Below are 57,671 nucleotides of genomic sequence, written 5' to 3' on the forward strand. Positions count from 1 at the left end.
GACTCCGCGTTGACCGTGCCCGGCTCCTCGATTGCGGCCATGATTGCGGTCTGCCGTGCCAAGCTGGCTGAACTACAGCCCAACGCCACGGCGGTCGAACAAGGCCAAGTGGTGATGGACGAGGTGTTCCGCGCGTTTACGTACACGCCAGGAGCCACCACGATTCGTACCACAGCCGAGCAGGCGCTCACCCAAGGCACGGGTGTGTGCCAGGACTATGCGCATGTCATGCTCGCTGTATGTCGGCATCTCGGCCTGACCGCGCGCTATATCGCCGGTCTGCTCGGGGGGGAGGGCGCAACCCACGCATGGATTGAGGTATACCACGACGGCCGCTGGATTGGACTGGACCCGACGCATAACCGCATGGTGGACGACAACTACATCACCATCGCGCACGGCCGCGATTACCGCGACTGCATGCTCGACATCGGCATCTTCTCCGGCGACAACGTACGCCAGAGTCAGTGGGTCAACGCTTCGGTGCACGAGCAGTAGGTAGCGGGCTGTAGCGAACGGTGGCGAGTGGCAGGTCGATTACGCGACACAGGCTCGACTTGCGCGATTCGCTCTTCGTCGTATAATAAACAAGTTGCCTTGTGCAATATGGATGAGTGTCCGAGCGGTCGAAGGAGCACGCCTCGAAAGCGTGTGAGGGCGAACCCCTCCGCGAGTTCGAATCTCGCCTCATCCGCCAAGTCCCCCGGTTTCCACCCCGGGGGACTTCTTACTTTTCGTGTAACTCCACTTTTCGCTGCGAAGTGCGGCAAAGGGCCGCTGATGTATCACATCAGCGGCCCTTTGCCGTTTGATAAGAGGATGTTCAAGATCACCCTACCGGATTTGGCAACGTCCCCTGAAAGTTCTTAGCGCCTGCCGAGAGTGTAGGGAACGTGCGGAAGTGCCGTGTCCAGCATCTCCATCATAACCGATACTCTGGAACACGTCGAGCGAAATCCCGCGGAAGGGACGAGCCCTGACCGTCCGGCAATCGTCGGACGACGCTGCCGCGTCGTTGCGGCGCGGCTGTCTGATAAGAAAGAGGCATTATTATGCCCAATTCAAGAGAGCCGAACTTCGGCCCCTCGCTGTGGCTGGCGGCGCTTATTGTCGTCTGTCTTAGCGCCAAGATTGACCCGGCTACAGCCGGCTTGATTGTTGTGGCCATCGCGCTGCGCGCGGTGTGGAGGCTCAAGTAAGGTACGCCAGCTCACGGGAAACCGTGAGCTGGTCCTCTCTGTGCCTCTACGACTGTGGATTTCGGTGCTATGCGAACAGCGCTGCATCGTAGGACGGGTAGCCGAGATCGAAGGCCTGCTCCATGCGCGACGCGGTTAGGAACGAGAGTGCTCGCAGACCGTCTGTCGACGCTGAATCGTCAGTTGACGAGGATGCGCTGCCGCGCTGGGATTGTTGCGCAGGCTGCAAGGCCTGAGTGCTCTGCGAATTCTGGCCTTCCACTCCCGTAATCTCCTCGCGGGCGCAATCGATTTCGACTGCGGCCATCGTCGGCACGCGCAGGCCGGTGGCTGCATCGATGATCGTATCCTGATTGGCGAGCAGCTGCTTGACGGAGTAGATCTTCTGCCGAGGATCCTTGATATTCCCTGCCGCTGAGGCGAGCGAAAACAGCCGCGAAGCCGTGGCCTTGTGATCGTCACTAAGTGCCAGCGTGGCGTTCGACACCCCGCGCGCGGCGAGTACCTCGGCTGCGAAGCCGGCCCGGTCCTCGGCCAAGACAGCCGCCAAAAGCACTTTGGTATCGGCGTGCAGCTGCGTGAGACCATCGAGCCCGCCGCGATGCGTCGCCGCAGCAGACTCGCTATACGTTCCGCCCACCGCAGGTGCCAGCATGTGCGCGAGATGCCGCGCCTGCGCCGCGTGTATCGTGCCTTGCGCAAAACGCTGCGGGCATGCCGCAGCCACTTCGGTCCACTGGCTGCCTGCCGTCGTGGCCGCAAGGAAACGCATCAGGCGAGGATTATGGCCGGCCACCACGTTTTGCGCCTCGTTGGCGGATCGATACGCCCGACTGCACGGATTTGCAGCCCTGTTTGTCTCGACCCGCGTTTCCAGCTGTGGAGCCGCACATCCCGTCGCTGACAGCAGCAGACACCCCGCCAGCGCGCCGCCGATGGCGTGGATCAGGTGTCGTTCGCTGTGCATGAAGTGGGTGGTGCGTGTCTGCATAGACCATTAGAGTAATGAAGGATTATGACCAAGTGGGGCACAAACGCTCGGCTAAATAACTTCATAGGAGGTCTTGCACCATGCAATTGGACCTGACGGGTATTCACCAACTGGCTGCTGGACAGGGAATAGATGCCGAAACGGTGGACGCCGCGCTTGCCGAAGCGCTGCGTCTCGCCTATCTCAAAACACCAAAATCCGCGAAACACGCTCGCGTCGAGCTTGATGATCGCGCAGGAACCTTTACGGTGTGGGCGCGCGACGAAACCGAGGTCGCGCCTACTGAGGAGAATCCTCATCCGGAACCTGAGATCGGCGAGGAATATGACGACACGCCCAAGGGATTCGGGCGTTTGGCTGCGGCCACGGCGCGTCAGGTCATCAGCCAGCTGTTCCGCAGCGCCGAGGACGAGAAGATCTTCGGCTCCTTCTACGGTCAGCGCGGCAAGCTGATCACCGGAGTCGTGCAGCAGGACGTCAAGGATCCGGCCAATGTGCACGTCGCCGTAGGCGAGGTGGAGGCCATCCTGCCCAAGCGCGAGCAGGTGCCGGGCGAGCGCTACCATCACGGTGAGCGCATTCGCGTCTACGTCGTCAATGTGGCTCGCGGGCTCAAGGGCTCGGAGATCATCGTCTCCCGCTCCCACCCCGAGCTGGTGCGGCGGCTGTTCGAGCGCGAGGTTCCGGAGCTGGTCTCTGGTGCCGTGTCGATTATGGCTATTGCGCGCGAGGCGGGCGCTCGCACGAAGATCGCTGTGCATGCGAATACGGAGGGCGTCAATCCCAAGGGGGCGCTCATCGGACCGGGAGGCGCCCGCGTGCGCGCGGTGATGGAGAACCTGGGGCCGGAGAAAATCGATATCGTCGACTGGTCCAAGGATCCCGCGCAGTTCGTCGCCTCGGCGCTTTCGCCCGCGGTGGCGACCGGCGTGCAGGTCGTCAGCGAGAAGAACAAGACGGCCATCGCCTACATTCATGACGATCAGCTTTCGCTGGCCATCGGCAAGGAGGGGCAGAATGCCCGCCTCGCCGCCAAGCTCACCGGCTGGAAGATCGGCATCGAATCCAGCGAGGCGCACGCTGCCAAGGAAGCCGCCGATCGCAAGGCCGCTGAGCAGGCCGAGCGCAATGAGACTGAGCACAGCGAAACTGAGAGCAGCGAAACCGAACATGGTGACGCTGTGCGTAATGGCAATGAACCGCAAGCCACTGATCAGAAAGGCACTGAGCAAAAAGGTGCCGATCAGAACGAGACTGAGCAGCAGGCCGACAAGGCGTGAGTGACGTGCCGGCAGGCGCGTCGGAGAATCGCAACGTTGTCTGTTCAACGTTGTTTATTCAACACTGTCTGCTCAACGCATGCAACGCACGGTCATCACGCCGGCAACACATGCCGCATTCTGCATCGATAGACGCAATCCAGCGTTTCGAGTATGCTGAATGCGGTAATTCGCGAGCGTATGCACACCGCATGCGCTTCGTGGCATGGAGACGAGGTAACACAATCATGGTCGCACGATGAAACAGAGTAGGCTCGCCGTCATCGAAAGCTGACCGCGCATGTACGCGCGGTCACCGGAATTAGGAGAAAACTGAGTGGCAAAACAGCGCGTATATGAATTAGCCAAGGACCTTGGCGTCGACAGCAAGGCTGTCCTTGAGAAGCTCAAGGACATGGGGGAGTTCGTCAAATCCGCCTCGTCGACGGTTGAGGCACCGGTTGTGCGCCGATTGAAGAATTCCTTCGCGCAGACCGGTGGGCAACAGCCGGCTTCCGCAGGCACCAGCGACAAGGCAAAGTCCACAGGGGGCAAGGCCGCAGCGGCATCGCATACAGCTGCGCCGCATGCGCCGACGTCGCACACGCATACAACAGCAACACCGCATGCACCGGGCTCGCACGAAGCGGCCCATCAGACATCAGCAACGCCATCGCCCGCACCAAGGCATAGCGATGGTCCCAGGCCTGGATCCTCGCACTCGAATGCACCGAGGCCAGGGGGATCATCGTCGCAGCATCGGCAGGAGCAGGGTGGTTCCGGGCGTCAAGGGCGTCCGGGCGATCATGATCGCGATCGCGATCGCAATCGCCAACGTTCCGCATCCCAGTCCGCGCCGCGCCCCGGTCGCTCTCATGACAATGAGGGCCACGGCAACGGCGGCGGCAACCGCAACGAGCCGCGCCCAGGCACGCCACGAGGCCAGCAGCCAGGTGCTCCGGCGCAGCCGCGCACCCATGCGGCGTCCGGCCCGCGTCCGGGCAACAATCCCTTCAGCCGTAAGCAGGGCATGCATACGCCTACTCCGAGCGACATTCCGCGCCCGCATCCGATGGCCCGCCCGACGGTCAACAATGGACGTGGCGGCAAAGGTCGTCCCGGCCAAGGTGGTGGCCGAGGAGGCTTCCGCGGTCGCCCGGGGCAGGGAGGCCAAGGAGGAGCAGCCAGGCCAGGTCAGTGGGGCCATAACCGCCCCGGCCAGACCGGCGGCGCGACTCAAGGTCGTACCGGCAGCGGCACTGGTCGCTTCAGCGGCGGCAACAACACCGGCAGCGGATTCCAAGGCGCTTCCGGCACCACGAATAACGGTCCTTCGCGCGGCGGCGGTCGCGGTCGCGGCGGCACCGCAGGCGCATTCGGGCGTCAGGGCGGCAGGTCCTCCAAGTCGCGCAAGAACCGTCTTGCGAAGCGTCATGATTTCGAAGAGATCAAAGCACCAGTCATCGGCGGCGTGCGCATTCCGGCAGGCCATGGGCAGACCATCCGCCTGCGTCAGGGCGCCACGCTTTCCGATCTGGCCGAGAAGATCAACGTCAATCCGGCCGCTTTGGTGACCGTGCTCTTCCACTTGGGAGAGATGGCCACATCCACGCAGTCGCTGGACGAGGCCACCTTCCAGATTCTGGGCGAGGAAATCGGCTGGAACATCCAGATCGTCTCGGCCGAAGAGGAAGACAAGGAGCTGCTGCAGCAGTTCGACATCGACCTGGACGACGAGGAACATCAGGACAGCGAGGATCTTCAGCCCCGCCCGCCGGTGGTCACCGTCATGGGCCATGTCGATCACGGCAAGACCCGTCTGCTCGATACGATCCGCAAATCGCATGTGGTCGAGCGCGAGGCCGGCGGCATCACCCAGCGCATCGGTGCCTATCAAGTGACGGTGGATCTTGAAGGTTCCGACCGCAAGATCACCTTCCTTGATACCCCTGGCCATGAGGCCTTCACCGCCATGCGTGCGCGTGGCGCCGAACTGACTGATGTTGCGATTCTGGTAGTGGCCGCGGATGACGGCGTGATGCCGCAGACCGTCGAAGCCATCAACCATGCGCAGGCGGCCGATGTGCCGATCGTCGTGGCAGTCAACAAGATCGATGTGCCCGGAGCCAACCCCGAGAAGGTGCGCGGACAGCTCACCGAATTCGGCCTCGTACCGGAGGAATACGGCGGCAACACCATGTTCGTCGACATCTCGGCAAAGATCGGCACCAACGTCGACAAGCTCCTCGAAGCCGTGCTGCTCACGGCCGACGCCGAGCTCGACCTGCAGGCGAACCCGGATATGGACGCCCGTGGAGCGACCGTCGAGGCCCGCCTCGACAAGGGCCGCGGCGCTGTGGCGACCGTGCTGGTGCAATCCGGCACGCTGCATGTCGGCGACGCCATTGTGGCAGGCACCTCCTATGGTCGTGTCCGCGCGATGATGGACGAGAACGGCAAGCAGATGAAGGAAGCCGCGCCCTCCACGCCAGTGCAGGTGCTGGGCCTCACCTCCGTGCCCACGGCAGGAGACCTGTTCCTCGTGGCGTCGGACGACCGCACCGCACGTCAGATCGCCGAGAAGCGTCAGGCGAGCGAGCGCGCCGCGCAGTTGGCCAAGCGCCGCAAGATTGTCTCCCTCGAAGGCCTCAAGGAGCAGTTCGCCAAATCCGAAGTGGATATGCTCAACATCGTCATCAAGGGCGATTCTTCCGGTTCTGTCGAAGCGCTGGAAGACTCCCTGATGAAGATCGAGGTCTCCGATGAGGTCGGCATCCAGGTCATCCACCGTGGCGTCGGCGCAATCACGCAGAACGATGTCAATCTGGCGACCGTCGACAAGGCCGTCATCATCGGCTTCAACGTGCGCCCGAACCGTCAGGTCGCCGATCTGGCCGAGCACGAAGGCGTGGAGATCAAGTACTACTCGATCATCTACAAGGCCATCGAAGACATCGAGGCCGCGCTCAAGGGCATGCTCAAGCCGGAGTACGAGGAGGTCACGACCTCGCATTCCGAAATCCGCGAGATCTTCCGCTCCTCCAAGTTCGGCAACATCGCCGGCGTTATGGTGCAAGATGGCGAAGTCAAGCGGGGCACGAAATGCCGCATCCTGCGCGACGGCGTCGCCACGGTCAACGACCTGGAGATCTCCTCGCTGCGTCGCTTCAAGGACGATGTGCAGTCGGTCAAGGAAGGCTATGAGGCTGGCATCAACCTCGGCACCTTCAACGACATCGAAATGGGCGACATCATCGAAACCTTCGAAATGCAAGAGATCGAGCGGAAGTAGGGTATCCGCTGTGTTTGAAAGGGGGATGTGTTGCTAGACACGCTCCAAGGCCGCTCGGCCGGTCATACGGTCTAGCAACACATCCCCCTTTCAAACACAGCTCGTCTTATAAGCGGATAAATAATAGGGAGCTTCTTATGGCGGGAACTAATCCGCGGGCGGCGCGTATTGCCAAACTTATTCAGCGCGTTATCGCTGCGTCCATCGAGACCCAGCTGCATGACAAGCGCTTGGAGAATGTGACCATCACCGAGGTGCGGGTCACCAACGACTTGCAGCTCGCCCGGGTCTTCTGGACCCAGCTGGGCGACGAAGGCAAAGAGCAGGGGGAGCGCAAGCGGGCCACCCAGGCCCTGCGGCAGGCCAAAGGACGGCTGCGCGCTGCCGTCGGTGCGAAGGCCGGGCTGCGGCTTACGCCCGAGCTGCAGTTCATGTATGACGAGGTGCCCAGCGAGGCGCACGAGATCGAAGACATCCTCGCCACGGCGCATAAGCGCGACGAGGAGCTCGCCAAGGCACGCGCCAACGCGCAGTACGCCGGCGAGGAAGATCCCTACTGGCATAATGACGAGCCCGAAGATAGCGAGTCGGATGACGGGTTTGACGAGTCCGGTGACGCTGATGGTTTCGACGGGTTTGACGACGTTGACAGTGGGGCCGATGGCACGCTTATCGACGACACGGTTGCAGATGGCCCTGCGAATGGCAGTGCTGTAGACAACGACGCTGATTCTGATGCCGATTCTGACCTGCGTCCGGCGCACGAGGCGTGAGTCGGGGGATGGCTCCAACATCTCAGCTCGGCTCCGGGCTGCTCGTTATCGACAAGCCTCGGGGCGTTACTAGTCATGACGTGGTGGCCGCGGTGCGTTCGATGCTGCATATCAAGCGGGTCGGGCATGCCGGGACGCTTGATCCGATGGCCACCGGTGTGCTGATCGTCGGGTTCGGCCACGCCACGCGTCTGCTCAATGTCATCGTCGGGCACGATAAAACCTACGAGGCGACGATTCGGCTGGGCGTGGCGACGACGACCGACGACGCCGAGGGCGAGCCGATCGCAGTGAATCCGCTGCCTGATTGCGATTCGATCGATCAGGCAGCGATTGAGCAGGTCATTCGGGAGCATTTCATCGGCGTGATCGACCAAGTGCCGAGCACCTACTCCGCCATCAAAATCGACGGCAAACGCGCCTACGATCTTGCGCGACAGGGCGTGGACGTCGAGCTGAAAGCCCGGCCGATTACGGTCAGCGCCTTCGATGTTCTTGCCATGCGTCGCGTTCCCAGCGCAGCGGCGCAACCGGGAACGGCAACAGCTCCACACGGCAATCTAATCGATCTTGACGTACGTGTCACCTGCTCGGCGGGCACGTATATCCGCGCTCTTGGCCGCGATCTCGGGCGGGAACTCGGCGTCGGTGGGCATCTGACCGCTCTGCGCCGCACTCGCATCGGCAATTGCGATGTCGCTGCGCCGAATGTCATTGCCGCCCGGGCGGTTGCCAGAAGCTACACCGACCATGAAGGCCGCGAAGTGACGCGCAACAAGGCGGTGTTCGACTGCGATGCGGACGGATTGCGTTCGTATGCGATGCCGATGCTTGAGACGGCGAAGGCCGCCATGCCAAGCATCGCGATAACGCAGGCACAGGCGCGCGATCTGCGCTTCGGCAGACGCATCGCGGCGCATATTGACGCTCCAACGGCTGCATACGTGCAGGCCAGCGGCGAAGTGATTGCGATTCTCGAACCGGCTGGCGGCACTGACGCAGGCATCGCCAAGCCGGTGGCCGTCTTCCCTGCGGATTGATTCGCTGGTATTGTTGACGCCGGTACACGACTTGACGAGGACTTATGAATATCACCACTTTGACACCTGACGCTAACGGCTTGGTCGACTGGCCCACCTTAAGCAAAACCAAGAAAGCCGTAGTCACGGTCGGCGGATTCGACGGCATGCATCTGGGCCATCGAGCAGTGATCGAGCGAGTGGTAGAGCTGGCGAAGGCGACCAAGTCCTTCTCCGTGGTCATCATGTTCGACCCGCGCCCCGGAGTCGTGCATCATTACGCGGCTACGCATCACAACAGCGAGCCGGGCTCTGACTTCTGCGATACCGGGGCGCTGACCTCGGCCAGCCAGCGCATCCGCGTGATGCGTGAGCTGGGCATCGATCAGGTGCTGGTCGTGCGTTACTCGCTGGCCTTCGCGGCGAAATCCTTCCGGTTCTTCCTCGGCCAGCTGGTCGGCAAGCTCGGCATGCGCACGATTGTGCTGGGCGCAGACGCCGCTATGGGTGCGAACCGCACCGGCGACGTCAAGGCCATCGAGAACCTTGCCCAGGCCACTGGCGTATTCGAGCTGGATGTCGTGGGTGATCGAGGCCCCGGCTATGTGCGAATTCCTGCCGACATCGTTCCACAGGTGCCGCTTGGACCGGGAGAGCCCGCCGACCCGACCGACGGCATGACCAAGGCCGAGCTGCGCGCATGGAGCAAGGACCATCAGGGCCGCAAAGTGCGCGTGTGGAGCTCGTCCAATGTGCGCTATCTGCTCTCGCAAGGGCGTGTCAAGGCTGCGAATCAGGTGCTCGGGAGCCTGCACGGCATCGAAGGCACGGTGGTGCATGGCGAAAGCAGCGGCGTCGACCGCATCGGCTTCCCCACGGCGAATCTCGGCCAGTCCGTCGACGGCTATATACCCGTCGATGGCGTCTACGCCGGTTGGGTCATCGATTTGGGCAAGCCCGGGCAGCCCGATGAACTCGCAGCACCAAGCGAGGAGACGCGCCTGGCTGCGCACTCCGCGTGGCGCTGGCCCGCAGCCATATCCATCGGCACCAAGCCGACCTTCAGCGAGGCGACCGGAATCAACGAGCGCGTAGTGGAATCCTACGCCATAACCGACAAACAGCTCGATCTGTATGGGCATATGCTGCGGGTCGAGTTTGCTGGTTTTCTGCGCCCGCAGATCAAATTCGACGGCATCGACGAGCTCAAGGCGGCGCTTGCCGCCGATGTGGAGCACACGCTTGCGCTGACAACTCAAGCATCCTGATTCAGGCGAATTTCCAGTACATATCTAGTATGTATGCCGGAGATCGGGTGTTCGTCCAGCGGCGAACATGCGGCCGAACCCTACGCCATCACCAACGGCTGACTGAACTGATCGGATCGGCAACCCTGTCTCGTTTATGACAGTGAATCGACCGTAGCGGCAGAAACAAGACAGAGTGTAACTCTGTCTTGTTCATGACATTTGGCGCTGAGAACTGTCAGAAACAAGACAGAGTTCACGACAGTCAACAGGAAAGCCTGCAAACACGGGTAGCTCAGAATACGACAGAATCTGCAATGGGGCAAAAGTATGCTACAATAACAGTGTTATCTGATAACACTGTTACCATTGGGAGGCTTCATGACAGCACGAGGCAGCGAAACTCGCCAGCGCATTGTCGATCAGGCGGTTTGTGACATACGTGAGCACGGGTACGGGCAGGTGTCGTTGCGCTCGCTTGCGGCGGAGCTCGGGCTGACGACCGGCTCGGTGTATCGGCATTTTGCGTCCAAGGAAGAGCTGTTGAACGCCGCAGGTTATGAGATGTCGCGGATTGTCAACGATGCGGTTGTACCTTCTGGGGCAAGCGTTGACACCGCAGTTGACGATGTCGAGATTCTGCTGGGAATCGCAGATCGACTGCTGCAACTGATGCGCGACGACCCATATGGCGTCGAATTCCTGTTCTTCGGACCGCTGTACGGCACGGCAATGCGGCAGCCCGGCGCAGTCGAGCAACCGCGTTTTCTCGCTACCTTGCTCGGCATATGCGCTCGACTGTGCGCGCGCTACGATACTTCTGTCGACCCGAAGCAGCTGTTTATGCAGATATGGGCTTTCATTCAGGGTTACGGCAATCTCATCATGCGAGGTGTCGCTGATTACGACGCAAGCATGCTTCGCGAAGCGCTGATGCGCCTGCTCGGTAAGCCATCGCTGGAATCTTTGTCGTTTTCGGCGTCTTCGATGCCACCAGATGCACGCAAACACACAGCCAAATGAGCTGCCGATATCCAAACGTTCCTTCATTCGCAACCAACAACTACGACAAACCAACAACCGCAATAAAGGAGCTGATATGAGCAACGTCGTCGTTATCTATTGTCATCCCTATGAAAAGAGTTTCAATCATGCCGTGCTGGGCACCGTCGTCAAGACGCTGAGCGAACAGGGTCATGAGGCGCATGTCATCGATCTGCATGCCGAGAACTTCAATCCCGCCTATGACGCCGAGGAGCTGCGGCTATTCCACGATGGCGGCACGCACGACCCGCAGGTGAGCGCATATCTGGATATGCTGCGCAAAGCCGATACGGTGGTGTTTGTCACGCCGATATGGTGGAATTCGATTCCGGGCATGCTCAAAGGCTTCATCGACAAGGTGATGAAGGAGGGCGAGGGGCTGAGCCACACGATAGGCCGGTTCGGCGTCCAAGGCGAGCTGACCAACATCAAGCACACCTACGTGCTCACCACATCCACCTCGCCGACCCTCTTCTTCCGGCTGTTCCTCGGCGACGGCATCAAGCGTATCTTCATCAACCAGACGCTCAAGCAACTCGGCATGCAGCATCGGCGCTGGGTCAACTTCGGCGGCATTACTGCATCCACGCCCCAGCAGCGCGAACGCCATCTCGCCAAAATCGCGGCGATAACGTTCGAGTAAGCATCACGGGAGCAAGGGTATGTCGCATGAAGTGGGGCCCTGCTGGGGGAGTAAGGGACCGAAAAGAGACTGACTACTCCAGCTCCCCCAGTTCGAGCAGTGTCACGCTAGGCGCGGAGCGGCCTGCGATGAATTCGTTCATCGTCCATAGGCTTCGAGCAGCCTGAGCCAAATCTCACTGATCGTCGGGTATGAAGGAACGGCATGCCACAATCTGTCGATCGTGACCTCGCCCACAATCGCAATCGTCGCGGACTGCAGCAATTCCGCGACATCCTGGCCAACGAATGTCGCGCCGATAATCACATGGCGTTCTTCGTCGACGACGATTTTCGCGCGTCCGGTGTATCCATCGGCGTGCAGGGAGGAGCCGGCGACTGCGCCGAGATCATAATCGACGGCCCGTATGCGCAGCCCTTTGCTATGCGCTTGATTCTCAGTGAGACTGACGCTTGCCACTTGCGGATCGGTGAACACCACATGGGGAACGGCCACATGGTCGGCCGTGGCAACATGCCGGCCCCATGGCTCATTCGAAACTGGCCGACCTTGGATGCGAGCCGCGATGGCCTCGCCCGCAGCGCGCGCCTGATATTTCCCTTGGTGAGTGAGCAGTGCGCGGCCGTTCACATCGCCGACCGCGTACAGCCAGTCGGTGCCCCGAACCAGCATCGTGTCGTCCACCGCAAGCTTCGTGCCGAGATGAACGCTGTCAAGACCGATGTCGTCGGTATTCGGCCGTCGTCCGGTGGACACCAGAATCTCTTCCGCCGTGATGCGCTCGCCGTCGTCCAATGTTGCGGTGACCAAGCCGTCCTCGTTTCGCTCGACGCGTGCCGGCGTGGTGCCGCAGCGTACGTCAATGCCGTCATCTTCCATCGCTTTCCTGAGATATTCGCCTGCGAACGGCCCCTCGTGCCGCAGAAGAGCGCTATGGGCCAGCACTGTGACCTGCGAGCCGAGCGAGGAAAAGGCGAACGCCAGCTCCAGCGCGGCCGGGCCGCCGCCGAGCACGATCAGTCGCGGGGGAATATGCTCGGCAGCGGTCGTCTCGCGAGTTCCCCAAGGAGCCGACTGAGCGAAACCTGGAATATCCGGCATCACCGGAACCGAGCCGGTCGCCAGCGCAACAGCGCCTGCTGTGTACGTACGTTCGCCCACTATGACCCGATGAGGGCCGGCCAACCGGCCGTAGCCTCGAATCAGTTCGATACCCGCGGATTTAAGCCACGATACCTGGCCGTCATCCTTCCATTCGCTGGTGAACGACGAACGTCTGCGCAGCACGGCAGAAACGTCGATGTCGCCGGTGATCGCCTCGCGTGCGCCAGGCAGCCGCTGTGCTGCGCGGATCGCGTCGGCGCTGCGCAAAAGCGCCTTCGACGGCATGCATGCCCAATATGAGCATTCCCCGCCGACCAGTTCGGATTCGATGACCGCTGCCTTGACACCTTGCTTCGTTGCATAATCGGCCACATTCTCGCCGACCGGGCCGCTGCCGATGACGATCACATCGTAGTCGTATGTGCGCTTATTCGTTGATATTGGTGATGTCATGGGTATTGATGTCACAGTTGTCTCCTTCGTTGGCAGCAGTGCCAGATTGTCAATGCGGGCTGTGCGAGGCGTCTTGGCTGAGATATGCCATTGCCGAGGTGCATGCAGGAGCACGCGGTTGCCGCGATTCACATCTGGCATCGACCTGGATTCATGGACCAATACATGTGCCGCATATTGATGTATATGCTTCCAGAGTACTGGCGGGCATGAAGGTCTTATCCCTTAGCGAAGAAGTTGATGATCGGCCGTGATGGGGATAGGGTGGGCGAAACAGGCTTGCCGAAGTCGGCGCACTCTGGATTACATGTATAACCGCAGGCATATGAAGGCTGAAGGTGGTTCGTGCGCATCGTCATGGTGACGGCATTCAACAATTCGCATTCAACAGTTCAGGAAGGGGCCGCGTGATCGAATACACGCATGTGAGCAAGCAGTTCTCAGACGGCACAGTGGCGGTGAGGGATTTCAATCTGGTTATCCCTTCCCGCAAGATAACTGTGCTGGTAGGCTCTTCGGGATGCGGAAAGACGACGCTGCTGCGCATGATCAACAGCATGGTGGATCCGACTTCCGGAACCGTGTCGATCGACGGGGAAGACGTAGCGGACCAGCAGGCAGTGACGCTGCGCCGCCACATCGGCTACGTCATGCAGAATGCCGGGCTGCTGCCTCACTTCACCGTTGCGCGCAATATCGCGACAGTGCCCAGGCTGCTGGGGAGCACGCGTCGCGCGGCGCATACTCGCGCGTTGGAGCTGATGAGCGTGGTCGGCCTTGATCCTGCGATAGCCGATCGGTATCCGAGCCAGCTTTCGGGCGGTCAGCAGCAGCGGGTGGGCGTGGCTCGTGCGCTGGCGGCCGACCCGAATATTCTGTTGATGGATGAACCCTTTGGCGCGGTGGATCCGATCGTGCGCGCCGAACTGCAGCGCGAGCTGTCCAGACTGCAGCGAGAGCTGGGTAAAACGGTCGTATTCGTTACCCATGACATCGACGAGGCGTTTCTGCTTGGCGATCAGGTGGTGATTCTTACCGCCGGCGCCCATAGAGAACAAGTGGGGTCCGCCAATGAGATCATCGAGCATCCGGCCAATGATTTCGTAGCCGAGTTCATCGGCGCGGATTATGGCTCTCGAGCCTTGCGCATCTGCGAGACCGAGACCGGCCGGGTGCTGGTCGACGGCAACGGCCGCACGCGCGGCGTGCTGGTCGAGAACGGTTCGTGATATGGCTTGGACGCTGAACAACCTTGCGCTGATCGTGTCGCTGACGGCGGATCACCTGCAGCAGAGCCTGATCGCCATCGTGGCTGGTTTCGCGCTCTCATTGCCGCTGGGATGGGCGGCATGGCGCGTGCGCTGGCTGCGCTCGACGATACTGACCGCAACCGGAGTGCTCTACACGATTCCCTCGCTGGCGCTGCTGCTGATCCTGCCGGTCGCCATCGGGTACCCGGCCACGAGCGAGGTCAATCTGATTGTGGCGCTGACCATATACGCGATCGCGATTATGGTACGTGCGGTGGTCGAAGGGCTTGACTCGGTTGACGCCAGCGCCAGAGAGGCGGCTACCGCAATCGGATACGGTTCCACACGCCGGTTCTGGACTGTGGATCTGCCATTGGCGGGCCCGGTTATTCTCGCCGGCGTGCGCGTCGCTGCCGTCAGCACGATTTCGCTGGCTACAGTTGGCATTCTGGTTGGCGTCACCAATCTCGGCTATCTGTTTACCGACGGTCTGCAGCGGCGAATCATCGCAGAGGTTCTCGCCGGCATCGTCGCGGTCGCTGTCATCGCGGTCGTGATCGACTTGATTTTGCTGTGCGTCGGACGACTGGTGATGCCGTGGACGCATGCTTCGCACGCTCGAACCCACAGGCAGATCTCGACGACGCGAACCCTGCAAGCCTCGCAGACTTCGCGAACGCCAGCGCCTACGCCAGCGAGATCGGAGGAATGTCGATGAATCTGGTATCCGACGCGATGGCCTGGCTGTTCGCGCCAGCTCAATGGCAGGGGGCCGGAGCATTGTCGCTGCTGCTGTTCCAGCAGCTGTATCTTACTGCCATACCGATTGCCATTGCTGCCCTCATAGCCATTCCGGCCGGCTGGGCGATTGGTCATACGGGCCATGGGCGCGAGATCGCGGTGGCGATTTCCGGCGCGGCGCGGGCCATTCCCTCGTTCGGGCTGCTGATTCTGCTCGTTCTTCTGCTGGGCGTGCTTCACAAACCTGCTGCCGGAGGCATCACCTTTGTGCTTCTTGCGATTCCGTCATTGCTGGCCGGCGCCTATACCGGGTGCGAGGCGATTGACCGCAGCGTCATTGATGCGGCCCGCGCCGCAGGCATGTCGGAATGGCAGATTCTGCGGAAGGTCGAAATACCGCTCGGCCTGCCGCTACTCGTAGGAGGACTGCGATCGGCTGTGCTTCAGGTCGTGTCCACGGTCACCATCGCCGCCTACGTCAATCTCGGCGGGCTTGGCCTGCCGATCATCACCGGCATTGCGTTGCAACGCTACGATATGGTGCTTGGCGGCTCGCTGCTCGTCGCCTTGCTCGCCCTGGTGCTTGACGCGCTGCTTGCCGCCATCCAGCGGGCCGTTGTTCCCAAAGGAGTGCGGGCCGCGTCATAATCTAATCCGCTAAAAGCTTGAAATTTCAAGCATTATTGAAGTCCCAATATACTTGACTGATTATCGTCCAAAGTAGGAACGCAGGAAATTCAGGATACCAGTATCAGGAATGCAATCAATTCAGGAAAACAAGTACAGAGAGAAGAGAATCATGCTTCATCAACGTTTTCACAGTTTGCGTACGGTTTTGGCTGCTGCCATAGTTTCAGCCATGCTCATTCTGGCCGGGTGCGGCTCCGGCAATCCGCTTTCCGGCTCCAGTTCCGGCGCTGCCGCTTCATCCGACACGGTCGTCATCGGATCGCAAGCCTACTATTCCAACGAAATCATTGCGGAAATCTATGCTCAGGCACTTGAAGGCAAGGGCTTCAGCGTCAAACGTCAGTTCAATATCGGTCAGCGCGATGCATACATGCCCCAGGTGAAAAGCGGCGCGATCAGCCTGTTCCCCGAATACACCGGCAATCTGCTGCAATATGTCGACAGCAAGGCCGCAGTGAGTTCTTCAGAAGCAGTCTACGCGGCGCTGAAGAAGGCTCTGCCAAGCAGTCTCACCGTGCTTGATCAGGCTTCGGCCACTGATCAGGATTCCTATACGGTCACCAAGGCCTTCGCTGACAAATATCAGCTCAGCTCGATCGCCGATCTGGCGAAAGTGAGCGAAAAGCTTACTCTCGGCGGGCAGCCCGAGCTTGCAGACAGGCCATATGGGCCGCAAGGGCTGAAGAAGACCTACGGCATCTCCGTCGACTTCTCCGCGACCGGGCAGACGACGGTCGAGGACCTAGCGGCGGGGACCATCAACGTCGCCGATGTGTTCACGGCCGACCCCAATATTCAGACCCGCAACCTGGTGGTGCTGAAGGATCCCAAAGCGCTGATTCTCGCCTCGAACGTGGTGCCGCTGGTGAACAAGAGCATTGCCGGCAAGGTGGCTCCCACGATCAATGCGGTGAGCGCGAAGCTCACGCCGACGAGTCTGATCTCCCTCAATGTGCGCAGCACCGTCAAGCAGGAATCGCCATCCGTCATCGCCAAGGCGTGGCTTGCCGACAACAAGCTCAACTGACGATCGCAGCGCGGCTTTATTTCGTCTGCGGGCCGCGATGATGCAAGGGACATCGTTCTTCGTTCGGTCCCTTGGCGAAGTCTTATCGTGCCGACACGCCTAGAGCCTCCAGCGCATCGCGCAGCGAGGTCACTTCGACCACGCGCAGCCCGGCGGGTGCGGCGGCTGAGCCGGAGCGCTGGCGCATCGGGGGCACCACTGCTGTGGTGAATCCCAGCCGCGCCGCTTCGGCCAGGCGATGTGCGAGGCGGGGGATGGGGCGCACCTGTCCGGTCAGCGAGATTTCGCCGATTGCGCAGGTGGTGCGTGCAATCGGGCGTGACGAGGCGGCGCTCGCCAGTGCGGAGACGATAGCCAGGTCACAGGCCGGCTCTTTCGCCAAGCCGCCGGCGATGGTCGAAACGTAGACGTCCTTGGCCAGAAGATTCACATGACCATGTTTATAGAGCACGGCGATGAGCATCGCCAAGCGGTTCGAGTCGATGCCGTTGGTGGCGCGCCGGGGCGAGGGCAGCGCGGTCGCGGTCACCAGCGCCTGCACTTCGATGGGCAAGCTGCGATGCCCGTCCAGCGTGAACGTGACGCAGGTGCCCTCGGTCGGCTGGTCCGAAGTCGACAAAAACAGTCCGGAAGGGTCGCTCACCTCCTCGATGCCGTCGCCGCTCATATCGAAGCAGCCGACCTCGTCGGTCGGCCCGAAGCGGTTCTTCACAGCCCTCAGCATACGCAGCGCAGTTTGCGCGTCGCCCTCGAACTGGCAGACGACGTCCACGACGTGTTCCAGCGTGCGCGGGCCGGCAATCGAGCCGTCCTTGGTCACATGACCCACCAGAAACACCGGAATATCCATCGTTTTCGCGCTGTCGATCAAAGCGCTGGCGACTTCGCGCACCTGCGTCGAGCCGCCAGCGATGCCGTCGACTTCCTGCGAGACGATGGTCTGCGCCGAATCGACGATGACCAGCGCCGGCTTCTCCTGCTCGATCAGGCCGAGCGCGGTGGACAGGTCAGTGGTGGAGGCTAGCAGCAGATTCTCTTCGACTGCGTCGATACGCGAGGCCCGCATCCTGACCTGGGCCTGCGATTCCTCGCCTGAGATATACAGCACAGATTTGGGTGACTGGCCGCGCGCCACGTAACGCGCGATATGCCCTGCCGTTTCCAGCAGCAGCGTTGACTTGCCGATGCCGGGCTCGCCGGCCACCAGCACGACCGATCCGGGGACGATGCCGCCGCCGAGCACACGGTCGAATTCGCCGAAACCGGTCGGAATGCGCTGCACATTGCGGGTATCGACCTTGGTGATTGGCGTGGCGCCAAGGTCGACGGCTCGATTTGCCAGCGTTCGTGAAGTGCGCCCCGGAGCCGCCGTGCGTGTGGCAGCGGCCGGCCGGGCCTCGTGGAACTCCTCGACGGTGCCCCACTGACCGCACTGGGGACAGCGGCCGTACCATTTCGGCCCATTCCAGCCACATTCCGTGCATACGTATTGCGTTGCGCTTTTCGCCATGTCCCTGACGCTAGCGAAGTTTCCAGACATCGCCGGATTGCCGTCGCCAAGCTGAATATCGGATGACATTGCCGCACGTCGCGCGCCGCCACATATTTGCCGTGCGCACTCTTTACCAATAGCGGGCCTCGTGCAGGGTCGAGTCAATCCGCTGTGCGATAATCGGAGCCATGTCGAAAAGTGAATCCTCCTCTTCTCACGGCCGTCTTATCGCGGTCGTCGTCGCGGCCGCGCTGGTCATCGTCTTGGCGTTGCTCTCGGCGTTCATCTGGCCCGGCTGGGCTTTGAACAAGACGAGTGTCTCCGCCGCGAGTCCAAAGAGCACCGAGGCTCCGACGACGCCAAGCATCAAGGCGAAGCCGCTGCCAGGGGACGCGAGCCAACTGCTGAAGGCCATGCCCGACAGCGTGCTGAACTTCGCGCGAACCGAAGCCGTGCCCAGTGCGAGCTGGACCGGCGCCTCGCCTATCGAGGAGTACACGCTGACCTATTCGACGGGCAACGTGGCGCAGGATATCAGGGTCATCGTGGCGCAGTGGTCGGGCGCTGATGGCGCCAAGGGCCAATACGACGCGCTGGCGGCGGCCATGACCGGCCAGGAGCTTGGCACGGGCAGCGTGAAGGTCTCCGGCAATGTCACCGGCAGCTACTCGGTCAAGGCCGATTCTGCCAATGCGAAGAACGCCGTGGCGCTCTGGCAGAATGACACCGTGGTGTTCCAAGCCGTCGGGCCGAAGGATTCGGTCGAGCGCTTCTACCAGAAATTCCCGCTGTGACCGCTGTGACCGCTTGATTGCTGTGACCGTTGCGGACAGGCTGCTGCGGCTGCCATATCCGCGCATTCGTGTGCGTCTCGGGCGCACGAATGGCATGACTGAGGAATCGCGCACCACACGGGGTGCCAAAGTCGCCCAAGCAGTGTAGTATTGGGCAAGTTGCACACTTATAGTCAAGGATTGGAGGCTTCAGATGGGTTCCGTCATCAAGAAGCGCCGCAAGCGGATGAGCAAGAAGAAGCACCGCAAAATGCTGCGTAAGACTCGTCACCAGCGTAAGTAGTAGTACGCTGCGTACGCTTGCGATAGCGTAACCCCTCAAGCCGCATGGCCTACTCCGATAATCTGCTGTTAGCAGCCGAGTGGCCACAACAGTCACATGGGGATAGGGCCTGAATCCGATTCGCTCGGATTCAGGCCCTTTCGCTTTCACCGGAATTATCGTTCCTTCTGGCGCATCCGTCGTTGGTGTGCCATCATAGGGGTATGGCACAGATAAATTTGGGGGGAGACCCCGTACAGACCATTGGCACGCTTCCTGAAACCGGCTCCACGCTGCCGGTTTTCACCCTTGTTGACACGGAACTCGGTAAGGTCGATTCCGCGTCCTTCGCGGGCAAGAAGATTGTCCTCAACATCTTCCCGTCGATCGATACCGACGTCTGCTCCGCATCCGTGCGGCGCTTCAATACCATCGCCGACGAGCTTGACGATACTGTGGTGGTGTGCGTGTCGAAGGATCTGCCCTTCGCGCAGGCCCGTTTCTGCGGTGCCGAAGGCATCAAGAACGTGGTCGTCGCCTCCGCATTCCGCTCGTCGTTCGGCGAGGACTATGGCGTGACTATGACGGACGGCGCACTCGAAGGACTGCTGTCCCGCTCCATCGTGGTCGCCGACCGCGACGGCAAAGTGGCTTATACCCAGCAGGTGCCCGAAATCCACGACGAACCCGACTATGACGCTGCGCGCGCTGCGGTGACCGCGCTGGACTGAGCTGAACTACGTGGGATTGCACGCACTGCGCTGGTGACGGCGCGGTGCGACACTGAGCTTCGCGAATCGTATATATGCACAAAGGCGGCTGCCTTCCTGATGAATAGGAAGGCAGCCGCCTTTGCTATGCCTGTTATGCCCGGTATCTCTGTCGTATGCTGCTCCAGAATTGCTGGCTTATCAAGTCACCGGAACTCCAAGTCACTGGAGCCGTGTGAGCAGCATCATGCATCTATGCGCCGGTATTCACGCATTGCCTTTTCGCGCGGCGCTACTGCGGGTTTGCGCCTACTTATTGGCGTTGGTCAGCACGCGGGGACCGTTGGGGTCGCCGACGATGACCTGATCGACCATATTGAGGAACAGCCCGTGCTCGACCACGCCGACCGTCGTGATGAGGTCCTCGGCCAGGTCCTCCGGGTGCTCGATGCGTTCGAGATGCAGGTCGACCACGTAGTTGTTCTCGTCGGTGCGCACCGGCTTGCCGTCGGCGTCCAGCCGCAGCACCGGCTTGTAGCCCTTGGCTTCGAAGCGCCTGACGACCTGCCCTGCGCCGAAGGGGATGACCTCGACCGGCAGCGGGAACTTGCCGATGGTGTCCACGACCTTGGATTCGTCGACGATCCACACGATCTTGTTGGAGTTCGTCGCTACGATCTTCTCCCACAGCAGCGCCGCGCCGCCGCCTTTGATGCCGTTGAAGTTCTTGTCGACCTCGTCGGCGCCGTCAATGGTGACGTCGATATGATCCACGTCATCGATGTTGACGATGCGGATGCCGTAGCCCTCTGCCTGCTCCTGCGTGCGGCGCGAGGTGGTGACCCCGGTGAACTCGAGCCCCTCCTCCTCGACGCGGCGGCCAAGCTCGTCCACGAGGAATCGCACGGTCGAGCCGGTTCCCAGTCCGGCGATCATGCCATTGTCGATCAGTTTGGCTGCTTCGATGCCGGCTGCCTTCTTGAGCGCATCCTGCTGTGCCTTGTCCATAATGCTCCTTCGGTGGAAACGTAACTTCGTGAAGTCTGGTCAGAAGTCGGTTCCATCCTATCCGCTGCGCCGTTAAATGCATAGTTCGGCACAGGTGGCTTGTCACATATCGACCGCGAACGGCGCATTACGTAGCACAATGGTGCCATCGCCTTCGACATATCCTTCGACGGTGACGGTGCCTCGGATGAAGCGCGCTCGGCCGTCGTAGGTCGCGCTGCTCGACGGCGGGGGAGTGAAGCGCAGCGTGCCGGAAAGCGTCAGACCTGTGGGCTGATTGTGGTTCGCCGAGATGGCTGGTGCGTCTGCTTGCGGTGCAGGCTCGTCGGCATGTGCCGTATGCGAGACGTGCTCGTCGACGTGAGCTTCCGCCGCACCATCGTCTGCTGCATTGGTATCGACCCAGTCATTATCTGCCGAATCGATGCTGTGAGCGTGGTCTTGATTAGCGTTTGCGACTGTGCTTGTTGGCGTGTTGGTTGGCGATTCCACGGTCTGTGCTGGGCTGCTATTTCCCTTCTTGCCATTTGCCTTCTGGGCGTGTGACGGCAAGTCCGGTACCCCTTCGGACTCGGCAAGCAGCTCTTCCAGTGATGGTTTATGGCGCGAGGATGTGGAGGCAGAGGTGGGGACGGTGGCGGAGACGGTTTCGTGCCGGCTGCCGTCGTCATTGTTCTCGGAGTATCCATCACCATTTGCGGATGATGTCATGCCGCGCCCCAGATGATATTCCTCGGAGGTGATCTTGCCATCCAGCAGCATCTGCGCATCGGCAGGGATATCGACGCCTTTGGCGTAGTCGGAGGCCAGCAGCGACTGCCAGCCCTCCAAAGGCAAGTAGCCGTCCTTGACCCCGCTGCGGGCGTCGCCGGAATACGTGTGCGCTAGGTCATCGACTTTTTCGTTGCCTGCGTTGCCGGCATGACCCTTGACCCACTTGAAGCGTACGGAGCCGGAGCGCTTGGACAGTTCGGCGTCGATGGCCTTGATGAGCGGCGCGTTTTTCACCGGTTTCTTCTGCGAGTTCTTCCAGCCGTTCTTCTTCCAGCCATGCACCCACTTGGTCGAGCAATTGATGGCATACTGCGAGTCGGTTTCGATCACAAGGTCTTCGGAACCGGGGTGAGCGCGCAGCGCTTCCAAAACCGCGCACAGCTCGCCAATCTGGTTGGTGCCATTCGTTGCGCCGCCCGCATCGCAGTCGCCATCGTGCCGGTGCTCGTCGCCAAGAGCCGGGTCCGTGTTGTGGTCGGCCCACGCCCAGCCCATAGGGCCGTTGGGGTTGCCGAGTGCGCTGCCATCGGTTGATACGGTGATTGTCATTGTGCACTCCAATGTCCGGCAACCCCAACGGCCCCTTCGCAGCCTTGGCGGCTGCTCACTTCGCTTACAGACAGTCCACTGGACTGTCTGCTTAACAGCTCAGCGTCAAGGTTGCCGAGTGCGCTGCCATCGGTCGATACGGTGATTGTCATGCAGACCACAGTACGAGTGACGGGGGAAAACCGAGGATTGTGGTCTGCCGCAGAAATATACACAAACAAGTTTGATTAAACCACAGGCCAGCATTTATATAGTATTATTTTATATAATTATATATTTTCGAATAACTAAAGTGTATATTCTTGTATATATCACATATAAAAATGTATACTATATAAAGTTATATAGATATAAAGTATATATAAGTGGAGAAAGTCCTAGGGAAAGTAGACAAGTAAAGGGAGGTTATCGTGCTTGAACTTGAGCTGAGAAATCTCGTGGAAGAGGTCCAGGAGAGACATGCGGAGTCGCAGATGATCGAACTGAAGGCGGCGCATGAAGGTTGCCCTACGCGGTTGTATGACACCTTGTCGAGTTTCTCGAATCAGAATGACGGCGGGATTCTCCTGTTCGGTATCGATGAAAGCCGAGGCTTCGAAGTCGTTGGGGTCTATGATGTGCAGGATCTGATGAAGCATGTGGGGGAGCAGTGCAACCAGATGCATCCGAAGGTGCGTGCCGTATTCACTGATTGCAGCATAGCTGGCAGGCATGTGGTCAGCGCTGAAATACCGGCGCAGGATGTCGCGGATCGGCCGTGCTTCTACGAGGGGAGAGGTCGATATAAAGGCTCGTATGTGCGTGTGGGGGATGCCGACGAACTGATGACCGAATACGAGATATATAGCTACGAGGCGTTTCGCAGAAAGTATGAGGACGAGCTTCGTGTCGTCGAACGTGCCGAAATAGAGGATCTGGATCGCGACAGCCTGCTGCGCTATGAGCTGGCTCTGAAAGAGGGTCGGCCCCATTTGGCTGGTCTGAGCGAGGCGAAAATTCTCGACTTGATGAGCGTCGTGCGCGAAGGGAAGCCCACGCTTGCTGGCGTCATACTGTTCTCTTTGTATCCGCAGGCCTTCTTCCCGCAGCTTGGCATCATCGCGACGCGCATTCCCGGTGTACGGGCCGGAGATGTCGGCACAGACGCGGAGCGTTTCATCGATAATGCCCGCTTGGAAGGGACGCTTGGCGACCAGTTGAGTGGGGCCGTCGCCTTTGTGCGTAAAAACATACGTGTCACTACGAAGATATCGGAGAGCACAGGCGAAAGGACCGATGTGCCGCAGTATCCGATTGAGGCGGTCAGAGAGCTGATCCTCAACGCGCTCATCCACCGTGACTACAGCATTCATACGCAGGGCATGCCGATCCAGTTGCAGATTTTCGACGACCGGCTGACTGTCACCAACCCTGGTGGGTTGTATGGCCGTTTGTCTGTTGACCAATTGGGCAAGATTCAGCCGGACACACGCAATCCCGTTATTGCGAATGCGATGGAAATACTGGGATTGACGGAAAACCGCTATTCGGGAATACCGACGGTGCGGCGGCTGACTGCCGAGCATGGGTTGCCTGATCCTGTTTTCGAGAATGCGCGGGGTGAGTTCCGAGCCACGCTTCGACTGAAAACGAGTGAGAAGACCACTGCGGTGGATGTGCACGATACGACGAGCACTGTGAAACGAAAGCGAATGCTGAAGAGCGAGCGGCGAAGCGCTCTCCTTGAGTTTTGCCGCATTCCTCGTACGCGCCAGGAAATTACTGATTTCCTTGCACTGGCAGGAGTCCCATATACGATGAACAACTATGTGCTGCCGTTGGTAGCAGAGGGACGGCTACGGCTTGGCGTTCCCGATAAGCCGCGAAGCAGGCACCAAACTTACCAGACGGTATAACGTTGTCTTTTGCCCGCTAACGCGACCCTAACGTATGAAACGTAACGGAATTGACCTTCAAAACGTCGCTTTTTGCACGTCAGCTTCGTCTTACCGTACAAAAAGCGACGCTAGCGGCTGTCGAAACATTACTTTTCATACGTCGGCGCTGCGCGTTTACCATTTGTATACGTTCGTGCACAATGGGAAAAGTATACGAATATACACATTTATCGAGGGCGAGACTTTCCTCATGCGAATCAGAACCATGTACGACGCAGGTTTGGTCTTTCAGTCAAGGCGAGAAAAAATCGGTTTGACGCAGCAGCAGCTCGCCGACAAGGCGCGGGTGTCGCGTAGCTGGCTGGCAAAGGTGGGAACGGGGAAGGCCTCATTTGATTTCCGCAAGGTGCTGATGGTCTCCCAAGTCTTGGGAATGCACGTGGAGATTAACGATGACTGAGCGCATGCTGAAGGTCTTGATGGATGGAGTCTTAATCGGAGCCTTGCGTATGAGTGCTGCAATGCCCATGAAAAATGCTGCCCGCCGCTACATTGGAGTGCGCAACACTTCCAATAGGTTGTGTTGTAGCGGCAGACAGCACGTCAGAATAACCGATCGCAAGGGTTTTCTTGACAGTTATGGATGAATCAGGCACCCAGAACCGCCAAGATGTCCATAATGGCGAAGTCGTTGGGAATGTCGTAAGCAGCTCATAGCAATGAAGCTATGCGCAACAGCCCGCAACAACGAAATCCCACAGGCTCAGCTCACTATCAGAGATTTTTTGCCTCTTCCGCGCTCATGCCGAGCACGACAGGGGTCGACTTGTAACCGACACCCATGCGGTCGATACCCATGTCAATCAGTTCGTAGAAATGTTCCTTGGTGCGGATGGCGCCGGAACCTTTCACCTTGATTTGCCCGTCTGCAGCATCCTGCATGGCTTTGACGACCTCGACTGTTGCGCCGACGCTTTTGCCGCCTGTGAAGAAGCCAGTTGATGATTTGATGAAATCGGCACCTGCCTCGACGGCGCAGCGTGTGCCGTCCTTGATCTGATCGATCGTCAGGGAGTCGGTCTCGATGATAACCTTCACGTTGGTGCCATGCGTATGGCAGACTTCGACCACTGGCTTGAGGTCTTCGACGACTTCGCTGTGCAGCCCGGAACGCAGCCAGCCGTAGTTAGCTACGATATCGAGGTCTTCGATGTCATACTGTGCGCAGTATTCCTCGGCCAGGAGTGCCTTGCCGTGCGTCGTAGCCAGACCGAACGGGAAGTCGCATACGACACACAGGCCGGTGTCGGTACCCTTGATCATCGGTGCCACGATAGCCATCGATGAAGGATTGATACAGATGGTCTTGCATCCGTAATCAATGCCTTCCTGAGTCCACTTCTTGATTTCGGCAACCGTAAATTCCGGCTTCAGCACAGATTGATCGATATAGCGGGCAAGCTCCCGCTCGGACATCTGAGCAGCTTTCTTCGTGGTTTCCATCATTGGTTCCTTTCGTGTAATTCGGTCGATTTCAGACATTGAAATCAGTACATTTGTATGTAATGTACCGCTCTTTTGAGCTATTTAAAGGATAGAATACGTTGTGCAGGAAAATTCTGTATTCGATTCAGTAAACTTATTTGTACGGTACATATAGAGCAAATATGTCGTATGATGATGTTCTGTGAACAACATCGCCGCCGCATTTCAAGAACCGCTGGACTCGACTTCCGACGAACCGCTGTATGCTCAGCTTGAACGCCGCATCCTACAGCTCATCGCGACAGGAGCCCTTGACGAAAACGTGCCGCTTCCCACGGAAGAGAGTCTGGTGAAGACTTTCGGGCTGTCGCGTGCGACGGTGAGGCGGTGCTTCAAGGATCTTGTGGACGCTGGCCATGTGCGACGGCGCCGGGGCTTGGGAACATTCGTATCACGCCAGTCAGGGCAGGCGAGCATCACCAGGTCGCTGAACTTCTCTTCCGAGATTAGAGCTTTGAAGATGACGCCTTCGTCTCGGGTGCTGGAATTTCGTACCATCAAGTCATCGGCGTCAATCGCTCAGAACCTGCATATTGCCAAAGGCGCGAATGTATGGCGGATACGACGCGTTCGTTTGGCAGACGGCAGTCCTGTGCTGTTGACTACTTCTTTTGTTCCCACGCTGCTATGCCCGAAACTCAGCGAGCAGGATCTCGAGCACTCGCTATATTCGCGAATCACCGAGCAATCCAATGCCTTGCCAGCGCGATGCGAGGAAATCTACGACGCGGTCTGTCTGGACGAGACCGAGGCGCAGCAGCTCGATGTACCGATAGGCTCGCCGGCCTTCCGCATACACCGGGCTTCGATGGACACCAGAAACCGGGTGTTCGAGATATCAATCATCATCGAGCCAGCCTCCAAACATCGATTCAAAGTTTCGACTGACAGCGACGAGGTCCATTTCGAGAAGATATTCGACATGGGCTGAGAATCTATGCTGCTGATTCTGGTGTGGCTTCTTTGCAGCAGTCGTTGCGCTTACGCGAATTGAGGGTTCGCCGCACGAGGCACGCTGATGCCGGATCGTTTTATGCATTGCGCAGCACGCAGCACTGCGCTGGGAACATCGATATGCGCGATGTAATTCTTGCCGTTCGGTCCGTATCCATTGGGGCTGTCGACCAGCCGCTCAATTTCCCCTAATAACAGTTCCGCGTATTTGGACATATTCCACATTCCCGGAATGGCCTGAGTGAAGGTGAGCCCACTTGCATCGGGCAAATCTGCGTTGGGGGAACTCGCCTTGGGAATATCTACGCTAGAGACGTCCATGCTGCAAATGCCTGCACGAGGAATGTCCGCATCAGGAATGGTGTTCTGCCCAATTACAGTCGCCTCGTATGCGGCGTAATTCACTATCGCGGCATCGGGCGCAAATTTCTTCATTCCGGCAGCCATCCTGCGCTGCATGGTGGCATCTTGGACCAGAATCATGGAATCGTGCGCGACGTGCTCGCGTTCCAACAAATCAAGCAGATATGTGATGTTATTGCCGCAATTCGTCGATTCGATTTCCAACCAATCGGCATGTATGCCGTATCGCTGACTGAGATAATTCTGAAATATTCGAGCCTCAGGCAATCTGTCCGTTTCGACGTGAGGAAAGAGTTCGCGCATGGTCGCTCGCAGGGCCTCGGTCGTATGCCCTGCGCCGCCGACGATAATGTAGTTGCGCGCCATATGCTTCGTGATACCTTCGGCAAGCACGTCGCCGCCTACGACGATGCTGCCGCCGAATAGCACCATGATGTCGGCCTGATCGAAGCCAAAAGCAGTGTGAAGTTGCGTATGTGAAAGCCTGTCGATATCGCGAGGCCCACAAAAACGGCTGAGTGTGTTCATTGCCTGGTCCAAGGTGAATGTGTCGTATGACGCTGCCATGTCATCAGGGTAAATCAAACCGGCGCGAGTCGCCTTCTGTCCGCTGATTTCTACCGTACAAAGGCTATGTTGATGCGTCGTTTATACGTCACAATTCCCGCATGATAGTGAGGGGTATGCGGGAGTTGTGATGTTTGACGGCGGGGAGACGTCACGATTCCCGCATGATTACGAGGCTTGCGCGGGAATTGCGCCGTTTGAACGGGTTTATACGTCACAACGCCCGCACTGGGGCCGTATTAGTGCGGGAATTGTGACGTATGAGGAGAGTAAAACGGCAGAGCGTGTGGGGCGGGGGATGAGCAGAGGAACGAGCGGAAGGATTGGAAGGAATGCAAGGAGCAAGGGTACAAATTGCAAAAAGAGGCGGTGTGGCTGTCGAGAGTGACAGTCACACCGCCTCTTTGCCGAGAAGGTTAACTTCTTCGCGACCTTGGCGGTCGCTCACCTCGGAACCGCAATTAAGGGGCTTCGCCATTTGCATTTGCTGCGCCGCTCGATACGGAGCGGCTTCGCCCTCGGCTATTCGACGGCGCACTATGCCGCCTCTTAACGCCTCGGCTACGGAAAGCCCACAGGGCTTTCCGCTTTACGGCTCAGCAGCTAGCAGTTACGCAAGCGCCTTGTCCACGACCACGGTGGCCTCTTCGAGGACCTTGTCGAGTGCCTCGGGGGATTCGAAGGACTCGGCGTAGACCTTGTAGATGTTCTCGGTGCCGGAGGGGCGGGCGGCGAACCAGTTGTCCTTGGTCGTGACCTTGAGGCCGCCGATGGGGGCGTTGTTGCCAGACGCTACAGTCAGTTTGGCGGTGATGTCCTCGCCGGCCAGCGTGGTGGCGGTCACGTCATCGCCGTTGAGACCTGCGAACTTCTGCTTCTGCTCAAGCGTGGTCGGCGTGTCGACGCGCTTGTACCAGCTTTCGCCGAAGCGCTCGACCTGCGCCTGATGCAGCTGCGCCGGGTTCTTGCCGGTGCGCGCGGTGATTTCGGCCGCCAACAGGTCCGGAATAAGCCCGTCCTTGTCGGTCGTCCACACGTGGCCGTCCTTGCGCAGGAAGCTCATGCCGGAGCTCTCCTCGCCGCCGAAGGCGACTTCGCCGGAGAACAGCGGATCCACGAACCACTTGAAGCCGACCGGCACTTCGACCAGCTTTGCGCCGATCGACGCGGCGACGCGGTCGATGAGGCTCGACGAGACCAGAGTCTTGCCGATGCCGGCGCCCTTGGGCCAGTCCGGGCGATTGCCGCTGAACAGGTACTCGACGCAGACGGCGATGTAGTGGTTCGGGTTCATGACGCCCCAGTTCGGGCACACGATGCCGTGGCGGTCCGCATCTGGGTCGGTGCCGCCGACCAGATCGTACTTGTCCCACGCGCCGGCGTTCAGCTCGTCCACCAGGCCCTTCATGGCATAGGGGGAGCTGGGGTCGATGCGGATCTTGCCGTCGTGGTCGATGGTCATGAAGCGCCAGGTCGGGTCGACCTCGGGGCGGATCACGCCGATGTTCAGATCGTATTTTTCGTTGATAAGCGGCCAGTAGTTCACCGAAGCGCCGCCCAGCGGGTCGATGCCCAGGCGCACGCCGGAGGAGCGAATCACATCGAAGTCGATGACATCGCCCAGGTCGGACACATAGTGATCGCGGTAATCGAAACGCTCGACCAGATCGGAAGCGATGGCCTGCTCGTACGGCACGCGCTTGACCGACTGGTAGTCGCCCAGCAGCTCGTTGGCGCGGTTGGCGATGCGCTCGGTCACGTCGGCCGGAGCAGGGCCGCCGGTGACGGGATCGTACTTGAAGCCGCCGTCGGTGGGCGGGTTGTGCGACGGGGTGACGACGATGCCATCAGCCAGGCCTTCGCCGGTGAAGCGCTGCGTGCCGTCCTGCGCACGATTGTGGGTCAGAATGGCCTGCGAGATCACCGGGGTCGGCACGACGTCGTCGCGTGAGTCGATGCGCACATGCACGCCGTTGGCGACCAGCACTTCGATAGCGGTTTTCTGCGCCGGGTCGGAAAGCGCATGCGTGTCGCGGCCGATGTACAGCGGTCCGGTGACGCCGGCGGCCTTGCGGTATTCGGCGATGGCCTGGGAGATGGCAACGATATGGGCTTCGTTGAAGGAGGTCTTCAGCGAGGAGCCGCGGTGCCCGGAGGTGCCGAAGGAGACACGCTGCTCGGGGTTCGCGGGGTCGGGGATGCAGTCGTAATACTTGCCGACGACTTCATCAACATTGATTAGATCAGCTGGGGTGGCGGGCATGCCCGCATTTTTTGCAACCATGCCACCATTGTGCCACGACGCCGCGCCTTATTGGGAACAATTGCAGATAATTAAGCGTCGCGTATCCTGATTTTCGCCTTCCCGACACTCGTGTGACATCCTTATGACGTCCTTACTTCCCGCGACATGCAAACGCTTTGACTTCTTGCGACCGAGGTCGTACGCTGGTGTCGATTTAATTGCAGGGTTGCAAGTCGCAATGAAGACGCAAGACCTGAGATAGCGGAGGCATACGTGCCGCATATCTCAGGTCTTTAGTTGTTACGGCCCTTGCACTGCAAGCAAGTCAAGGTCTATAGACAAGAGAAAAGGAGGCAATGATGGCTAACTCAACACGAGCGTCGGAGATCATCTCCGCAATCGGCGGCGCGGACAACGTAAAGACGCTGACGCACTGCGCCACACGACTGCGTTTCGAGCTGTTCGATGCCGGCAAGGTCGATCAGAAGCGCATGGAGAGCATCAAGGGCGTGCTAGGAGCGGTTCCGCAGGCCGGTGATCGCTATCAGGTCGTCATTGGTGGCGCAGTGGCCACGGTGTACGAAGAGGTTATCGCGCTGCCGGAGATGGCAGGACGCGCCCAAGGCACCGTCGAGGCCGATGAAAGCATGTCGAATGCCGACGTCAAGGCCGAAGCCCATGCCAAGGGCAAGAGCAAGAACGGATGGGTGAACTCCTTCTTCGAGTATCTGGCCGATTCCTTCCGCCCGATCCTCGGCGTGCTGCTCGGCGCGTCGCTGATCATCGCATTGGTGAACCTGCTCATCTCGATTCACGTCATCAGCGGGTCCGAGGCTACTACGGGCCTGGTGTTCGTGGAGGCTATCTGGAAGGGTGTGTTCTACTTCCTGCCCATCATGATCGCCTACAACGCATCCAAGAAGCTCAAGGTCGATCCTTGGCTCGGCGGTGCCATCATGGGCATGCTCATGACCCCGCAGTTCATGAGCATGTTCGATGAGAAGGGCCACGGCGTCGGTCTCAAGGCCGTTTCGGCTATTCGCGGCGTGGACCTTACGTCTCTGCAGGGATGGCATGACGCCGTCACCTGCGTGCCGAACCAGGCGCTGGGCACTCAGATGTGCACGGCCAAGGTCTTCGGCCTGCCGATGGTGCTCAACGACTACAGCGGCAACGTGTTCGTCCCGCTGCTCATGGCTGCCGTGCTGGCGCTGGTCTACAAGGGCCTGAACAAGATCATCCCCGAGAGCGTGCAGATCGTCTTCGTGCCCTTCCTGTGCATGGTGATCGTCGGTGCGCTGACCGCGTACCTCATCGGCCCGCTTGGCGTCTTCGCTGGCAACTACCTCGGCATCGGTCTGGCATTCCTGAACAAGTACGTGCCATTCGTGCTCGCAATCATCATCCCGATGCTCTATCCGTTCCTCGTGCCGCTCGGCCTGCATTGGCCGCTGAACGCCCTGATGCTGCTGAACCTCAACACGCTCGGCTACGATTTCATCCAGGGCCCGATGGGCACATGGAACTTCGCATGCTTCGGCGCCACCGCCGGTGTGCTGTACCTCTCCATCCGCGACAAGGACAAGGAAATGCGCGAGGTCTCCCTCGGCGCACTGCTCGCCGGCCTGCTTGGCGGCGTGTCCGAACCTAGCCTCTACGGCATCCATCTTCGCTTCAAGAAGATCTACAGCCGCATGCTCCCCGGCTGCGCGGCCGGCGGCGTGACCATCGCCATCCTCGGCTGGCTCTTCCCCTCCGTTGTCAAGGGCGCTGCAGTCCACGGCGTGACCGCGAACGCCTTCGCCTTCACCTCGCTGCTGACCATCCCGATCTTCAGCCAGGTCTGGGTCTATGCGGTTTCCATCGCAGTGGCGTTCTTCGTCGCGATGTTCGGCATCATCATCTTCGATTACCGTACTCCTGAGCAGAAGGAAGCCCTCAAGGCCACCTTGGCTGCTGAGGCTGCCGGAGAGGGCTCCGTCGCTGCTGCCGCTCCGGCTCCGGCTGTCGCTGCTGCTCCTGCCGTCGCGACTGCGGCTGCAACCTCCACTGCAACCGCGGTGAAGACGACTGTCGTTGGCTCCCCGGTCGCAGGCCATGTCATCTCCTTGGATGACGCTGGCGATCCGGTGTTCGCGTCCAGGGCCCTTGGCGAAGGCGTCGGCGTGCAGCCGGCGGCCTCGACCATCGTCGCCCCGGTGTCGGGCACGCTGCAGACTGTGGCCGAGACCGGCCACGCCTTCGGCATCGCAACCGCTGATGGCGTCGAGGTGCTGGTGCACGTCGGCATCGATACGGTCAAGATGAACGGTGACGGATTCAACGTCGCCGTAGCGAAGGGCCAGAGCGTTAACGCGGGCGATACGTTGGCGACCGTGGACTTTGATAAGGTCACGAAGGCAGGATTCAGCACCACGACGCTCGTCACCGTGCTGAACACCGCTGAACTCGGCAGCGTCACCCCGCAGCCGGGCAAGGACGTCCAAGCGGGCGATCCTGTGCTGGATATCGTGCGCTAACACGCACAGCGGTTGGAAGGAAGGTCCTTGGAGATACTTCGCGTGTTCAACAACAACGTCGTCCTTGCCAAACGTGGCGACGGCGTGGTGATCCTCACCGGTCGGGGACTGGGCTTCAAAGCCCACCCCGGACAGCGGATCGACAACGCGAAAGTGACCAGGACCTTCGTTCCCTCCGACGGGCGCGATCCGGACCATCTCGCAGAGCTGCTCTCCGAGATTCCGCCCGAAGTCATACATCTGGTCACCGATGCCATGACCGCCGTCGGCCTCGCCGAGCAATGCGAGACCCAGCCGACGCTGGTCATGGCCTTGGCCGACCATGTGGCATATGCGCTGCGTCGCGCCCACGACGGCACCAGCGTCGCCTATCCGCTGCAAGCCGAGGTGCGTTCGCTCTACGTGCGCGAATATACGCTGGGCGAGCGGCTGCTGGCCGAACTCAACGAGCATCTGGGCGATGCGCTGCCTCAGGAAGAGGCCGTGGCGTTCGCGATGCATCTGGTCAACGCCGGATTCTCGACAGGCGATCTGTCCTATACCTACAAGATGACCGGCGTCATCCAGCAGATTCTTTCCATAGTCGAACAGACCTATGGCATCACCATCGACCAGCACAGCGTGAGTGTTGGCCGTTTCATTACGCATCTACGATATCTTTTTGTGCGCATCAGCCAGAATCGGCAGCTCGCCAACGAGCCGACGCCGATCGTCACCTCAATCCGCCAGGCGTATTCGGATGCGGCTGCCTGCGCGTGGAGAATCGCCGCGGTTATCGAATTACGGCTGAATGCAGGGCTTACCGACGATGAAGTCGCATATTTGACCCTGCATGTGGCCCGCGTCGCGGCCGATGTGAGCTGACTTGCGTGCTGCTGGCTAGCACGCACCGATTGCGTGCAACCGGATAGTCTTCTCGTACTGTCCACGCATATGGGCTGTTTTGCGTGACGTTTCTACTAGGATTGCGGGTTTCTCGGACTCTTGTCACGCAAACAGGCCGATTTGCGTGACAACAGTCCTAGTTACACGCATTGCAGCAGGGTAAGGCGGGAATGCGGTAGGTGCGCGACGATCGGCTACTTGGCCACAGCAAATTCTTGTGGCGACGAATCTGCTGTTTCGTCTGACACGCCGATACTGCCCTCTGCGCCGCCTGCGCTGTCGTCTGCGCTGTCTGCTTCCTGCCCTTCAAGCTGCGGCACGCGCACGCGCAGAGCCTTGCGATCCACATCGAAGCGGATGCGCTTGGTTTCGCCCACGATATCGCCATCGACCTGCGCAAGGGCTTTGCGCTCCAGCTCGATTTCAGCGCTGATGCCCTGAATCTGGTCGAGCGTTGAATTGGTCGAAAGCGGGCTTTGCCCGGGCTTGCCCACTACGGTCTGATGCAGTACATCTCCGAAGAGATTCGCCCAGCCGATGATGCCGCCCGAGGTGTCGATCAGCTCGAAATCAAGCAGACCATCGTCGTATACGGCTTCGGGCATCAGCGAGACTACGGGTATCTGCCCACAATTGCCTGCCATGAATGTGCGGAAGGCCACGCTTTTGGAACTGTGAATCTCCCCGTCCGCGCCGGTCATTGTGATGGTGCCTCGGTACTTGGGCGAGAACAGATGCCGGACAGCGCCGACGAAATAGGCCAGCCAGCTGATGCTCTTCTTCAGCTCCGGGTTGGTGTCGTCGATCATCAGCGCGTCAAAGCCGATGCCGGCAATGATCAGAAACGCGTGCTCACGTTCGTCTTCGGGGCGGTCGAGCATCGTGAGTCGGCCCATATCGACTTGCTGGGAGCCATGCGACGTGGCTACGGTGAGCGCCGCCTCGACGTCGTCAATCGGAATGCCCATATTGCGGGCGAACAAATTGCCGGTGCCGATAGGAATGATGCCCAGCGTGTGCTCGGTGCCGGATACCACGCTCGCCACCGTGCGCACCGTGCCGTCGCCGCCGACCGCGATAAGCACATCAGCGCCATGTTCCAGCGCCTCGAGTCCGCAGGCTCGCCCATCCTTGTCGAGCTGCGTGTCGATGAACTCGACCTGCATGAGCTTCTTGCGTTCGCAAAACTCCTGAATATGCTGGCGCAGCTCGGCGGCCTGCGGCTTGGAAGGATTGATGATGAAGGCGTAATGCACCCGATCCTTGTCACGCTGCTCGACGGCCTGCGTGACGCGATGCCGCCGATACGCCCGTATGCCAAGTATCGCCGCGACGATGAGGACGATAACGGCGGCGATGCTGGCGATGACGATGAGCGCAGTGGTGGACATACCTTTTATTGTGCGCTTGCATCGCGCAAAACGCTCTGCGCGAATAGTGACGTCAACGATTCCTGCACGAACACGCGCGAACTGGCGCGAACTTGCGTGGTGCAGACGTGGCGTCGGGCGTGCGGTGCCGAGCGTGGCATCGAGCCTACGGCGTGGTGCTCCGCGCCGCGTGTCGGCTTGCGGCATTACTCTGGGAGCCATGCTTGATATCCAATTCATACGCGATCATGCCGATATAGTGAAGGAGTCACAACGCAAACGCGGGGAATCCGTGGAGCTTGTGGACGAAGTGCTGGGGGCTGACGAGTCACGGCGGGCCTCGCTCAAGGAGTTCGAGGCCGCGCGCGCCGAGCAGAAGGCGCTCGGTCGCAAGGTCGCCGCAGCCAAGGGCGACGAGAAGGCGGCGCTCATCGCGCGTACCAAGGAACTGTCCGCAAGCGTGTCGCAGTACAAGACGGCATCCGACGAGGCGGCCGAGGCCTACACGAATGCGATGTGGAAGCTGTCGAACGTCGTCGAGCCGGAGGCGCCCGAAGGCGGCGAAGATGATTACGTCGTGGTCAAGAAGGTCGGCGATATCCGTGATTTCGCGGCCGAAGGCTTCGAGCCGAAGGATCACTTGGCGCTGGGGCTCGGTGTGGCCGGCATCGATATGCGCCGAGGCGCGAAGGTCTCCGGTTCGCGCTTCTACTTCCTGCGCGGCGCGGTTGCGCGCCTGCAGATCGCCATGCTGACGATGGCCGTCGACCAGGCTGAGTCCGAGGGCTTCACGCTGACCATCACGCCGACGCTGGTGCGCCCGGAGATCATGGCCGGAACCGGCTTCCTCAATTCGCACGCCGATGAGATCTACCGGCTTCGCGACCCCGACGACCAGTATTTGGTCGGCACATCCGAAGTGGCGCTCGCCGGCATGCACGAGAACGAGATTCTCGACCTGAGCAACGGCCCGCTGCGCTACGCAGGCTGGTCGAGCTGCTACCGGCGCGAGGCCGGGGCTGCGGGCAAGGACACGAGCGGTATCATCCGCGTGCACCAGTTCGACAAGGTCGAGATGTTCGTCTACTGCAAGCAGGAGGACTCGCGCGACATGCACATGCGCCTGCTCGCGATGGAGGAGGAGATGCTGCACAAGGTCGAAGTGCCTTACCGCACCATTGACACTGCTGCCGGCGACTTGGGCTCTTCTGCGGCCCGCAAGTTCGACAACGAAGCGTGGGTGCCGACGCAAGGCCGCTACCGCGAGCTGACCTCCACCTCGAACTGCACGGAATATCAGGCGCGGCGCTTGAATATCCGCGAACGGCTTGAGGACGGCTCGACCCGTTCGGTGTCCACGCTGAACGGCACGCTGGCTACCACGCGCTGGCTTGTCGCGATCATGGAGAACCACCAGCAGGCCGACGGCTCGATTGAGATTCCTGCCGCGATGCGCTCGTACATGGGTGGCCGCGAGGTTATCGAGCCGAGGGCGTGGGAGGCGTGAGACAAGTTGCCTGATGGCGACTTTCGACTCGGCATCGCAGAGTCGGGACGCGGCCTGACCTCGTGAGTCGCGCTTGCGTCTTCGTCTTCGGCCTAGCCCGATGTCGGTTTCGTCGGTTATAGTTACAGCTTGTGCCTCGCGTGCGAAGCACAATGGACAGGTGTCCGAGCGGCCGAAGGAGACGGTCTTGAAAACCGTTGTGGAGCAATCCACCGCGGGTTCGAATCCCGCCCTGTCCGCAATCGATGTCTTGCGGCATGTGTCATGCATGTCGCGGGACATTTGTCATTGTTGTGGTGGATTGAGTTGATTACGCCAGTAGCCGGAAGCCCCTGCGCAATGCCCACGACAACCGTTCGACATCTGGGCGTGCGACCATACGGGTATGTCGATTACCATTGGTCAGCTGCTTGCCGTGCCGGAACTCAAGCTCCGCCTCGTTCACGACGGCGGGTGCAACGGCACGGAAAGCATCGTGTGGGTGCATGCCACCGACGTGGTCAATGCCGCTGAATTCTCGGAACCCGGCGAGGTGCTGCTGACGTGCTCGACCAACTTTCCGCTGGAAGACATGAGCAATGCTAACGATCTGTCGTTGCTGCGGCGTGATCGACGCAAGCTCCGGCTGTCGTCCTCGTTCAAGGACGCCGAGAGTGCCAAGGAGGCCTACGACGAGCTGTGGATGCATTACGTATCCAGCCTGAGTCGGGCTGGCGTCATGGCAATCGGCTTCGGCGTCAGGATGAAGCACCCGGTCATTCCTCAGGCCTGCATCGATGCGGTCAAACAGCATAATATGCTGCTGTTCGAGGTTCCCGAGGAGATCAATTTCTCGCAGATCGCCAAAACAGTGATCCGCAGCCAGGCCGAAGAGAGTGAAAACGTGCAGCGCGTCATGTACTCGGCGCAGCGCGAGCTGTTCGAAGCCTCGAATGACAGGAATCCCATCGAGGCCGTAGTGAATCGGGCGGCGCTGCTCTCCTCGGGCTGGGCTGCCTTCATCGATACCGAAATGCGCATCATATCCATCTCCAACCAGTCGATGCGCAAGCGGGCCATGACGCTGGCGGCGCGCATGGGCAAGCAGAAAGAGCATGACGGGGATGCGGCCAAATCGCTGTTCGGCGTGGCGAGCGGCGCCATTCGCTATTGCGTATGCCTGATAGGGCAGAAAGGCCGCACCTTCGGCATGCTCGTCGTTTCCACTTCTCGAAGCGGTTCATACGGCGACATTTTCAGATCACTAGGCGTTGCCGCAGCGGACGCTCTGATGTGGAGCCTTCCGCAGCATATCGAACGCTTCCGCAGCGAAAGTAGGCTGCGCGCCATCGCGATGGGGGAGCTGCAGGCGGGCCGGGCGCAGTCCGCGGCATCCATCATGGGCCCGCTGTGGAAGTGGGCACCGTCGTACCCGGCGCGACTGTACTGCGTGGAGCCGTTCGGTGTGAGCAACGATATGGATTTCGCCACGATGTCGATCGAATCGGCATGCCCTGAATCAGTGTTCGGCGAATATGAGGACCGGCTGTGGATTCTGACGAGCAAAGACGGCTGCGATGCGGTCGAACGCTGGATCGAGGGCAGCGGAGCGCTTGATTCTGGCTATGCCGCAGTGCGCGGCCCGCGCTCCTTTCCCGGCGCGTTCAACAAGGCCGTGCAGAATCTGCTGCTGCACCGCGCCGGAAGCCGTGACTCGGTGCTGGACATCACGCCCCATGAGTTGGTGGACCCTGATCTCGCGCAAATGTATGCCGAGGAGCTGTTCGCGCCGCTGAAGGATGTTCCTGCTGCCGAAAGTCGCTCGTTGATGGCGACTTTGCGCGAGCTGATGCATGCTTCCTTCAACATCGGGACTGCGGCCAGCCGTTTGAAGGTGCATAGGCACACAGTGGAGAACCGTGTCGTGAAGCTGGAACGGCTGCTAGGGCTGGACTTCGCCGACGAGTCCGCCCGCGTGCGCCTGTGGATCGCCTATTCCTTCATTCGTGACGCGGAGCAGGCCTGAGTCGTTGCCGTTTGTCATCGTTGGTGGCCGAGCTGTCGATATCGGTGCAGGCGATGTGGTTGGCGTCGATAATGCTGCCAACAATTGTTGCCAACAAGAATGCCGTCACCGATAATGCTACCAACAAGGTTGTTGTCACCAACATGTTAATTTCATAACTTCATTCGGGTCACTGACATGTAACGCAGCGCTGTTTGCCAAACGAAGCAAGCAACCGCCGCAAGGCTGATAATACAGACGTTTTTAGGTCACCCCCCCCCTAATCGCTTTGTTACGGTGGTGATTGATAGGACATCGTATCCAATTTTGTGTTTCATATTGGCATATTTTCCATTGTCCAGCGCTCTTCGACGTCGGACAATGGCTACCATCAATGGTTATTCATCGCATGCAGTTCACATGAAATCCGTGAGTAATCCGTAGACAAGTCACACGAAATCCACTACATGGAGGGTACGCAGATGCCACAGCAGCTCGTAGAGACGTTCACGAAAGATATCGAAGATTCTGACGTTCAGTTCTCCGACTATAAGCAGTATCTCAGCCCGGCGCTGTCCAAGGCCACGGACTTGGTCGCGGAATCGGGCAAGGGCATGTACCTGACGGATGTGAACGGCAAGCGCTACATCGACTGGGTGCAGGGCATTGCAGTCAACGCCTTGGGCCATGCCCATCCCCGGGTCGTGCAGGCTGCGCAGGAGCAGATCGCGAAGCTGATCACGGCCAGCTTCAACGTCGTCAACTACCCGACCACCTTGAAGCTCGCCGAGCGCATCGCGCAAGTGACCCCAGGCGATCTCAATTCGATGCTCTTCGCCAACGGTGGGGCCGAGGCCACGGATGCCGCCATCAAGCTTGCTCGGGTCGTGACGGGCCGCCCTGCTGTTATCGCCTTCAAGGGCTCCTTCCATGGCAGGACTATAGGGGCGACCAGCATTACAGCGTCGAATTCCTTCTACCGCAAGGGCGTCGAGCCGCTGATGGGCGGCGTCTACTTCGCGCCCTACCCTTCCAAGGACCTATGCCCAGAAGGTTACGACGCCAAGCAGCGCGCGTCGTGGTGCCTGAGCGAGATCGAGAAGCTGTTCAAGTACTGCGTTTCCCCGGATGAAGTCGCCTGCATCTACGCAGAGCCATTGCAGGGCGAGGGCGGCTATGTGGTTCCCGACCCCAGTTTCCTGCAAGGGCTGCGCCAGATGTGCACGGAGCACGGCATCATGCTGGTCTTCGATGAGATTCAGTCGGGCTACGGCCGCACCGGCAAGATGTTCGCCAGCATGCATTCGCAGGTGGTGCCCGACATCATGACCGTGGGCAAGGCCATCGCCGGCGGCTTCCCGATGAGCGCGGTGATCTCGAGCGAAGAGCATATGAACCAGTGGCGCCCCGGCATGCACGGCGGCACCTTCGGCGGCAATCCGGTCGCTGGAGCCGCTGGGCTGGCGGTGCTGGACGAGTTCGAAGAACACCACATCGTCGATCACGCCGCGCAGCTCGGCGACTACTTCAAGTCCAAGCTCCTCGAATTGCAGCAGCAGTACTCCTTCATCGCGGATGTGCGTGGCCAAGGCATGATGCTCGCCATCGAGTTCGGCTCGAAGGGCAGCAAGAACGGCTCGGATCTTTTCGCCGAAGTCTCTGCCAAAGCGTTGGACGCCGGATTGCTGCTGCTGGGCTGCGGCGCCGACCACGACGCAATTCGCTTCGCCGCGCCGCTGAACTCCACCACGGAGGAGATTGACGAAGGCCTTGATGTGTTCGACGGGGTGCTGGCTTCGCTGTGAGCTCGCGTGCCATGTATTCGCTGCGACTTCTCCGCGACCGCATGACGATTTCAATTAAAACGCATGACGTAGTTTCATATCGTAGTCTCGTACGACACGGCATCGGTATACGCAGTGCCACGCGCCATAGCGTCATAGTCACCTAACGAAAAGCACCTAACGAAAGGCTAACCACCATGAAAGCTGCCGTCTACCACGGTAACCATACGATAAGTCTCGATGAGGTACCCGAGCCGACGATCAAGCATCCGACCGATGCGATTGTCGACATCGAGTACGCCGGAGTGTGCGGCTCGGACTTGTGGACCTACCGCGATCAGGGTGCTGCCGCTCCTAACCGCATCGGCCATGAATTCGTGGGCACTGTGCGCGAGGTCGGCAGCGAGGTTCGCTCCGTCAGACCCGGCGACTGGGTGATTGTGCCATTCCGTTACAGTGACGGGACGTGCGGCTACTGCCGCAAAGGCTTGGAGACGAGTTGCGTCAACGGCGGGTTCTGGGGGCGCGAGACTGCCGACGCCGGACAAGGCGAGGCGGCCTGCGTGCCCTTCGCCGATGGCACGCTGGTCAAGGCGCTGCCTGACGGTTCGCGGCCCGATGAGCGGCTGATCCCCAGCCTGTTGACATTGAGCGACGTGTTCACCACCGGATATCATGCGGCCGTAAGCGCCCATGTGAGCAAAGGCGACGTGGTGACGGTCGTCGGCGACGGCGCGGTAGGGTTGTGCGCAATCATGGCGGCGAAAATGCTGGGAGCAGGCTGTGTCATCAACGCCGGCAGCTCCCACGCGGACCGCAATGCCTTGGCACGGTCCTTCGGAGCCGACCAGATTATCACCGTGCGCGGTGACGAGGCTGTGGATGCCGTAACGAAGCTGACTAGCGGCGAAGGCAGCGACGTGGTGCTCGAATGCGTGGGATCTGCGCAGTCCTTCGACACCGCGCTGCGCATGTGCACGGCTGGCGGAACCGTGGGCTACGTAGGGCTGCCGCACGGCGTGGCCATCGATGCCGGGCTGCTGTTCCGTGGCAACATCACGGTTGCAGGCGGCATGTCACCAGCGCACCATTACATTGCTGACACCATGCCAGCCGTGCTTTCGGGCGAGATCAATCCCGGCATGGTGTACACCAAGCAGTACCCGCTGAGCGATATCGCGCTCGCCTACGACGACATGGACCATCGGCGCACCATCAAGCCGTTGATTCGCGTGCGGTAGGCTTTTTACTCCGATTCGTTGCTGTAGCAGCTGCAACGATACTGATCCGCCTGCAACACGCGCGGAATTTCATGCCCAATTGATGCCCTGTGGAAACTCGGCTGACACATATTTCCATAATGATAATCTCATGGCTATCACCGTTGAAGAATTACTCGCCGACTCCTCGCTCAACCTCACACTGATCCATGGAGCTGGGCGCGGCGCACTTGATCATAGAATTGTATGGTGCCATCCGACGGAGGTGCTCGACGCGGCATGGTCCGAGCCGGGAGAGATTCTTATCACCTGTGGAATGAACATCCCCTTCGAACATGATGATTCATCGGAAGAGCGCCTGCTGCTGAGAAAGGCGCTGAAAGCCTTCGGACTCTCTCCGCGGCATAATGATGCCGAGAAGTCCTATCAGGACATGTGGGACTGTTATATTTCGCAGCTCAGCCAGGCAGGTGTGCTCGCGTTTGGTTTCGGACTTGGCATCAAGCACCCGTCCACTCCCAAGGCCTTGATTGAAGCAGCGAAGAAAAACGACATGGTGCTGTTCGAAATCCCCTTGAATACCCCTTTTGCTTCCGTTTCCAAAGCCGTCTCCCAGTCCTTGACCAACGAAAACGACAACCTTACGCGCAGGACGTACGCAGCGCAGCGCAACGTCATTCATGCTTTATCCAGCCCCATGCCGATAGGCTCCGTTATCGACACTGTTTCTTCGCTAATCAACGGGTGCGTGGCATTCGTTGATACGTCTTCCAGTGCCGAAGGGGAAATTATCGCCATATCACACAAGGATTTTGAATCCCCAGCGCGAGCATGGGCGTTGAAAATGGCAAGGAAGCGTGAACGCAGCACGGAGCCTTGGCGAATCAAGACAATATTCGGCTTGGAAAACGACAGGGATTATTGCGTATGCGTTGTCCAGAATCCGCAGTTGCTCAGGCAGCCGCCCTTCGGGGTCATCGTGGCATCGATACCGCAGCTAGAGGAATCGGATATGTTTTTCCGCTCCATCGCCATGTCTGCGGCCGATGTGCTGGCCGTTACCCTTCCTCGGATTACGGTGAACGACGAACACATGAGACATCTTCGGTCCATAGCTATGGCAGGTCTCGCACAAGGGCAAAGCCATCTCGCGTTGCTGATGGCGCATGAGCTGTGGTCCATGATTCCGTCTCCGCCACTTGTCCTTATATGCCTAGACGGCGAGAAGTCGGCGTTGGAACATCATTATGCAATGCTGTCGGCGGCCGAGAAGGGCGGCAAAACAAAAAGCAATTTTGTATTTGGCGAATACGGCGGCAGATTATGGGTAGTAGCGGCCGAAGATGACCGTGACATGCTTGCACGGATGCTTGATAGGGAGAAGAATCTCAAATACGGCATGATGCCTTCCAGTGCTTGGGAATCTCTGGATGAGTCCTTCCCTGAGGCGATTCAGGACATGAACATGAGGAAGATCAGACAAGATGGGAGATCAGTGGTTGATATGTCTCCGCACGAGCTGGTATTGCCGCAGCTGGCCTCAGCTTACGCTTTTGAGCTGTTTCGTCCTCTACAGGAGCTTCCCGCAGATGAGTCGGAGTTGCTTATGAAAACGATTCGCGAGGTGGTGTCCTGTTCGTTCAATGTGGGGCTGAGTGCGCGTCGGCTCGATGTGCATCGGCATACCATCGAAAATCGCATCGCCAAGGTGGAACAGCTGATTGGCCTGGATCTCTCGCTGGAATCAGATCGCGTGAAAATCTACATCGCGCTCGCGTTCATTCGCAATGCGATGTGACGACAAGACATGGCAGAGCAAAAGGCAGCGCGAGGTAAATTCTACGTTATCTGTTCTGTATCGCTTCGTGATTAAAGATGTGAAGGCCTGATATTTTCAAACGGCAAATATACGATGGCCATGCCAATCGCAACAGTCGTTTTTGTGAGCTTTCGCATTGGCATAATGGTGTGTTACCAATAATGAATAACCGGATAATGTATCCAAGCTAATTCGATTCAATGGACTAATGGATATTGTCCAAGAACTCTTCGCTGAGGCATAGTCGTTGCAAGATTTCAAATATTCCAGATATGGAAAGAGCTTTTTTATGACAACGACAAAAGCCGATGAAACCATCAGTCTCAAGGATTACGAAGCATACCTCAGCCCTGCTGTCGCAAAGTCAACAGACCTTGTCGTGGATCACGCCTCTGGTCAATATCTCTGGGATGTGAATGGCAAACGCTACATCGACTGGGTTCAGGGTATTGCCGTGAACGCCCTTGGGCATGTCTATCCCAGTGTGGTGAATGCTGCGAAACAGCAGATCGAAAAGCTCATGACAGCCTCGTTCAATGTGGTGAGCTATCCCAGCACATTGAAACTTGCCATGCGAATCGCGCAAATCACTCCTGGGAATTTGAACACAGTGATGTTCTCCAACGGCGGGGCTGAAGCGACTGACGGCGCCATCAAATTGGCGCGCGTCGCCACGGGCCGCCCCGCCGTCATTGCATTCAAAGGTTCTTTCCATGGGCGCACAATGGGTGCCATCAGCATCACGGCATCAAACGCAGCTTATAGAAAAGGGCTGGAACCGATGATGGGCGGTGTGTACTTTGCGCCGTATCCGTCACGCGATTTGTGCCCAGAGGGATATGACTCCAAGCAGCGCGCCGATTGGTGCCTCGGCGAAATCAAGAAACTTTTCAAATATGTTGTCCTTCCGCAGGAGGTCGCATGCTTCTACGTGGAGCCGCTGCAGGGAGAAGGTGGGTACGTGGTGCCTGATCCGAGTTTCCTTAAAGGGCTTCGTGCGCTTGCTGATGAATATGGCATCATGTTGATCTTCGACGAGATACAGTCCGGCTACGGCCGTACCGGGAAAATGTTCGCAGGTGAGCATGCAGGCGTTATCCCTGACATCATGACTCTTGGAAAGGCTATTGCGGGCGGATTGGCCATGAGCGCTGTTGTGTCTACTCCTGAAATCATGGAGAAGTGGCGTCCTGGCATGCACGGCACCACTTTCGGGGCTAACCCTGTGGCGAGCGCGACCGGGCTTGCAGTTCTCGATGAATTCGAGAAGCAGCACATCGTAGAAAACAGCGCGACGGTCGGGGCCTTCTTCAAATCCAAGCTTGTGGAATTACAGGCAAAGTTCCCGTTTATTGCCGATGTGCGCGGGTTGGGCATGATGCTCGCCATCGAGTTTGGCACTGTGAAAGGAAAGACCGGAGCTGACATTTTCACAGAAGTCAGTGCAAAAGCTTTGGAGAAGGGACTTCTGCTGTTGGGATGCGGAGCTGACCATGACGCCATTCGGTTTGCCGCGCCTCTGAATTCAACGCAGGAAGACATCGAAGAAGGGCTTGCGATTTTCGAAGAGGTGCTTGCAACGGTGTAAGAGACGTACGCCTTAAACAATAAGAGTGCAGGAATGCATATGGAAGAAAGGGAGAACGATGGTTAGCTCAAAGTTGCTATACATTGGCAAGAGACTGCTGCTTCTCATACCTACGGTATGGGGATGTGCCACGCTGACGTTTTTCTTGATGAAGCTCACTCCTGGCGATCCTGCTGTGCAGGTATTAGGCCCTAAGGCCAGTGCGAAGGCTTTAGACGATCTTCGTCAAGCTTGGGGACTTAACGACCCTCTCTGGGAACAGTATCTGCGTTATCTTCAGCAACTGTGCACAGGTAATCTGGGCGTGTCGTATGCGGCTAAGGCACCTGTAGCGGAACTTCTCGCAACGAGAATTCCTGTGACTCTTGCCATCATGGTTCTCGCCGCCTTGTTTGCCATACTCATTTCATTGCCGTTATCGATTTGGGTCGCCACCTCATCGTCCAGGCTCATCGCGGGGACGGTGCGAGTTATCAATGCAATTTGCCAAGGAATGCCTACGTTCTTCGTAGGAGCCATTCTTATGCAGATTTTCTGCATCCAACTTGGCATATTCCCTATTGGCAGTGGTAGCGGGCAAATGAGCATCATGGCTTTGATATTGCCGTCATTGGCTGTTTCCATTACCATCGCACCAATTCTAAGCCGAAGCCTGATTCAGAGCCTTGAGGATTCGGTGCAATCGGAATATGTAAATTTTGCCAAGGCGAAAGGTCTGGCTCCGCGTCATGTTCTCTTTGCCTACGCGTTGCGCAACGGCTCGATTTCTGCTGTGTCGGTACTGGGCATCCAGATTGGATTCCTAGTTGGGGGCACCTTGGTCGTCGAAAACGTGTTCGCGGTTCCCGGTATCGGGCAGCTCATGATGGATTCCGTGCTGAAGCGTGATTTTCCTGTGGTGCAAAGCCTTACAGTCGTCTTCGGCATCATCGTGATACTCGTGTACCTGATAACTGATCTTGTGTATGGTGCGCTCGATCCTCGCGCCGAGCAGAAAGGTTGAGCAATCATGACTGAACCATCGAAAGCCACTGTAGCTGAAGCCAGCAAAGAATATGCTCGCATTCGCATTCCCGGTAAAAGACGACGTGGTGTGCTGAATGCGCAGATTATCATAGGATCGATTATTCTAGGCATTATCGTTGTAGCGGTTATTTTTGCGCCAATGATCGCGCCGCATGACCCGATTGCTCAGAATCTGAATCAGACCATGTTGGGCTCTTCGGCAGACCATCCGCTTGGCACAGATCAATTCGGGCGAGATCTCTGGTCTCGGCTGCTCTACGGAGGTCGCATCGACCTGTTGGTCTCAGTTATGGCTGTGCTGGCTCCCCTATGCATAGGGACGATACTCGGTTCTATTGCCGGATATGATTCTGGGTTCATCCCCTCCTTGATCATGCGAATCGCTGATCTCGTGTCGTCTTTTCCTTTCTATGTACTGGTAATCGTCTTGGTTTTTGTGCTGGGCAATGGTGGTATGAGCATCTTCATCGCCATCACTGCCGTCTCATGGGTTCCCTATACCCGTATCGCCCGAGGCGAGACGTTGATTTTGAGAGACCGTGAATTTATTGCTTCGTGCAAGGCCAGTGGCTTTTCGGATATCTGGGTGCTCTTCAAACACGTTATCCCGAATATCGCCTCGCAAGGCATCGTGTATGCGATGAGTGACGTTGTTATGAATTTGGGAATCATCGTCACATTAAGCTACTTCGGTCTTGGCATCGTTCCCCCGACCCCCGATTGGGGTCAAATGATGAATGATGGACAGCAGTTCTTGTCGGCTGGGAATTACGGACCCACTGTAATTCCCACGGTGATGATAGTGCTGATCAGCCTTGCACTCTCATTCATCGGCGATGGTCTCGCGAACACGTTGAAAGTGAGGAAGTGATGAGTACGTCAAATCCCCAGCAGCCTAACCTGAACCATGATTCGTATGCTTTGCAAATCAACAATCTGTGCATTGAAGTGGAATCTCGTGGAGAGAAGAGACTTGCCGTTGACAATGTGAACATCACCGTCAGCATGGGCGAATCCTACGGGCTCGTCGGAGAATCCGGTTCCGGCAAAAGCCTGACATTGCGGGCGGTGATGGGTCTACTCAATAAGGGAGCTCGCCTGGTTTCCGGCACTATCACCGTGTGCGGCAGGGAAGTCATCAACAGTGCAGCGCAGCAGTACGATTCCTCGCTGCGTGGCAGTGGCGTTTCTATGGTGTTTCAAGAACCGGCTGTAGCCCTTAACCCAATCATGAAAGTCGGTCACCAAATTATTGATTCGGTGCAGGAAAAAGAGCATCTGAGCAAAGCTGAGGCAAAGCGTCAGGCGATTGAGCTGATGGACAGAGTCGGCATCACGGATGCGAAAAATCGTTTCGACTCCTACCCCTTTGAGCTTTCCGGAGGCATGCGCCAGCGAGTGATGATTGCAGCGGCAATTGCGTGCAAACCCAAGGTACTGCTATGCGACGAGCCGACGACGGCTTTGGATGTGACAATTCAACAGCAGATTCTTCAGATTTTCGAAGAAATCAGAGAAGCTGGTACGGCCATACTCTATGTGACGCATGACTTAGCCGTGGTTTCGCAGCTATGCACTCAGTTGAGTGTGATCTATCAAGGGAAGATCGTAGAACATGGTCGCTTGCAAAATATCTTCGATGACCCCCAAGATGGCTACACCAAAAAACTGCTGAGTTCGACGCCCTATCTCAACGGATATATGCTGCAATATTCAGACAATGCAGTCAAGGACGAGGGAAGTGAACTATGACAGACAGCATACAGGCATCGTTTGCCAGCGCGCTGACGAATACCGGTTCGTCAGGCAGCAGTCTTCTGAAGGTAACGGATCTCACGGTGCAATTCGCTTCCAAGTCTCGCGGCAAAGAGGCATTCACGGCGGTTGACCATATCAGCATGCAAGCAGCAATGGGTGAGATTGTAGGTCTTGTCGGAGAGTCAGGATCCGGCAAATCCACGGTTGCGCGATGCATATGCGGCTTGAATGCTGAATACACGGGCGAGATAGTGTTTGACGGCAAAACACTGGGACGGAAACGAGAGCGCGAGCAGTGGCGCGAAATCCAAATGGTTTTCCAAGACCCTTTCGCCTCATTGGACCCGCGCCTTACTGTTCGCAAAATGTTGCGTGAAGTGATTCGATACCACAAAGTGGTTATGGTCACGCAGATTGACGAATACTGCAACTACCTGATGAAACTGGTTCGGTTGCCTTTGGAATATCTCGATGCTTTGCCAGGGGAGATGTCGGGCGGCCAACGCCAACGCGTGGCTATTTGCCGCGCCTTGGCCGTGCGACCGTGGTTGCTGATTGCTGATGAGGCTACTGCCGCATTGGATGTGTCGGTGCAGGCAGAGATCATAGCGTTGCTTATGCGGTTGCGCAGCGAGTTGGATTTGTCGATTCTGTTCATTTCGCATGATTTGAATGTTGTCAAAGCCATCTGTGATAGGACTTATGTCATTTATCACGGCAAATTCGTTGAAGAGGGGGCAACCAAAGATATTTTCGCCTCTCCGAAAAGCGATTACACCAAGACATTGCTGAACGCAGTGCCCAAGCTTTCCAGTGCATATATCGAACGGCTGGAAAGGAGGATCGAATAATTTCCTGCCGCCAGAGCACTGGCTGCAGTAATGATCAATAAAAAGAAACGAGGAGAAGTATCATGAGAAAGCATGTAATAATACGGCGCTTAGCCGCTTCTGTCATAGCTATGGGAACGTTATTGTCCGCTGCGGCCTGTGGCTCAGGCGGAGGGTCGGGCGCATCGAATGTCGCGCAGGATTTGGTTGTTGCCCGTTCTCTTGAAACTACGGACATGATGCCGGAGACAGCATATTCGAACGGCGATATCTGGGCCGTCCAGCAGGTGTTTGAATCGTTGACGAAAAATAAGGCCGACGCTTCTGGAATTGAGCCTGGGCTTGCCACGAAATGGACAAAGGCCGCCGATGGTCTTTCTTGGACATTCACACTTCGCAAAGGTGTCAAATTCTCAAACGGTCAGGAAGTGACCGCGAAAGATGTTAAATGGTCGCTCGATTTTGCGCGCGAACCGCGTGAGGATAAGCCTTGGCAGTTCTTATTGGACAATATCACCGGCGTTGATATAGTCGATGATTCCACTATTAAAGTGGACCTCAAACAACCCTGGGCTCCGCTTCCCTCAGATTTGGCCATTTTCGCCAGCGCGATAATGCCTGCGAACTTTGGTGGCAAAACTGAACAGGAGTTCCGCAATAATCCTATAGGTACTGGTCCTTATCAGCTTGACAGCTGGAAAAAGGGTGATTCCATCAAGTTCAAGAAGAATGTGAATTATTGGGATAAGGGCAAGCCCAAACTCAATACATTAACGTTCAAATACGTTCCAGATGCGAATACGCGAAAACAGATGGTGCAGAGCGGTCAGGCGCATGTCGATGAGTTCCCGACAGCTGTGTCGGTAGAGGCATTGAAAAAAACCAAAGGCGTCAGCGTGCAATCGTTCCCCTCCACCTCGCTGATTTGGGTGAATCTTAATAACCGCAAAAAGCCTTTGAATGATATACATGTGCGAAAGGCGATGTCATACGCAGTTGATAAGGCAGCCATAGTAAAGGCCGTGTATTATGGCACAGCTGAGGAAGCGAACACCATGCTCTCCAAGAATTTGATGGGCTACGATAAGAGCATCAAGAGTGAGTATTCGATGGATAAGGCAAAAGATGAGATGGCGAAATCCTCATCGCCTTCAGGCTTCAGCGTAACCATTCAAGTGCAGTCTGGCGATCCAGAAAAGTCTCAGATTGCGCAGATCCTGCAGAATTCATGGAAGAAACTCGGGATAGACGTCAAATTGCAGACACTTGATTCGACGACTATCTATTCCAACCGCAAGAAGGGTGATTTCGATATTGCAATGTTCGAAATGACCAATGACGTTTCCGATCCGGATGAGTGGATGCATTACATGTTCGCCAGTGATGCAAGCGTGAATTCTGGCTACGCGAACAGCACCGTCGATGATCTTATTGCGAAGGCGGCCTCTGACGATAATGTCGATAACCGCAAGAAGATGTATGCTCAGGTTCAGCAAATACTTGCGGAAGAGGCCCCCGAAATTCCTTTGGTCTACAAACCTGGTCTTTTCGTAGTGCGAGATGGGGTCGAGAACTTCAAGGTGACTACGCTCGGGCAATATGATCTGACTCAGACTCACCTCACACGCTGACGCGTATGTAATGATAGATGTGCAATTCCTATGCAATGTTCCCGGTTTGGTGAGACCCACGCTCATTCAGCTGGGGGCATTGCTTTGGATATTAGAAAGACAACGATGATGAATTCCCATCATAAGGGTCCTTATGCTGACGCTGGCAGTGGATGTAGGTCCTCCGTTTCCGCCGTCCCCTGCACGGATGACGCGAAAAAGTTTCCTTCCAATGAGATTGCTCCCGGTTCTCGAATCCTAATCATAGGCGGTACAAGCGGTATCGGATTGAGCGTCGTGGAAAGGTGCAGCTGCTATGGGGCGAGAACCGTGGTTATTGGCCGCAGCGCCGGCAGCAAAGAGCTCCCGCAGGGGGCAGAGGGTATCACGCTCGATATGTGCGAAGAGGATGCTTCGCATCAGCTGCGGCGCATAGTGGGCAAGGAGCTCGGTGGGCTGGACATACTGATCTACTGCGCGTCTTCGTTCTCGCGGAGCCGGATAGATCATATGAGCGATGAACAGTGGGATGAGATGTGGAATCTGAATGTGACGCGTTTCTTTCAGGTAGTGAGAGATTTGTCCGAAACGATGCAGAGTTCACGATATCCGCGGATTGTCGCGATTTCTTCAATCACCGGTCCTATCACTGGATTGCCTGCGATGAGCCACTATGGTGCAGCAAAATGCGCAATCGAGGGATTCGTGCGCACTGCGGCTCTGGAATTCGCAGAGACAAATAGCGGTATCACTATCAATGTAGTCAGGCCTGGGCTTATTCTCACCGAATCGTTGAAGCAGAGCTATGGCCCTGAACGTATTGATGCTATGAACCGGTTGATTCCCAGGAGAAGGCTTGGAACTCCTGAGGAGGTCGCTTCGGCTGTCTGCTATCTTGCCAGCCCGGCCGCATCATTCATCTCTGGCGCTTCGCTTGTGGTCGATGGTGCGCAGACGCTGGTCGAAAACCCATACGCGCCGTGATGCCAGATAATCCCGGAGTTTTCCTGCTTCCTTATGGAAGGCCAACCATTATGAACGATGCCGTTTGCTGTGGTGATAGCTTGGCGTCTCATTTTGACGCCGATTGCACAGTCGCCGTGCCCGCCTACGACGACATGGACCATCGACGTACCATCAAGCCGCTGATTCGTGTGCGGTAGGGAGTGCCAGCCATGCACGATTTCTCAGGATATGAGATGCTGCGCGTTCCTCATGACGCGGTTTCGGCGGGTGAGGCGTCCGAATTCGCAGAGTACTGGTATGGGTTGCATGATGTGGCGACCCGGCGCATCGCAACCGAGCGCGACGACACCTTTGCCGTAAGTCTGCGTGGTGAGGCAGAGCCGCGATATATCCTCAAATTCGAGCATCCTGCAGAATCGCGAGACAGTGTGTTGTTGCGCGCCCAGGCTTTGACGCTGCTGCAGGAGACGCAGCCGGATATACCTGCCACGCGGCTGATTCCCGCGCGTGGTGGGGAGCTGGTGACTCGCTTCGAGCAAAATGAAACTGTGCGTTGGACCACGCTTACGACCTTTCTTCATGGAGTCATGGTGTCGGCGTTGTCGGGGCCTCTGCCAAGGCCTTTGCTCGATGATATTGGTTTTCAACTCGCACAGATACAGTGTGCGCTTTCCGATATGTCGTATTGCGACACTCCGGGGCGTGTGCTGTGGGATATGCAGCTGCTGCCGCAGATAGCCGAGGATTTGCTGCCGATGCTTCATGAAGCCGAAAGCCGGCGTCGGGTGTCACAGGCAGTTGACGACTACATGATTGTCGCGCCGGTCGTTGAACAGCTTCCGGCAACACTGTGTCATGGCGATTTTCACCCCGGCAATTTAATGATCGATCCTGATGCTCCGCAGCGATTGTCAGGCATTCTAGATTTCGGTGATATGCATATGATGCCGCCTATATGCGATCTGGGCACATGCCTGTCGTATCTCATCGACGAGCGGTCATATCCGAATGACCCTTTGATGCCGTGTCGCGTTACGCTGGAAGGCTATGTGAAGGGCATTGGGTATGGCAATGGCCATAGTTTCGCCAATGCCTGGCAACTCGATCTTCTCCCATCGATTGTGGAGGCGAGAGGGGCTTTGGCGGTGCTGCTGCCGCTAATGACTGAACAGTTTTCGGGGGTGGATGCCGGTCATTATCTTACCGATCTGCAGCAGCGGATAAACAAGCTTCGGCTGGTGCAGGATCTTGGCCAGTTGGTAGCGGAAAGGCTTGGCATCGCGCGACAACGTAGCATGCTTGAACACAGCTCACAACACATAATCACACAACACGCAAGCTAAGGAGTTTATATGAGCACAATGCAGCTCGACAGTGCAGAAAACAACGCAAAAACCAAGCAAACCGGCAAAAAGGCGCTCGCCAACGGCTTCGACTTCTCCAAGGGCACGCAGGGCCTCGACGCCGATTCGGCTGCACTGATCGAACGGCGCAAGCGGGTGCTGGGCACGCTGGGGCCGTTGTTCTACAATCAGCCGATTCATGTCGTGCGCGGTCAGGGCGCTCATCTGTTCGACGCGCAAGGCAACGACTATCTCGACTGCTACAACAATGTCGCCTGCGTGGGCCATGCCAACGCCCATGTGCGCGAGGCGGTGGCCGACCAGCTGACCAGGCAGGACACGCATTCGCGCTATTTGCAGGACGAAGTGCTCGATTACGCCGAACGGCTGCTGGGCTACTTTCCGCAGACGCTCGACCATGTGAGCTTCACCAATTCCGGCTCCGAATCCAACGATCTGGCGCTGCGCATGGCCCGCGTTTACACCGGCAATCGCGGCGTGGTGGTCACGGCGAACGCCTATCACGGCATCACTGATCTCGTGGCTTCCATCTCGCCGAGTTTCGGCACCGGCATTCCGCTCGCGCCCTTCCTGGCGACGGTTGAAGTCGTGGACGTACTCAAGAATCCTGGTCCGGATGCCGAGGAAATACTGCTGGGCAGGTTCGAAGCGGCCTTCCGTCAACTGCATGACGCAGGATACGGCGTCAGCGCGGTGCTGCTCGACCAGATCTTCTCATCCGACGGCGTGCTGCCCGGTGCTCCTGGCTGGGTAGGCCGGATTGCGCAGACGACGCATGAGGCAGGCGGACTGCTGATTGCCGACGAAGTTCAGTCCGGTTTCGCCCGCACAGGCGACGCTTTCTGGGGTTTCCAACGGCACCATGCCGATGCCGATATCGTGACTATGGGCAAGCCGATGGGCAATGGCATCCCCGCCGGCGCCGTGGTATACAAGACTCCGATCGGCGATCACTTCGCCGAATGCACGAGGTATTTCAACACTTTCGGCGGCAATCCTGTGTCGATGCGTGCTGCCAGTGCCGTCCTTGACGAGATCGAACAGCGCGAACTGCTGCGGCATGCCGAAACGATCGGCGACCGCATCGCCGGCGAACTCGAATCATTGCTCGGTGATGCTCCCGGTTTCGGCGGCATTCGCCACGCTGGGCTGTTCATCGGCCTCGACATCACGTCCCGAGACAATAGCGGCCTGCCCGACCCCGCCGCCACGCAGCGCGTCGTCGACGAACTGCGCTCGCGCAAAGTCCTGATCTCCGCTTCCGGAGCCGACGCCAGCACCCTCAAGCTCCGTCCCCCGCTGGTCTTCTCCGACGCCGACGCAGACCGCCTGCTCGACGCCATGCAGCAGGTGAGATCTTTGGGCTTGCTGGGGTGATGGAGTGTTGCGAATGCATAGCGCGCGAAACTGATATGGAATCAAATAGCGCATAGAGAAATACGCTTGCCGGTCGCAAACCCTTATGTTTATACTATGTATAAACAAGATGAAATGGAGGCCGAATATGACTACCATGACCGTACGGAAATGGGGCAACAGCCAAGGTGTCAGGCTGAGCAGGACCCTGCTTGCGCAGACGGGTCTGCATGTGGGCGATGAGCTTGACGTTGAGATTCGCAACAATTCCATCGTCATATCTCCTAAGAGGCGGCGTGCTATCCATCCCAAGAATATCGACGCGCTTTTCGCCGGGTATGAAGGGGATTTCAAGTCAACTGAAGATGGCTTCGCCGGGGCCGTAGGCAGGGAGGCACTGTGACGCCGCGCTTTCGCTATGGGGATGTGCTCTGGATTGATCTGGATCCAGCCGCGGGGCATGAGCAAACTAAAAGAAGGCCGGTTGTAGTCATCAGCAATGATGCGTTCAACCGTCGCAGCGGGTTGACGATGGTTGTCCCGATATCACATACCGACAATCATTACCCGCTTCATATTGAGGTGGGTGCTGTGCCTGATGAACGCATGACTGGTGGGCGAATTCGTGGCTGGGCGCAGGCTGAGCAGCTCAAATCACTCGATTTAGAAGCACGGAATGCTATAAAAGTTTCGACTTTGGCTGACGATGCACTTACGCAAATCGTCGAAACGATTCTCGGCTGTCTGATACAGCCCGAGATGACGATTGTCAATTATTGATTTGCTCCTATGGCGGGACAAAGTCAAGCGATGAATGGCGTTGAGATGAGATTCGTGAATGAAGAACGAAGGAAACGATTAGCTATGATGGAGTGCACAAACTGTACACAGGTGGCTCAGTCTGCTTGGTTATTCGCGACTAAAGAATTTCGCACCGTATGAAACGAGTCACTGCGATGAATAATGTCATATGCCCCAACTTGGGCCTCGATCTCGCCTTCGAGCGCGAGCTGCTCGCGCAGTGGGGGATTGATGATCTCAATCTTATTGAGATCAACGATCCTAGGCCGCTCGATGCGCATGTCAACGAATACCAGGCTGTCGGCGCGCTGCTGACGTATGAGCCTGCCACTGCTGATGTTCTCGCGCGGTGCCCGAGCCTACGGATCATTTCCTTGGAAAGCATCGGCTACGACACGGTCGACATTCCCGCCGCCACCGCGCACGGCGTGCAGGTGACCAACGTGCCGGGGTACTGCCTAGAAGACGTGGCGCTGCATACGCTTGCGATGGTGCTCGACCTTACGCGGCAGATTACTTTCCAGGATCGGCAGGTGCGCGAAGGGCATTGGGACGCGCTGTCTGGGTATCCGATGCGCCGCATTGGCGGCCTCGTCTTCGGTCTGGTGTTCTTCGGCGGCATCGCCATGCGGCTGGCCGATATGCTCAAGCCCTTGGGATTCGATGTGCTGGTCTACGCGCCGCACGCCAGCGACGAGCTGCTGGCCGAACATGGATGCCGAAGGGCTGATGCGCTTGACGATCTGCTTGCCGAATCCGACTACGTGTCGTTGCATTGTCCGCTTATAACTGGCGTCACTGATAATCTCATCGGCGCTCGCGAGCTCGACATTATGAAGGACAGCGCGTTCCTTATCAATACTGCGCGCGGCGGGGTCATCAATCAACAGGCCCTCGTCGAAGCGCTAAGGCGGCATGCGATTCGCGCGGCCGCGCTCGATGTGGTCGAGGGTGAGGGAGCGGGCGTAGGCGAACTCGCCGAAATCGACAACTGCATCCTCACGCCTCATTCCGCCTTCCTAAGCGAGGACTCGTTCAACGAACTGCGCGAGCGAGCGCTGAAGCACCTCGTGCAGGCATTGTCCAAACATTCGGACGGGCACGTTGACGATCTGGTGAACTGACGCGTTGCGGCTGACGAGGCCCATATTGGAAAACGTACGCTGACGCGAGTTATCGTACGTTTTCCGATACGGTCTTCATTGCGGTGCGTGAAAACGTACGCTGCGAGGACGGAACATCGCAATCCCGCCCGCAGTCCCACTCGCACCACGCCAAATGCGATGGAACCGGGCACATCTGGCGCCGAGGTGTCGCTTGGTGCGTGGTCTTGGGTACGATGGTGACTTGCATTGTAGTCAGGAAACTTAAGGATAAGAGAGATACATGCCCAGGATGTTCGGCACCGATGGTGTGCGAGGTTTGGCAAATAGGGTTCTGACGGCGCGGCTGGCGCTTGACTTGGGCGATGCAGCGGTGCGCGTCCTCGGCGATCCCGACACCAGAGACGACCGGCCGGAAGGACGGCGTCGTGCGCTGGTCGGCCGCGACACGCGCGTTTCCGGCGATTTTCTCGCCTCGGCCCTGTCGGCTGGCATGAGCGCCGGCGGGTTCGACGTGATCGACGCCGGCATCATCCCCACCCCCGGCGTGGCGTTCCTCACCTCGGTGCTCAACGTCGAGATGGGCGCGGTGATTTCGGCCTCGCACAACCCGATGCCTGACAACGGCATCAAGTTCTTCGCGCGCGGCGGCTTCAAACTCGCCGACACCAAGGAAGACGAGATCGAAGCGCTGCTCGGGCAGAACTGGAACAGGCCGACTGGTGCCGGCGTGGGCCGCGTGAGCCATGACACCGCCACCGCCACCAACCTGTATATCGACCATCTGGTGGACACCATAGCGCCCATCGGCCCGGACAAGACGCAGCCCAAGCCGCTCAAGGGCCTGAAAATCGTGGCCGACTGCGCTAATGGCGCTGCTTCGGTCGTCGCGCCGGAAGCTCTGAGGAGGGCCGGCGCTGAGGTCATGGTCATCAACGCCTCGCCGGATGGCTACAACATCAATAAGAACGCCGGCTCGACTCACCCCGAGCAGTTGCAGGCCATGGTCAAGGCCTCGGATGCGGTGATGGGCGTCGCCTTCGATGGGGACGCCGACCGGTGCCTTGCCGTGGACGAAAACGGCGACATGGTTAATGGCGACCAGATCATGGGCATTCTCGCGCGCGCCAAGAAGCACGCGGGCAAGCTCAACCATGACACCCTGGTGGTCACGGTGATGAGCAATCTGGGGCTGAAGCTCGCCTTGGCCGATATGGGCATTGCAACCGTGCAGACCGGCGTCGGCGACCGCTACGTGCTTGAAGAGATGCTGCGCGGCGACTACTCGCTCGGCGGCGAGCAGTCCGGCCATGTCATTAATCGTGAATTCGCCACGACCGGCGACGGCACGCTCACCGCACTGACACTGTGCAACGAAGTGGCTTCCTCTGGGCGCAGCCTGCGCCAGTTGGCCGCTGACTTCCCGCAGCTGCCGCAGCAATTGGTCAACGTGCCCAATGTGGATAAGGGCGCGGTTTCCGGCAACGCCGCAGTGCAGGCTGCTGTCGAGCGCGAATCGAAGCTGCTGGGCGACACCGGGCGCGTGCTGCTGCGTCCCAGCGGTACCGAGCCGCTCGTGCGCGTGATGGCCGAAGCCGGGACGCAAGCCCAGGCAGACGAGGTCTGCGCACGTCTCGCTGCAGTGGTCGCCGAAGAACTGGCGTTGTGATGTTCGGGCGCAACGCGAAGGTCGACGTCGAACTCAACCGTGACGTCGAAGGGCTCCTGCACGAGGCGGGCAAGGACCGCATTCTGCCCATCGTGCAAATGGGGGAGCCGGTGCTGCGCCAGCCGTCCGGGCAATACGCGGGCCAGCTAAGCAAGCGCACGCTTGCCAAATTGCTCGATACCATGCGCGAGACCATGCTGGAAGCGCCCGGAGTCGGGCTGGCTGCGCCGCAGATCGGGCTGGGACTCGCCATCGCCGTAATCGAAGACCACCTGCGCGACGACGAGGACGATCCGCGCGAAATCGGCGAACTGCCGTTCCAGGTCATCATCAACCCGTCGTATGAGCCGGTCGGAGGCGAGACGCGGAGCTTCTACGAGGGCTGCCTGAGCTTCTCCGGCTATCAGGCCGTGCGTCGGCGTTGGCTCGACATCACCGCGCGTTGGCAGGACGAGGACGGCAAGCGCCATGAGGAACGCATGCATGGCTGGCCGGCCCGCATTTTCCAGCACGAAACCGACCATCTGAGCGGCGAAGTGTACATCGACAAGGCCGAAATCCGTTCCTTAAGCAGTGACGACAACCTCAGCGACTTCTGGGCCGAGGATCCGGTGCCGACCGAGGCTGCCGAAGAGCTTGG

The 57,671-nt window shown here is 58.5% G+C and carries 50 protein-coding genes and 2 tRNA genes (2 of these 52 cut by a window edge); 42 read left to right on the plus strand and 10 right to left on the minus strand.

Features of this window, described 5'->3' with window-relative positions:
• The 3 genes from LKK40_RS06675 to LKK40_RS06685 form a co-directional block, all read left to right on the plus strand.
• On the plus strand, positions 1-498 hold the 3' portion of the coding sequence (locus LKK40_RS06675) for a transglutaminase family protein (protein ID WP_304309977.1). The gene continues 297 nt to the left of window position 1, outside the view; 498 of the gene's 795 nt are visible here — the last part of the coding sequence; the start codon falls outside the window, past its left edge; the stop codon is at positions 496-498.
• A gap of 110 nt (positions 499-608) precedes the next feature.
• Positions 609-697: transfer RNA gene (locus LKK40_RS06680), tRNA-Ser, on the plus strand.
• A 355-nt stretch (positions 698-1,052) separates the two neighbouring features.
• The gene (locus tag LKK40_RS06685) at positions 1,053-1,199 is read left to right on the plus strand and encodes a hypothetical protein (RefSeq protein ID WP_304309978.1); all 147 of its coding nucleotides are present in this window, start codon (positions 1,053-1,055) and stop codon (positions 1,197-1,199) included.
• Between the two features lie 67 nt (positions 1,200-1,266).
• Here the strand turns inward: LKK40_RS06685 and LKK40_RS06690 are convergent, their stop codons facing one another.
• Positions 1,267-2,190 carry a hypothetical protein gene (locus tag LKK40_RS06690; protein ID WP_304309979.1) on the minus strand — a complete coding sequence of 308 codons (924 nt, stop codon included), beginning with the start codon at positions 2,188-2,190 and terminating at the stop codon, positions 1,267-1,269.
• A gap of 80 nt (positions 2,191-2,270) precedes the next feature.
• Between LKK40_RS06690 and nusA the strand changes: the two genes are divergently transcribed.
• The 7 genes from nusA to LKK40_RS06725 all read left to right on the plus strand — a co-directional run bounded on the left by nusA (position 2,271) and on the right by LKK40_RS06725 (position 11,467).
• Positions 2,271-3,470 carry a transcription termination factor NusA gene (gene nusA / locus LKK40_RS06695; protein ID WP_304309980.1) on the plus strand — a complete coding sequence of 400 codons (1,200 nt, stop codon included), beginning with the start codon at positions 2,271-2,273 and terminating at the stop codon, positions 3,468-3,470.
• A gap of 316 nt (positions 3,471-3,786) precedes the next feature.
• A complete protein-coding gene (gene infB, locus LKK40_RS06700) occupies positions 3,787-6,741 on the plus strand; it encodes a translation initiation factor IF-2 (protein WP_304309981.1) in 2,955 nt (984 codons plus the stop codon).
• A gap of 137 nt (positions 6,742-6,878) precedes the next feature.
• Positions 6,879-7,514: a 30S ribosome-binding factor RbfA gene (gene rbfA / locus LKK40_RS06705; RefSeq protein WP_304309982.1), complete on the plus strand. Its 636-nt coding sequence runs from the start codon at positions 6,879-6,881 to the stop codon at positions 7,512-7,514.
• A gap of 8 nt (positions 7,515-7,522) precedes the next feature.
• Complete coding sequence (gene truB, locus LKK40_RS06710) at positions 7,523-8,554, plus strand: tRNA pseudouridine(55) synthase TruB (RefSeq protein WP_304309983.1); 1,032 nt, start codon at positions 7,523-7,525, stop codon at positions 8,552-8,554.
• A 44-nt stretch (positions 8,555-8,598) separates the two neighbouring features.
• Positions 8,599-9,801 carry a riboflavin kinase gene (locus tag LKK40_RS06715; RefSeq protein WP_304309984.1) on the plus strand — a complete coding sequence of 401 codons (1,203 nt, stop codon included), beginning with the start codon at positions 8,599-8,601 and terminating at the stop codon, positions 9,799-9,801.
• Positions 9,802-10,161: 360 nt separating this feature from the next.
• Complete coding sequence (locus LKK40_RS06720) at positions 10,162-10,803, plus strand: TetR/AcrR family transcriptional regulator (RefSeq protein WP_304309985.1); 642 nt, start codon at positions 10,162-10,164, stop codon at positions 10,801-10,803.
• Positions 10,804-10,879: 76 nt separating this feature from the next.
• Entirely contained in the window at positions 10,880-11,467 is a 588-nt protein-coding gene (locus LKK40_RS06725; protein ID WP_304309986.1) for an NAD(P)H-dependent oxidoreductase, read from the plus strand.
• Between the two features lie 138 nt (positions 11,468-11,605).
• Here the strand turns inward: LKK40_RS06725 and LKK40_RS06730 are convergent, their stop codons facing one another.
• On the minus strand, positions 11,606-13,039 hold the full coding sequence (locus tag LKK40_RS06730) for a dihydrolipoyl dehydrogenase family protein (RefSeq protein ID WP_304309987.1): 1,434 nt from the start codon (positions 13,037-13,039) through the stop codon (positions 11,606-11,608).
• A 392-nt stretch (positions 13,040-13,431) separates the two neighbouring features.
• Between LKK40_RS06730 and LKK40_RS06735 the strand changes: the two genes are divergently transcribed.
• The 4 genes from LKK40_RS06735 to LKK40_RS06750 all read left to right on the plus strand — a co-directional run bounded on the left by LKK40_RS06735 (position 13,432) and on the right by LKK40_RS06750 (position 16,732).
• Complete coding sequence (locus LKK40_RS06735; RefSeq protein ID WP_304309988.1) at positions 13,432-14,253, plus strand: ABC transporter ATP-binding protein; 822 nt, start codon at positions 13,432-13,434, stop codon at positions 14,251-14,253.
• 1 nt (position 14,254) lies between these two features.
• Positions 14,255-14,992 carry an ABC transporter permease gene (locus LKK40_RS06740; protein ID WP_304309989.1) on the plus strand — a complete coding sequence of 246 codons (738 nt, stop codon included), beginning with the start codon at positions 14,255-14,257 and terminating at the stop codon, positions 14,990-14,992.
• Entirely contained in the window at positions 14,989-15,663 is a 675-nt protein-coding gene (locus tag LKK40_RS06745) for an ABC transporter permease (RefSeq protein WP_304309990.1), read from the plus strand. Before LKK40_RS06740 ends, LKK40_RS06745 begins: the two co-directional genes overlap by 4 nt.
• 211 nt (positions 15,664-15,874) lie before the next feature.
• Positions 15,875-16,732 (plus strand): ABC transporter substrate-binding protein, encoded by an 858-nt coding sequence (locus LKK40_RS06750; RefSeq protein WP_304309991.1) that lies wholly within the window; start codon positions 15,875-15,877, stop codon positions 16,730-16,732.
• Positions 16,733-16,814: 82 nt separating this feature from the next.
• Here the strand turns inward: LKK40_RS06750 and radA are convergent, their stop codons facing one another.
• A complete protein-coding gene (gene radA / locus LKK40_RS06755; RefSeq protein WP_304309992.1) occupies positions 16,815-18,242 on the minus strand; it encodes a DNA repair protein RadA in 1,428 nt (475 codons plus the stop codon).
• A gap of 170 nt (positions 18,243-18,412) precedes the next feature.
• On the opposite strand from radA, the gene LKK40_RS06760 reads away from it, so the two are divergent.
• The 3 genes from LKK40_RS06760 (at position 18,413) to tpx (ending at position 20,011) form a co-directional block, all read left to right on the plus strand.
• On the plus strand, positions 18,413-19,018 hold the full coding sequence (locus LKK40_RS06760; RefSeq protein ID WP_304309993.1) for a hypothetical protein: 606 nt from the start codon (positions 18,413-18,415) through the stop codon (positions 19,016-19,018).
• Between the two features lie 193 nt (positions 19,019-19,211).
• Complete coding sequence (locus LKK40_RS06765) at positions 19,212-19,301, plus strand: 30S ribosomal protein bS22 (protein WP_003817716.1); 90 nt, start codon at positions 19,212-19,214, stop codon at positions 19,299-19,301.
• Positions 19,302-19,504: 203 nt separating this feature from the next.
• Positions 19,505-20,011 (plus strand): thiol peroxidase, encoded by a 507-nt coding sequence (tpx, locus tag LKK40_RS06770; RefSeq protein WP_304309994.1) that lies wholly within the window; start codon positions 19,505-19,507, stop codon positions 20,009-20,011.
• A 288-nt stretch (positions 20,012-20,299) separates the two neighbouring features.
• Here tpx and rpiA read toward each other — a convergent pair whose 3' ends face one another.
• Together rpiA and LKK40_RS06780 are read right to left on the minus strand one after the other, a co-directional pair.
• The gene (rpiA, locus tag LKK40_RS06775) at positions 20,300-20,998 is read right to left on the minus strand and encodes a ribose-5-phosphate isomerase RpiA (RefSeq protein ID WP_304309995.1); all 699 of its coding nucleotides are present in this window, start codon (positions 20,996-20,998) and stop codon (positions 20,300-20,302) included.
• Positions 20,999-21,100: 102 nt separating this feature from the next.
• The gene (locus LKK40_RS06780) at positions 21,101-22,321 is read right to left on the minus strand and encodes a ribonuclease H family protein (protein WP_304309996.1); all 1,221 of its coding nucleotides are present in this window, start codon (positions 22,319-22,321) and stop codon (positions 21,101-21,103) included.
• Between the two features lie 410 nt (positions 22,322-22,731).
• Between LKK40_RS06780 and LKK40_RS06785 the strand changes: the two genes are divergently transcribed.
• A complete protein-coding gene (locus tag LKK40_RS06785; protein WP_304309997.1) occupies positions 22,732-24,216 on the plus strand; it encodes an ATP-binding protein in 1,485 nt (494 codons plus the stop codon).
• A gap of 232 nt (positions 24,217-24,448) precedes the next feature.
• Positions 24,449-24,658 carry a helix-turn-helix domain-containing protein gene (locus LKK40_RS06790; RefSeq protein ID WP_304309998.1) on the plus strand — a complete coding sequence of 70 codons (210 nt, stop codon included), beginning with the start codon at positions 24,449-24,451 and terminating at the stop codon, positions 24,656-24,658.
• A gap of 314 nt (positions 24,659-24,972) precedes the next feature.
• Here LKK40_RS06790 and deoC read toward each other — a convergent pair whose 3' ends face one another.
• A complete protein-coding gene (gene deoC, locus LKK40_RS06795) occupies positions 24,973-25,704 on the minus strand; it encodes a deoxyribose-phosphate aldolase (protein WP_273194004.1) in 732 nt (243 codons plus the stop codon).
• A gap of 181 nt (positions 25,705-25,885) precedes the next feature.
• On the opposite strand from deoC, the gene LKK40_RS06800 reads away from it, so the two are divergent.
• Entirely contained in the window at positions 25,886-26,674 is a 789-nt protein-coding gene (locus tag LKK40_RS06800; protein ID WP_304309999.1) for a GntR family transcriptional regulator, read from the plus strand.
• Between the two features lie 50 nt (positions 26,675-26,724).
• Here LKK40_RS06800 and LKK40_RS06805 read toward each other — a convergent pair whose 3' ends face one another.
• Positions 26,725-27,600: an ElyC/SanA/YdcF family protein gene (locus tag LKK40_RS06805; protein ID WP_304310000.1), complete on the minus strand. Its 876-nt coding sequence runs from the start codon at positions 27,598-27,600 to the stop codon at positions 26,725-26,727.
• Between the two features lie 637 nt (positions 27,601-28,237).
• Positions 28,238-29,911 (minus strand): phosphoglucomutase (alpha-D-glucose-1,6-bisphosphate-dependent), encoded by a 1,674-nt coding sequence (gene pgm / locus LKK40_RS06810; RefSeq protein ID WP_304310001.1) that lies wholly within the window; start codon positions 29,909-29,911, stop codon positions 28,238-28,240.
• 320 nt (positions 29,912-30,231) lie between these two features.
• Between pgm and LKK40_RS06815 the strand changes: the two genes are divergently transcribed.
• On the plus strand, positions 30,232-32,391 hold the full coding sequence (locus LKK40_RS06815; protein ID WP_304310002.1) for a glucose PTS transporter subunit IIA: 2,160 nt from the start codon (positions 30,232-30,234) through the stop codon (positions 32,389-32,391).
• Between the two features lie 27 nt (positions 32,392-32,418).
• Entirely contained in the window at positions 32,419-33,255 is an 837-nt protein-coding gene (locus LKK40_RS06820; RefSeq protein WP_273293863.1) for a PRD domain-containing protein, read from the plus strand.
• A gap of 215 nt (positions 33,256-33,470) precedes the next feature.
• Here the strand turns inward: LKK40_RS06820 and LKK40_RS06825 are convergent, their stop codons facing one another.
• Positions 33,471-34,667 (minus strand): diacylglycerol/lipid kinase family protein, encoded by a 1,197-nt coding sequence (locus LKK40_RS06825; RefSeq protein WP_304310003.1) that lies wholly within the window; start codon positions 34,665-34,667, stop codon positions 33,471-33,473.
• A gap of 199 nt (positions 34,668-34,866) precedes the next feature.
• Here LKK40_RS06825 and serS point away from each other — a divergent pair, with 199 nt between their 5' ends.
• From serS to LKK40_RS06840, 3 genes are all read left to right on the plus strand, one after another.
• Entirely contained in the window at positions 34,867-36,153 is a 1,287-nt protein-coding gene (serS, locus tag LKK40_RS06830) for a serine--tRNA ligase (protein WP_304310004.1), read from the plus strand.
• 154 nt (positions 36,154-36,307) lie between these two features.
• Positions 36,308-36,392, plus strand: a tRNA-Ser gene (locus LKK40_RS06835).
• A 146-nt stretch (positions 36,393-36,538) separates the two neighbouring features.
• The gene (locus tag LKK40_RS06840) at positions 36,539-38,158 is read left to right on the plus strand and encodes a helix-turn-helix domain-containing protein (RefSeq protein ID WP_304310005.1); all 1,620 of its coding nucleotides are present in this window, start codon (positions 36,539-36,541) and stop codon (positions 38,156-38,158) included.
• On the opposite strand, the gene LKK40_RS06845 is transcribed toward LKK40_RS06840, so the two are convergent.
• Complete coding sequence (locus LKK40_RS06845) at positions 38,133-38,303, minus strand: hypothetical protein (RefSeq protein ID WP_304310006.1); 171 nt, start codon at positions 38,301-38,303, stop codon at positions 38,133-38,135. The genes LKK40_RS06840 and LKK40_RS06845 overlap by 26 nt on opposite strands.
• A gap of 316 nt (positions 38,304-38,619) precedes the next feature.
• Here LKK40_RS06845 and LKK40_RS06850 point away from each other — a divergent pair, with 316 nt between their 5' ends.
• The 17 genes from LKK40_RS06850 to LKK40_RS06930 all read left to right on the plus strand — a co-directional run.
• The gene (locus LKK40_RS06850) at positions 38,620-39,942 is read left to right on the plus strand and encodes an aspartate aminotransferase family protein (protein WP_304310007.1); all 1,323 of its coding nucleotides are present in this window, start codon (positions 38,620-38,622) and stop codon (positions 39,940-39,942) included.
• A gap of 176 nt (positions 39,943-40,118) precedes the next feature.
• Positions 40,119-41,162 carry a zinc-binding dehydrogenase gene (locus tag LKK40_RS06855; protein WP_304310008.1) on the plus strand — a complete coding sequence of 348 codons (1,044 nt, stop codon included), beginning with the start codon at positions 40,119-40,121 and terminating at the stop codon, positions 41,160-41,162.
• A gap of 130 nt (positions 41,163-41,292) precedes the next feature.
• A complete protein-coding gene (locus LKK40_RS06860) occupies positions 41,293-42,939 on the plus strand; it encodes a PucR family transcriptional regulator (protein ID WP_304310009.1) in 1,647 nt (548 codons plus the stop codon).
• Between the two features lie 310 nt (positions 42,940-43,249).
• Positions 43,250-44,548: an aspartate aminotransferase family protein gene (locus LKK40_RS06865; protein ID WP_304310010.1), complete on the plus strand. Its 1,299-nt coding sequence runs from the start codon at positions 43,250-43,252 to the stop codon at positions 44,546-44,548.
• Between the two features lie 58 nt (positions 44,549-44,606).
• Positions 44,607-45,551, plus strand: coding sequence for an ABC transporter permease (locus LKK40_RS06870; protein WP_304310011.1), 945 nt, complete (start codon positions 44,607-44,609; stop codon positions 45,549-45,551).
• A gap of 6 nt (positions 45,552-45,557) precedes the next feature.
• Entirely contained in the window at positions 45,558-46,445 is an 888-nt protein-coding gene (locus LKK40_RS06875) for an ABC transporter permease (protein ID WP_304310012.1), read from the plus strand.
• The gene (locus tag LKK40_RS06880; protein ID WP_304310013.1) at positions 46,445-47,326 is read left to right on the plus strand and encodes an ABC transporter ATP-binding protein; all 882 of its coding nucleotides are present in this window, start codon (positions 46,445-46,447) and stop codon (positions 47,324-47,326) included. The genes LKK40_RS06875 and LKK40_RS06880 overlap by 1 nt, the downstream gene beginning before the upstream one ends.
• Complete coding sequence (locus LKK40_RS06885; protein ID WP_304310014.1) at positions 47,323-48,183, plus strand: ABC transporter ATP-binding protein; 861 nt, start codon at positions 47,323-47,325, stop codon at positions 48,181-48,183. Before LKK40_RS06880 ends, LKK40_RS06885 begins: the two co-directional genes overlap by 4 nt.
• A gap of 62 nt (positions 48,184-48,245) precedes the next feature.
• A complete protein-coding gene (locus tag LKK40_RS06890) occupies positions 48,246-49,793 on the plus strand; it encodes an ABC transporter substrate-binding protein (RefSeq protein WP_304310015.1) in 1,548 nt (515 codons plus the stop codon).
• 108 nt (positions 49,794-49,901) lie between these two features.
• Positions 49,902-50,756, plus strand: a complete 855-nt coding sequence (locus tag LKK40_RS06895; RefSeq protein WP_304310045.1) for an SDR family NAD(P)-dependent oxidoreductase — start codon at positions 49,902-49,904, stop codon at positions 50,754-50,756.
• A 191-nt stretch (positions 50,757-50,947) separates the two neighbouring features.
• On the plus strand, positions 50,948-52,081 hold the full coding sequence (locus LKK40_RS06900) for a phosphotransferase (protein ID WP_304310016.1): 1,134 nt from the start codon (positions 50,948-50,950) through the stop codon (positions 52,079-52,081).
• Positions 52,082-52,090: 9 nt separating this feature from the next.
• Positions 52,091-53,479 (plus strand): aspartate aminotransferase family protein, encoded by a 1,389-nt coding sequence (locus tag LKK40_RS06905; protein WP_304310017.1) that lies wholly within the window; start codon positions 52,091-52,093, stop codon positions 53,477-53,479.
• 127 nt (positions 53,480-53,606) lie between these two features.
• Positions 53,607-53,861 carry an AbrB/MazE/SpoVT family DNA-binding domain-containing protein gene (locus LKK40_RS06910; RefSeq protein ID WP_162000721.1) on the plus strand — a complete coding sequence of 85 codons (255 nt, stop codon included), beginning with the start codon at positions 53,607-53,609 and terminating at the stop codon, positions 53,859-53,861.
• Positions 53,858-54,238, plus strand: coding sequence for a type II toxin-antitoxin system PemK/MazF family toxin (locus LKK40_RS06915; protein ID WP_304310018.1), 381 nt, complete (start codon positions 53,858-53,860; stop codon positions 54,236-54,238). The genes LKK40_RS06910 and LKK40_RS06915 overlap by 4 nt, the downstream gene beginning before the upstream one ends.
• Positions 54,239-54,396: 158 nt before the next feature.
• Positions 54,397-55,383, plus strand: coding sequence for a C-terminal binding protein (locus LKK40_RS06920; RefSeq protein ID WP_304310019.1), 987 nt, complete (start codon positions 54,397-54,399; stop codon positions 55,381-55,383).
• Between the two features lie 262 nt (positions 55,384-55,645).
• Complete coding sequence (glmM, locus tag LKK40_RS06925) at positions 55,646-57,031, plus strand: phosphoglucosamine mutase (RefSeq protein WP_304310020.1); 1,386 nt, start codon at positions 55,646-55,648, stop codon at positions 57,029-57,031.
• Positions 57,031-57,671 carry the 5' portion of a peptide deformylase gene (locus tag LKK40_RS06930; protein WP_304310021.1) on the plus strand. Its footprint extends 13 nt past the window's final position, so 641 of the gene's 654 nt are visible here — the first part of the coding sequence; its start codon is at positions 57,031-57,033; its stop codon lies off the right edge, out of view. The genes glmM and LKK40_RS06930 overlap by 1 nt, the downstream gene beginning before the upstream one ends.

It is taken from the genome of Bifidobacterium tibiigranuli, assembly GCF_022655035.1.
GTDB classification, from domain to species: Bacteria; Actinomycetota; Actinomycetes; order Actinomycetales; family Bifidobacteriaceae; genus Bifidobacterium; species Bifidobacterium tibiigranuli_A.

Bases quoted from the DNA above. Each gene is read 5' to 3' on its own strand.
- deoC (WP_273194004.1), bottom strand. From the start codon at position 25,704: ATGATGGAAACCACGAAGAAAGCTGCTCAGATGTCCGAGCGGGAGCTT.
- LKK40_RS06690 (WP_304309979.1), bottom strand. From the start codon at position 2,190: ATGCAGACACGCACCACCCACTTCATGCACAGCGAACGACACCTGATC.
- LKK40_RS06920 (WP_304310019.1), top strand. From the start codon at position 54,397: ATGAAACGAGTCACTGCGATGAATAATGTCATATGCCCCAACTTGGGC.
- rbfA (WP_304309982.1), top strand. From the start codon at position 6,879: ATGGCGGGAACTAATCCGCGGGCGGCGCGTATTGCCAAACTTATTCAG.
- rpiA (WP_304309995.1), bottom strand. From the start codon at position 20,998: ATGGACAAGGCACAGCAGGATGCGCTCAAGAAGGCAGCCGGCATCGAA.
- LKK40_RS06720 (WP_304309985.1), top strand. From the start codon at position 10,162: ATGACAGCACGAGGCAGCGAAACTCGCCAGCGCATTGTCGATCAGGCG.
- pgm (WP_304310001.1), bottom strand. From the start codon at position 29,911: ATGGTTGCAAAAAATGCGGGCATGCCCGCCACCCCAGCTGATCTAATC.
- LKK40_RS06900 (WP_304310016.1), top strand. From the start codon at position 50,948: ATGCACGATTTCTCAGGATATGAGATGCTGCGCGTTCCTCATGACGCG.
- LKK40_RS06865 (WP_304310010.1), top strand. From the start codon at position 43,250: ATGACAACGACAAAAGCCGATGAAACCATCAGTCTCAAGGATTACGAA.
- glmM (WP_304310020.1), top strand. From the start codon at position 55,646: ATGCCCAGGATGTTCGGCACCGATGGTGTGCGAGGTTTGGCAAATAGG.
- tpx (WP_304309994.1), top strand. From the start codon at position 19,505: ATGGCACAGATAAATTTGGGGGGAGACCCCGTACAGACCATTGGCACG.
- LKK40_RS06840 (WP_304310005.1), top strand. From the start codon at position 36,539: ATGTCGATTACCATTGGTCAGCTGCTTGCCGTGCCGGAACTCAAGCTC.
- LKK40_RS06725 (WP_304309986.1), top strand. From the start codon at position 10,880: ATGAGCAACGTCGTCGTTATCTATTGTCATCCCTATGAAAAGAGTTTC.
- truB (WP_304309983.1), top strand. From the start codon at position 7,523: ATGGCTCCAACATCTCAGCTCGGCTCCGGGCTGCTCGTTATCGACAAG.
- LKK40_RS06780 (WP_304309996.1), bottom strand. From the start codon at position 22,321: ATGACAATCACCGTATCAACCGATGGCAGCGCACTCGGCAACCCCAAC.
- LKK40_RS06860 (WP_304310009.1), top strand. From the start codon at position 41,293: ATGGCTATCACCGTTGAAGAATTACTCGCCGACTCCTCGCTCAACCTC.
- LKK40_RS06895 (WP_304310045.1), top strand. From the start codon at position 49,902: ATGAATTCCCATCATAAGGGTCCTTATGCTGACGCTGGCAGTGGATGT.
- LKK40_RS06855 (WP_304310008.1), top strand. From the start codon at position 40,119: ATGAAAGCTGCCGTCTACCACGGTAACCATACGATAAGTCTCGATGAG.
- LKK40_RS06740 (WP_304309989.1), top strand. From the start codon at position 14,255: ATGGCTTGGACGCTGAACAACCTTGCGCTGATCGTGTCGCTGACGGCG.
- LKK40_RS06790 (WP_304309998.1), top strand. From the start codon at position 24,449: ATGCGAATCAGAACCATGTACGACGCAGGTTTGGTCTTTCAGTCAAGG.
- LKK40_RS06905 (WP_304310017.1), top strand. From the start codon at position 52,091: ATGAGCACAATGCAGCTCGACAGTGCAGAAAACAACGCAAAAACCAAG.
- nusA (WP_304309980.1), top strand. From the start codon at position 2,271: ATGCAATTGGACCTGACGGGTATTCACCAACTGGCTGCTGGACAGGGA.
- serS (WP_304310004.1), top strand. From the start codon at position 34,867: ATGCTTGATATCCAATTCATACGCGATCATGCCGATATAGTGAAGGAG.
- LKK40_RS06870 (WP_304310011.1), top strand. From the start codon at position 44,607: ATGGTTAGCTCAAAGTTGCTATACATTGGCAAGAGACTGCTGCTTCTC.
- LKK40_RS06885 (WP_304310014.1), top strand. From the start codon at position 47,323: ATGACAGACAGCATACAGGCATCGTTTGCCAGCGCGCTGACGAATACC.
- LKK40_RS06890 (WP_304310015.1), top strand. From the start codon at position 48,246: ATGAGAAAGCATGTAATAATACGGCGCTTAGCCGCTTCTGTCATAGCT.
- LKK40_RS06685 (WP_304309978.1), top strand. From the start codon at position 1,053: ATGCCCAATTCAAGAGAGCCGAACTTCGGCCCCTCGCTGTGGCTGGCG.
- LKK40_RS06745 (WP_304309990.1), top strand. From the start codon at position 14,989: ATGAATCTGGTATCCGACGCGATGGCCTGGCTGTTCGCGCCAGCTCAA.
- LKK40_RS06875 (WP_304310012.1), top strand. From the start codon at position 45,558: ATGACTGAACCATCGAAAGCCACTGTAGCTGAAGCCAGCAAAGAATAT.
- LKK40_RS06910 (WP_162000721.1), top strand. From the start codon at position 53,607: ATGACTACCATGACCGTACGGAAATGGGGCAACAGCCAAGGTGTCAGG.
- LKK40_RS06850 (WP_304310007.1), top strand. From the start codon at position 38,620: ATGCCACAGCAGCTCGTAGAGACGTTCACGAAAGATATCGAAGATTCT.
- LKK40_RS06750 (WP_304309991.1), top strand. From the start codon at position 15,875: ATGCTCATTCTGGCCGGGTGCGGCTCCGGCAATCCGCTTTCCGGCTCC.
- LKK40_RS06845 (WP_304310006.1), bottom strand. From the start codon at position 38,303: ATGTTGGTGACAACAACCTTGTTGGTAGCATTATCGGTGACGGCATTC.
- LKK40_RS06825 (WP_304310003.1), bottom strand. From the start codon at position 34,667: ATGTCCACCACTGCGCTCATCGTCATCGCCAGCATCGCCGCCGTTATC.
- LKK40_RS06880 (WP_304310013.1), top strand. From the start codon at position 46,445: ATGAGTACGTCAAATCCCCAGCAGCCTAACCTGAACCATGATTCGTAT.
- LKK40_RS06765 (WP_003817716.1), top strand. From the start codon at position 19,212: ATGGGTTCCGTCATCAAGAAGCGCCGCAAGCGGATGAGCAAGAAGAAG.
- LKK40_RS06815 (WP_304310002.1), top strand. From the start codon at position 30,232: ATGGCTAACTCAACACGAGCGTCGGAGATCATCTCCGCAATCGGCGGC.
- LKK40_RS06760 (WP_304309993.1), top strand. From the start codon at position 18,413: ATGTCGAAAAGTGAATCCTCCTCTTCTCACGGCCGTCTTATCGCGGTC.
- radA (WP_304309992.1), bottom strand. From the start codon at position 18,242: ATGGCGAAAAGCGCAACGCAATACGTATGCACGGAATGTGGCTGGAAT.
- LKK40_RS06715 (WP_304309984.1), top strand. From the start codon at position 8,599: ATGAATATCACCACTTTGACACCTGACGCTAACGGCTTGGTCGACTGG.